Origin of the sequence: Corallococcus sp. CA041A (genome assembly GCF_003612075.1) — a bacterium.
Classification (GTDB): domain Bacteria; phylum Myxococcota; class Myxococcia; order Myxococcales; family Myxococcaceae; genus Corallococcus; species Corallococcus exiguus.
In genome coordinates, this window is the sequence record NZ_RAWF01000010.1 from 1 (window position 1) to 57,671 (window position 57,671).

Consider the following 57,671-nt stretch of genomic DNA (forward strand, 5'->3'; position numbering starts at 1 on the left):
CGCCTATATAGGGGGCCCGCCGTCCCTCATGGCCAGCCCGGGCTGTCACGGGGCGCGCGCCGCACGTCTTACGAGGAGTTTCCGGTCCATGGCGTCCCTTCGCGACATCCGCAAGCGCATCCGCACGGTGAAGAACACGCGGCAGATCACCAAGGCCATGAAGATGGTCTCCGCCGCGAAGCTCCGGAAGGCGCAGGACGCCATCCTCGCCGCCCGCCCGTACGCGCAGACGCTGGAGCAGATCATCTCCGAGCTGGCCGTGCGCTCCGCCGACCAGGAGCTGGCGCACCCGCTGCTCGCCTCCCGCCCCATCCGCCGCGTGGAGCTCCTGCTCCTCACGTCCGACCGCGGCCTCGCCGGCGGCTTCAACTCCAACGTCATCCGCCGCGCCAACCGCTACCTGTACGAGAACAGCGACCTCCAGGTGCGCGTCTCCACGGTGGGCCGCAAGGGCAACGACTTCTTCCGCAACCGCGGCCAGTCCATCCGCAAGGACTTCGCCGGCCTGTACGCGACGCTGAACTACCGCTCCGCCGCCAACGTCGCGGAAGAGCTGGCCGCCGCCTTCCTCAACGACGAGGTCGACGCGGTCTACGTCGTCTACAACGAGTTCGTCTCCGCCATCACCCAGAACGTGGTCGTGTCGCAGCTGCTGCCGCTGCAGCCCGCCACGGCGAAGGCCGCCGCCACGCCCACCCCGGAGAGCGTGACCTCCGCCCCGGCCCTGGTGGACTTCAAGTACGAGCCGTCCCGCCAGGCCGTGCTGGACCGGCTGGTGCCCCAGGCGGTGAACATCAAGCTGTACCGGGCGCTGCTGGAGAGCGTGGCCAGCGAGCAGGGCGCGCGCATGAGCGCCATGGAGAACGCCACCAACAACGCCACGGACATGATCTCCAGCTACACCCTGATCTACAACCGCACCCGCCAGGCGGTCATCACCAAGGAACTCATGGAGATCGTCTCCGGCGCCGAGGCCCTCAAGTAGTCCGCCTCCCGTCCGGCCGCCTCTCCAGAAGGGCCCGTTGCTTCGCGCTTCCACGAGCGCCGGAGGCACGGGCCCTTCGTCGTTCCTGGCCCCCCCACCGGGCAGGCGTCACAGAAGGGCACCTCAAGGGACTGGCGTACGGGACACCGCTCCGCTAAGCGGGACTTACGTGCGCGGACCCGGGAGGCTTGACCCTGCCGGGCACCCCCCGGTAAAGGGGGCCCGCCCACACCCCTCTTCGGGGTTCGATTTCCTGACGGGCGGCGGCGCCCCGGCCGCTCGCCACACGAGACAAGGCAGAGGAGTCCCATGAGCGCTCAAGTCCCGACGACTGGCAAGATCACGCAGGTTCTCGGCCCCGTGGTCGACGTGGAGTTCCCGCCCGGCGGGCTCCCTGAGGTGTACGCCGCCCTCAAGCTGACCAACCCCAACCTGGGCGCGGAGAAGGACAACCTCACCATCGAGGTGGCGCAGCACCTGGGCGAGAACACCGTGCGCTGCATCGCCATGGACTCCACCGAGGGCCTGGGCCGTGGCATGCCGGTGCGCAGCACGGGCGCCCCCATCCAGGTGCCGGTGGGCAAGGCCACCCTGGGCCGCATCATGAACGTCACCGGCGACCCGGTGGACGAAATGGGCCCGGTGAACGCCACCGAGTACTGGCCCATCCACCGCGCGCCCCCTCCGTTCACGGAGCAGGACGTGCGCGTGCAGATGTTCGAGACCGGCATCAAGGTCATCGACCTGCTCGCCCCCTACACCCGTGGCGGCAAGATCGGCCTGTTCGGCGGCGCCGGCGTGGGCAAGACGGTGCTCCTGCAGGAGCTCATCCGCAACGTGGCCGTGGAGCGCGGCGGCTTCTCCGTGTTCGCCGGCGTCGGTGAGCGCACCCGCGAAGGCAACGACCTGTACCACGAGATGCAGGAGACCAAGGTCATCCAGACCGACAACCTGGAGAAGAGCCAGGCGGTCCTCGTGTACGGCCAGATGAACGAGCCGCCCGGCGCCCGCGCCCGCGTGGCCCTCTCCGCGCTGACCATGGCGGAGTACTTCCGCGACGTGGAGGGCCGTGACGTGCTCCTCTTCGTGGACAACATCTTCCGCTTCACCCAGGCCGGCTCGGAAGTGTCCGCCCTCCTGGGCCGCATCCCCAGCGCGGTGGGTTACCAGCCCACGCTCGCCACGGAGATGGGCGGCCTGCAGGAGCGCATCACCTCCACCACCAAGGGCTCCATCACCTCCGTGCAGGCCATCTACGTGCCCGCGGACGACCTGACGGACCCCGCGCCCGCCACCGCGTTCGCCCACCTGGACGCGACCACGGTGCTCAACCGCTCCATCGCGGAGCTCGCCATCTTCCCCGCCGTGGACCCGCTGGACTCCACCAGCCGCATCCTGTCCGCGGACGTGCTGGGCGCCGAGCACTACGCCGTGGCCCGCCGCATCCAGGGCATCCTGCAGCGTTACAAGGAGCTCCAGGACATCATCGCCATCCTCGGCATGGACGAACTCTCCGAAGAGGACAAGCTGTCCGTGGCGCGCGCCCGCAAGATCCAGCGCTTCCTGTCCCAGCCGTTCTTCGTGGCCAAGGTCTTCACGGGCCTGGACGGCCGCTACGTGGCGCTGAAGGACACCATCCGCAGCTTCAAGGAGATCGCGGAAGGCAAGCACGACGAGCTCCCGGAGTCCGCCTTCTACATGGTGGGCGCCATCGAAGAGGCTCAGGAGAAGGCCCGCAAGCTGGCGGCGGCGTAAGACTCCCATGCGCCTGACCGTCGCGCTCGCCCTGCTCGTCTGTGGTGCCGCGCCTTCCGCCCTGGCGGAGGAGCGCGGCAGCCGGGCACGGGTGAGCGCGAATGGCCTCTACAGCGTCCGCTCGGTGGACGTGGGCGTGGGGAAGTGCCGGCTGGAGGTGCTCAAGGAGAGCGGGCCCCACTGGTCGGCGGACGTGTGCGTGGGGACGGTGGATGACCTCTACTTCGCGTCCAACGACGGGGAGAAGGTCTGGGTGGTGTACCCGCTGGTGGAGAAGGGCAAGCCGGTCCCCAGCAAGGGCAAGAAGAAGGCGAAGGGCCAGAGCCTGGCGTGGGCGCGGGTGATGGTGGCCGCCCAGTTCGACCGCACGGGGCAGAAGCTCCAGGAGCGGCGGCTGACGGAGCTGATGACGACGAAGCAGCTGTCGGAAGTGCGGCAGCTGGCCCACCACCTCAAGTGGCTGGAGGGCACGCTGGGCATCCCGGGCAGGGGCCCGCGCCTGACGGACGCCGGGGTGGTGGAGTTCGAGCCGGTGGGCGTGAAGACCCAGCGGCTGACTTTCTGATGCGGTAGTGCGGTAGCACGAGGACCTTCATGGCCAAGCTGACTGTCGAGATCGTCACCCCCGAGAAGCGCATCCTGTCCGTGCAGGCCGACGAGGCCATCGTGCCGGGCGGAGAGGGCCTGTTCGGCGTGCGTCCCGGCCACACGCCGTTCCTGTCGCTGGTGGAGCCGGGCACGCTCACCCTCATCGAGGCGGGGAAGCAGGACCGCTACTTCGTGGCCGGCGGCTTCGTGGAGGTGAGCAACGACAAGGTGCTGGTGCTGGCGGACGCCGCCGAGCACGTCAACGGCATCGACGTCGCGGGTGCCCGCCGCCGCATGGAAGAGGCCCAGGCGCGCCTCAAGGACCTGAACGCCGCGGACGCGCGCTACGCGCTGGAGCAGGCCGCGGTGCGCCGCGAGGCCGCGCGCATCAGCGCCTCCGAGTCCCGCTAGGGATTCACCCGCGCGCCCCTTCCCGGGCGCGCGTGCGGTACCGGAAGGGTGGTGCTCCGAATCCCCGCGGACGTGGGGACCGGCGCTCCACCCTTTTCGCGTTCCGGGGCTTGGACGAAGCATGATGCGGCTCAAGTCATGAGCACGCCCGAGTCGCCCGTCCTGGAACTGTTCCACCGCATCGCGGATCCGCCGTCCGCCACCGCGCGCCGCTTCGTCACGGACCACGCGCTGGAGGACCGCGTGCGCTTCCGCAACCTCACCTACGAAGAGGTGGAGAAGGACTGGCGCGAGCGCGGCGGCCACACGTCCCCCGCGCTGTGGGACGGCTCACGGCTGCACCAGGGCGCGGAGGCCGTGGTGGCGCGGCTGATGGCGGTGGTGAACCTGGGCCGTGACGACGCGTGATCCGCGCGTGCATCGCGTGGACGAAGTGAAGTCGTGCGCGTCAAGGTGAACACCTGAGCCCGTGGGCAGCGCACGCGCACGAGGCCACCCGTGCGTCCCTTTCGGTCCATGCGCAGCATTCGAAGTTGGACATGCACGCGTGCTCGCGCGTTTCAACAGGCCCGCCTGCTTGCTGAAACGCAGCGGGATGCGATAGCTACCGCGCCCCCGGTTGCGCCGTGGTTGCGGCGGAGGAGGCGGACAGTGGCGACGCGCGTGGTGCAATCCAGCGGGACCTTTCTTGTCCAGCGCTCCACCGCAGCCACTCCGTGCACGTCAAGGCCCCATGATCGATCCGCCATCGCGTCGCGCACCATCGCAGCGTTCATCTCGGTGCTCGTCCTTGGCTGAGGCTCGGGTAATCTCTGCTCCTCCGATGCCGCTGACTCCCGCAGACCGCCAGGACCGTTTTCATGCGGCATTCCTGGGGCTCGCCATCGGGGATGCGCTCGGCTTTCCGCTGAGGGGCATCCCCCCGGCGAGCCTGGCGCGGCTGCCCGGCCTGGCGGAGGACTTCGCGCCCCGGCCGCGCGGCAAGTTCGCCAAGGGCCAGTTCAGCGACGACACGCAGCTCTTGCTCGCGGCCGCGGAGAGCGTCATCCGCGAGGGCAAGGTGGACGGCCGCAGCGCGGCGCTGCACCTGGCGTGGCTGTGGCAGGAGGGCATCATCCTCCAGCCGCCGCGCAGCCTGTCGGAATCGCTGCAGCGCCTTGCGAGCGGCACGCCGTGGATGAGCGCGGGCGCGCCCCTGGGCACCCGGTGCCCGTCGGTGCTCAGCCGCGCGCTGGTGGTGGGCCTCTTCGAAAGCGGTCAGCGCGCGCGTCTGCCGCACGACGCGGGCGTGCTCACCGTCATCACGCACAAGGACCCGGTCTGCGCCGCCGCCGCCGCCGCGTTCGCGCAGGCCGTGGCGCTGGGCATGGAGCAGGAGGCCCTCACGCCCGCGGCCTTCTGCGAGGCCCTGGCGCTGTCCGCCGCCGTGCACGACAAGAACCTGGCGGAGGAGATCCGCCACCTGCCGCGCCTGCTCACCTGGGACACCCAGCGCGCGCTCAACCAGCTGCGCAAGGTGGGCGTGCCCCCCAGCGAGCTGAAGGGCGTGGACGGCCTGCCGTGTCACGTGGTGCCGGTGCTGCTCACGTCGCTGTACGCGACGCTGAAGGTGCCGCACGACTTCCGGGAGGCCGTGGTCCTCACGCTGCGCTGTGGCGGCGAAGCGGACGTGGCCGCGGCCCTCACCGGCGCCCTGCTGGGCGCGCACCTGGGCACCCGCGCCATCCCGGCCCGCCTGCGCAAGCAGGTGCTGTACGCGGAGAACCTGCTGGACACCGCGGACCGCCTGTTCCGGGCCCGCCAGGTGCGCGAGACGCTGGCCACGGCCATCGCGCATCAGAAGAGCCGCCGCTAGTCGCCTGGCCCCGGCCGACCCTGTCGGCCCCGCCCGGCCCGCCCGGGAGGGTGGGGGCACCAGGCAGGCAGCCGGACGTGAATGGGGTGTGCGGCGGGACTTCTCCCACACACCCTTCCTGACCACCTTGAGGGACAGACCGGGGCAGCCGGGACGCCAGGCAGGCGTTCGGCGGTGGTGCCCTGGAAGTCATCCTGTCGGAGGCACGGTCGTGGACCTCGAATCAGAACGCCTGGAGCGCAGCCAGCTGGAGACGCTCTCCACCCCCGAACTCATCCGGCACGCGCTGTCGGAGACCCGCCTGTTGGTGAAGGCGGAGGTGATGCACGCCAAGAAGGAGCTGAAGCAGGAGCTGCAGGCGGCCAAGCTGGCGGGCATCTTCCTGGGCGCCGGAGCCGTGCTGGCCCTCACGTCGCTGGCCGTGCTCTTCGTCGCGCTGGGCCTGGCGCTGCCCCTGGGGGCCGCCGTGGGCGTGCTCATCGTGGGCGCGGTGCTGCTGGCCGTGGCCGGCCTCCTCCTGTTCCTGGGCACGAAGCGGATTCCCAAGAAGCCGCTGGTCCACACCCAGGAGCGCTTGAAGACGGACCTTCAAATGACCCGGGAGACGCTGCAATGAGCCAGGCACCCGAGACCGAAGCGCACGTCGACCATGCCATCACCAGGCGCATGGGCGACCGCGAGCAGGTGGAGCAGACCGCGGACCGCATCCGCGACGAGCTGCTGCTCACCCTGGAGGAGCTGGACCGCCGGCGCACCCGCGCCACGGACGTGCGCTACCACGTCAACCAGAACAAGGACCTGCTCATCACCGTGGGCGCGGCCGCCCTGGTGGCGGTGGGCCTGGGCGTGGGCCTCGCCATCTACCGCGCCCGCCACCACGACGAGCGCGTGCGCCGCATGCGCCGCAAGGCCCTGGAGCGCGCCTGGGCCCACCCGGACCGCGTGGCCACCAGCATCGAGGACAAGCCGCTGGGCGCGGAGCTGGGCCGCAAGGTGGTGATGATCTTCGCCACCTCGCTCGCCACCGCCGTGGCCCGCAACTCCATCCAGACCCTGGTGCCCTCGCGGGCCATCGCCAAGGTGCCTGCGGACAAAGATAAGAAATCCTGAATGCGCAAAATGCGCGCATAAAGCAGACTGATGTCCATGACGGACCTGCTCTATGCGCGCGCGCAGATGGGGCTCTCGCTCGCGTTCCACATCGTGTTCGCGGCGGCCGGCGTGGCGTTGCCGGTGTTGATGGTGTTGAGCGACCTGAAGCACCGGCGCACGGGGGACGCGGACTACCGGAAGCTCAGCGAGAAGCTGGCCAAGGGCACCGCCATCCTGTTCGCGGTGGGCGCGGTGAGCGGGACGGTGCTCTCGTTCGAGCTGGGCCTGCTGTGGCCGGAGTTCATGGGCCGCTACGGGGAAGTGATTGGCCTGCCCTTCAGCCTGGAGGGCGTGGCCTTCTTCACCGAGGCCATCTTCCTGGGCATCTACCTGTACGGCCGCGAGCGTGTGTCGCCGGGCCTGCACCTCTTCAGCGGCGTGATGGTGGCGGTGAGCGGCGCGGCGAGCGCGTTCTTCGTCACGCTGGTGAACACGTTCATGAACAACCCGTCCGGCTTCACGCCCACGCCGTCGGGGCCCACGGACGTGCAGCCGCTGGTGGCCATGTTCAGCCCCGGCTGGCAGTACCAGACGGCGCACGTGCTGCTGTCCTGCTATCAGGCCAGCGCGTTCGCGATGGCGGGCATCCACGCCTTCATCCTGCTGAGGCATCCGGGCGCCGCGTTCCACAAGAAGGCGCTGTCCATCGCGCTGCCGCTTGCGTGCATCACCGCGCTCGCGCAGCCGCTGGTGGGGGACCTGTCCGCGAAGCACATGGCGCGCGAGCAGCCCGTGAAGCTGGCCGCGATGGAGGCGCACTTCCACACGGAGTCGGGCGCGCCCCTGAAGGTGGGGGGATGGCCGGACGTGGAGACGGGCACCGTAGCGGGCGCCATCGACCTGCCGAAGGGGCTCTCCATCCTGGCGTTCGCGGATCCCAACGCGGAGGTGAAGGGCCTGAACGAGTTCCCCCGCGACGTCTGGCCGCCGGTGGCCAAGGTGCACATGGCCTTCCAGGTGATGGTGGGTACGGGCAGCCTGATGGCGCTGCTCGCGCTGGCCACGCTGTGGCGCAGGTGGCGGGGCCGCGAGTGGCCGCACGGCAAGGGCATGATGCGCGCCTGGCTCTGGTCGGGGCCGCTGGGGCTGGTGGCGCTGGAGGCGGGGTGGCTCGTCACGGAGTGGGGCCGGCAGCCCTGGATCGTCCGGGACGTGATGCGCACGGGCGAGGCGGTGACGCCGGTGCCGCACCTGGCCGCGCCGTTCTTCACCTTCACGGCGGTGTACCTGTTCCTCGGGGTGACGGTGCTCTTCGTGCTCTGGCGGCAGGTGGCGGGCACGCTGCCGAAGGGACCCGGCGCGGCCGCGGATGGCGAGGTGGCCCATGCCCATTGAGACGACGGTGCTGGGGTTCGCGGTGGCGGGTACGCTCGTGCTGTACGCGCTCCTGGGCGGGGCGGACTTCGGCGGCGGGGTGTGGGACCTGCTGGCCCGAGGGCCTCGCAAGGCGGAGCAGCGCGCGCTCATCGCCCGCGCCATTGGCCCGGTGTGGGAGGTGAACCACGTCTGGCTCATCGTGGGGCTGGTGCTGCTCTTCAGCGGCTTCCCGCGCGCCTTCGCGGCGCTGAGCGTGGCGCTGCACGTGCCCCTGACGCTGCTGGTGCTGGGCATCGTGTTCCGGGGCACGGCGTTCACCTTCCGCGCCTACGACACGCGCGGGGACGCGGTGGAGCGCCGCTGGGGCGTGGTGTTCAGCGTCGCGAGCGTGGTGGCGCCGCTGCTGTTGGGCATGTGCGTGGGCGCGGTGGCCAGCGACGCCATCCGCATGCAGGGGCACGCGGTGGTGAGTGGCTTCTTCGCGTCGTGGCTGTCGCCCTTCGCGCTGTCCGTGGGCGTGCTGACGCTGGGCCTGTTCGCGTTCCTGGCGGCCGTGTACCTCACGCATGAAGCGCGGACGCCGGAGCTGGCGGAGGACTTCCGGCGCCGGGCGCTGGTGACGGGAGGGCTCCTGTTCCCGCTGGCCCTGGCCGCCCTGCTGCTGTCGCGCGAGGGCGCGCCCCGGGTGTGGACGGGCCTGCTACAGACGCCGTTCGCACTGGCACTGCATGTGGGGACCGCGATGGCGGCGGTGACGGCGTTCGCGCTCCTGTGGACGCGGCGCTTCCGGGCCGCGCGGGTGGCGGCGGCCACGCAGGGCGGGCTCATCGTGCTGGGGTGGGCGGTGTCGCAGGCGCCTTACCTCGTCTACCCGAATCTGACGCTCCAGAGCGCCGCGGCGCAGCCGGTGGTGCAGCGGCTGCTCCTGGTGGCGCTCGGAGTGGGCCTGGTGACGGTGGTGCCGTCGCTGGTGCTGCTGTTCCGAGTCTTCGGTCCCCGGGGCCAGGAGCCCCAGGCTCCCCAGGCTCCCCAGGCTCCGGAGGTGCCTACGACTTGAGCACGGGGAACAGCGGCGGGTGCACGACGCGGGGCTTCTCGTCGCCTCGCGCCACCAGCACGCGGGCCCCTTCGAGCAGGTCCTCCGAGTCCAGGGCCTCCACCACGGTGCGCGCGGCGCTGTCGGCGTCCATCACGCGGCAGTGCACGCGCATGACGCCCTCCTCCGTCTCGCCGCCCTCCACCTCGCCGTTGCCCGTCCAGCCGAGCGCGTCCGTGAGCAGCTCCTCCACGGCGCTGCGCTGCTCGAAGTCGTGGCCGGTGCCCTTGCCCTGCACGGCGTACTCGACGAGCAGCACGGCCATGGCGTCCGGTTCGGGCTCGTCGTAGCCGGCGTCCACCAGGGATTCGGCCTCTTGGGCGATGACCATGTCGGGGTCCTCGTCCGGGGGGACGGGAACGGTCTTCTGCTCGCCTCCATCACCGACGGTGCCCCAGTGCACCGTGACGACACCCTCGTGCTCCCAGGCTTCCCAGTAGCGGAGGGTGTCGCCGTCCTTCATGTAGAGCTTCAGCAATGCGTTGGCCTCATTCGCGCGGACTCCATACCGCAACCGGGCTCAGTAGGCACGGCCCTGGCCTCCGTCCACGGGGACGGTGGAGCCCGTCACCCACTTCGCCCGCTCCGAGCAGAGGAAGGCGACCACGTCCGCCACCTCCTCGGGCGTGCCGAAGCGGCCCCAGGGAATCTGCTCGCGCACCATCTTGGCCACCGCCTCCGGGTCGTGCTGATTGCGCCGGTCCCAGCTGCCGCCGGGGAAGAAGATGGAGCCCGGGGCCACGGCGTTGACGCGGACGCGGTGGGACGCCAGGTCCACGGCCATCTCCTTGGTGAGCGCGATGAGGCCCGCCTTGGCAGCGCTGTAGGGCGCGCTGGTGGCGTACTCGCGGCCGAAGATGGAGCTGATGTGCACGATGCTGCCGCCGCCGCACTGTCGCATCAGCGGCACCGCGCGCTGGCTGCACCACACGGCGGACATCAGGTTGCGCTGGATGACGTCGTTCCACTGCTGGGTGCTGGCCGCGTCGAAGGCGCCCGCGCCGCCGCTGCCGCCCACGTTGTTCACCAGGATGTCCATTGAACCGAAGGCGCGCACCGCGGAGTCCACCGCCAGGTACGCGCCCTCCTGCGTGGCCACGTCCGTGACCACCGTCGCCACCTGGGCGCCCTCGGAGCGCAGCTCCTTCGCGAGGACCTCCAGCGGCTCCGGATTGCGCGCGCACACGCACACCCTGGCGCCTTCGCGCGACAGCACCATGGCGATGGCCCGCCCGATGCCCCGGCTGCTACCGGTGACGAGCGCCGTCTTTCCCGTGATTCCCAGTTCCATACCGTCCCTTCTACCGCCGGGCAGGGCCGGGTGGGGGACGGGATTCACCGGGGCGTTCAAAGCCGTTCGAAGATGTCCAGGCGCCAGGTGCCCTCCATCTCGCCGCGCAGATGGCGCAGGCGCCTGGGGGGGAGCCGGCGGAAGGAGTCGTGGACCTCGTGGCCGCTGCAGCGCATGTCGCGCGTCTGGCCGGTCCAGTGCACGAGGACCAGGTGCCCGCCGGGCTCCAGGTGCTCCAGGATGCGCTGCTGCGCGAGGGCCAGCTCCGGGAGGCTCCAGTAGGCGCCGCGCCCGGATACGAGGGTGAGGTCGAAGGTCTGCTCGGGGTAGCGCTCCGGCACGTTCATCCGCTGGAAGCGCACGTGCGACAGGTGGCGGCAGCGGTGGATGGCGCGGGCCTGGGCGGAGTCGGAGGTCTCCAGGGAGAGCAGGGCGTCACAGCGCGCCTGGAGCTTCTCCGTGAGCAGGCCGATGGCGCCGCCAATCTCCAGGGCGGAGCGGTAGTGCGCGCGGGGAAGCGATGCCAGGGTGACGTCATCGCGGCTGCGCACGCAGCCGTGCGCGGCGAAGGGCCACGGGTCTTCGGCTTCTTGTGTCGGGAGGGGAGGGGCGAGCAGGAAGGCGGGTGAAGATTTCATCGAGAGGGGTCCTGGAGGATGTCGAATCCTCACGATGGGACCCACTCAAGCCCTCCACATCCCGTGCGCCCGGGGCCATGAAGGTGTCGACCCTGGGGCAGTCCGAGCGTCGGGAGGTGATCAGCCGCCGTGCCAGTAGTCTGGCTGACAGGACCACGGGAGTTCCTTGCCCCGCCGGTCGCAGTGAAAGCCGTCGGCGCAGGGATTGGGGCCATTCGGGTCACAGGCCTGGAGGCAGTGAAAGCCATCGCAGACCTGGCCTTCGCCGCACGTCGGATTCGTGGCGGAGCAGCGATGGATGCACTCCGCCCAGACCTTGCCCGGGAACTCCGAGCTCGAGAACACTCGGCATTTGCGGCCATCGGGACAGGGGGTGTCCAGGCAGTTCGGACCATGGATGGATGCGCAGATGGAGGTGCCCTCCTCGAACGGGACACAGCGTTCCCCCTGAGGGCAGCCGCGCTTCTCACAGGTGGGGAGACACGAGGGCTTCGGCTTCACGTCCGCGCAGAAGAATCCCTCCGAACACGTCCCGGGTTGGCCGGGGGTGCAGGCACGAGCACAGTAGCCATCCCTCCCCACGCACTCGAACTCCGCCCTGCATGCGGAGGTCGCATCGAAAGCGGTCTCCAAGCAGGGCTCTCCCTCCTGGCGAATGCCCACGAGCGCGCAGAGCCTGACCAGGACTTCGCCCGCACTGGAGACCGGCAGGCTCGTGCATCGTTGCCCTTCGGGGCACTGGCTGTCGGTCGTGCAGGCGCTGTCCGTGCAATAGCGCCGGAAGCGGACGTCGCGGTAACAGACGAGAGGGGCCTCACAGTCGGTCTGCTTCAAGCAGGTGTAGTGGTAGGTCACCCGCCGCATCCGCTCGTCGTAGGTCAGCATGGGGACCAGGCCCTCCGGTTCCTGCATGGGTGTCGCACTCGCTTCCCGCACCTGCTGGAGGACGAAGAGTGCGGGGGCCAGGAGGACGAGGCAGGCCACCAGGCTCATGGACACGTGCCAGGGCCGCGTCATGGTCCACCACACAGCTCGATGCACTCTTCGCTCGGCTCGGTGTCACGGGGACAGAGGCGCTGGTAGTCGCGCGAGGTGCAGCTCGAGTCCGGTATCTGCTCCAACGCGTCCTTGTGCGCCGCCCGGTCCAGCTTGCCGCCCGGGCGGTGCACCTCCGGGCATGCCGCCAGCCCGCCCAGGACGCACAGCCACAGCCCCACCGCGTGTGCTCGGCCCATGACGGTCCAGGCTAGCCGTGGCCTGGAACCGTCAGGCATTGCCCCGCCGGGCAATGATTTGTCATCCAGCCTGGAAGCGTGCCTCCGCCGGACGCGCGCCGCCCGTGCGCTTCACGCCGTGGTCGCCGTTCGCGGACAGGTGCTGCAGCAGCTTGAACACCGTCTCCACCTCATCCGCCGCGCCGATGTCCTGCGCCAGCTGATCCGCGGACCGCGCCTCCGCCTTCGCCGCCTTCAGCTTCGAGAGCAGCTTGCCCTGCAGCTCCAGCACGCGCCCCGCGGCCTTCTTGCCCGCCTCCACGCCCGGCTGGTGATAGGCATTGATGTTCACGAGGCTCGCGTAGAGGCCCACCGCGCGCTCGTACAACGCAATCAGCGCTCCCACGGTGCGCGCGCTCACGTCCGGCACGGTGAGCGTCATCGACTCGCGGCCCTTCTCGAACAGCGCCCGGCGCGTGCCCAGCAGGAACCCCAGCAGGTAGTCGCCGCTGGTGTTCTCACCCTCCACCGCCAGGGACTTGCCGTCCCGGTCCTTCAGCACCTCCACGAAGGTGACGAAGAAGTTGTTCACGCCCTCGCGCAGCTGCTGCACGTAGGCGTGTTGGTCCGTGGAGCCCTTGTTGCCGTAGACGGCGATGCCCTGGTTCACGACCTTGCCGTCCAGCGACAGCTCCTTGCCCAGGGACTCCATCACCAGCTGCTGGAGGTACTTGGACATCAGCATCAGCCGGTCCTTGTACGGCAGGATGACCATGTCCTTCTGGCCCTTGCCGCCACCCGCGTGGAACCACATCAGCGCGAGCAGCGCCGCCGGGTTCGCCGCCGCGTCATGCCCGCGCGTCGCCGCGTCCATGTCCTTCGCGCCCGCGAGGAAGCCGTCCACGTCCAGCCCCTGCAACCAGGCTGGCAGGAGCCCCACCGCCGACATCACCGACGTGCGCCCGCCAACCCAGTCCCACATGGGGAAGGTGCGCAGCCACTTGTGGCCCTTGGCGTAGGTATCCAACTCGCTGCCGTCGCCCGTCACCGCCACCGCGTGCGCGCCGAAGTCCAGGCCGCGCTGCTTGTAGGCGGCCTCTGCCTCCAGCATGCCGTTGCGCGTCTCCTTGGTGCCGCCGGACTTGCTGATGACCACGGTGAGCGTCTCCGCCAGCCGCTCGCCCAGGTTGTTGAGCACCCGGTCCATCCCGTCCGGGTCCGTGTTGTCCAGGAAGTGCACCTGCATGGCGTCCCGGCCGCTGCCCAGCGCGTCCGCCACCAGCTGCGGACCCAGCGCCGAACCGCCGATGCCGACAATCAGCACCTGCGTGAACTTCGCCGCCTTCACGGGCTTCACCTTGCCCGCGTGCACGTCCTTCGCGAACGCGGCCACCTGGGCCTGCATGTCCGTGATGGCCGTCTTCAGCTCCGCCTCCGGCGCCAGCTCCGGGGCGCGCAGCCAGTAGTGGCCCACGCGGCGCTTCTCATCCGGATTGGCGACGGCGCCCTTCTCCAGCGCGTCCATGGCCTGGAACGCCGCGTCCATGCGCGAGCGCATCCCGTCCAGGAAGTCCGCGCCGAAGTTCATGCGGGAGATGTCCAGCGTGAGCCCCACGGAGGGGACGACGCACAGGTGCCGCTGGTACCGCTCCCACAACTCGCGCTCCGTCATGACCCGACTCCCTTGCAAGGGGCGCCGACCTCATGCGCGGCGCCCGCCAGAACCGTCGCGGCGCACCGTAGCAAGGCCCGCACGGCGCGGACGCAACGATGTCGCGGTCCCCGTTGCCTGGACGTCGCCTGGACGTCGCTTCCACCCCCCAAGCTGTCCTCTACCCGGAAGGGCGCGGGCCCTACGGTGCCGAGGGCGCGGCTTCCACGGGCGGGGACTCCGACGGCGGCAGCGCCCCCTTGGGCTTCCAGGCCGGGTTGCGGAAGATGTAGCCCAGCCGCTGGCTCAACGGTCCCGGGCGGGCCGCGTCCCTCGCGATGGCGGCGAACTCGTTGAACGCGATGCGCACCGGGTTGTGCGTGGTGAGGTTCTTCGTCAGCCCGTAGATGGGGCGCTCGGTCTCCGGGACGAACGTGCCGAAGAGGCGGTCCCAGATGATGAGGATGCCCGCGTAGTTCACGTCGATGTAGGCCGCGTTGGAGGCGTGGTGCGCGCGGTGGTGCGACGGCGTGTTGAACAGCCACTCCACGGGGCGCGGCAGCCGGTCGATGGCCTCCGTGTGGATCCAGTACTGGTACAGCAGGCTCACGGCCTGCTGCGTGACGATCATCTCCGGGGAGAAGCCCAGCAGCGCCAGCGGTACCCAGAACACCCAGCCCGTCATCGGCGTCCACGTCTGCCGCAGCGCCGTGGACAGGTTGTAGTGCTGGCTGGAGTGGTGCACCACGTGCGACGCCCAGAAGAGGCGGCTCTCGTGGTGGACGCGGTGGAAGGCGTAGTAGCAGAGGTCTTCCAGGAAGAAGAGCAGCACCCACGCCACCAGCCCGTGGCCCATGCGCAGCGGCGTCAGGTGGTAGAGCGCCGCGTAGCCCGCGAACGCCACGCCCTTCCAGAACACGCTCACCGCCACGTTGCCCAGGCCCATGGAGAGACTGGCGAACGTGTCCTTCCACGTGTGGCCCTTGATGCTCTCGCCGCGCTCCTGCCGCAGCTTGCGCACCCAGAGGGCCTCGGCGATGACGGTGATGACGAACACCGGGATGGCCGGGGTGATGAGGTCGGGGATGTGCGTCATGTCCATGGCTGCTGACCTCCTGCGAATCAATCCTTGGGTGCGAACGCGACGCGCATGAAGCGCGCCAGCGTGTCCAACATGCGGCGGTGCGCTGGATCCGAAGGACGGGCGGCCCCACCCACCGCCGCGCCCTGCACCGCGTCCAGCGCCAGCTCCACCACACCGTCGAAGTCCGGATGCGTGGCGGCCACGTCCGGGAACAGCTCGCGCGCCACGCGGTGCATGTTCTGGCGGTGCGGACCGTCCACCACCGCCAGCGCCTTCTGCAGCTCCGGGCTGGTGCGCGCCGCGACGTACAGCTCGATGGCGGCCTGCAACTCCGGTCGCTGGTAGGCGGTCCACAGCATGTCCACCGCCGCCCCCACCCGGTCCTTTCCGGACGGACGCGCTCCCACGCCCGCGAGGAAGTCCTGGATGAGGCGGGGGAAGAGGTGCTCCACCGCCACCGCGAGCAGCTCCTCCTTCGTTTCGAAGTGCGTGAAGAGCGCCCCCTGCGACACCCCCGCCCGCTTCGCCACCTCCACCGTCGTCAGCCGCGCATAGCCCTGCTCCACCAGCGCCTCGATGGTGGCGTCCAGCAGCTTGCGGCGCGTCGACTCGCGGCGCTCCGCCTGCGTGCGGCGCACCGGCGCCTCGACCTTCCTGGGGGCGGACTTCGGGGGCATACCGGGAGGATAACCGTTCACTTAAAAAGTGACCAGTCACTTTGTTGGGGCTGTCCGCGAGCCGACGGGTGATCGCGGGACAGGGGCCTTCCAAAGCCTGCCCGTGGGGCGTTCGAGCAGGCGAGCGTCTGTCTTTACATCTGGACAGATGTCAGGGATTGGAGCGTCACGGGTTGAGAGGCACAACGCCTGCCAACTGAGCAGGCAGGGAGACAGGCGCTCCTGTGCTTTCGAGACATTTCCCCTCTGGAGTGTGGTCAAGGGTCGCCCCCTTGGGACGGAGCGGGGCGCGGCTCGGCTGCTAGTGATCCGTTCGGGACTGAGCGAAAATCCCGAGGAAATAGCGCAAGCCCTTGTGCCGGTTGTCCGCCCGCCCCGATATGACCATTACCGCTCTTCTCGTCGGCTCCCTCCTCGCTTCGGCTCCTGCCCTCCCTCCCGCCGCCAAGGCGGCCGCGAACATGCCTGAGGTAGGCGTGCCCTTCGCGTGTGGTCGCATCTATACGGTGAGCCAGGGCCATGAGACTGGCAGTCACCAGCACAACGACACGTTCGCGTGGGACTTCCGCATGCCGGAAGGCACTCCCATCGTGGCGTCGCACGACGGCGTCGTGCGCATGGCGCGGGGTGACAGCAAGCAGGGCGGGTGCGGCGAGCAGTTCGCGCCGCTGGCCAACTACGTCGTCATCTCGCACGGCGACGGGCTGGAGACGCAGTACCTGCACTTCAGCGCCGTGGTGGTGAAGGTCGGTGAGCGCGTGAAGGAGGGCCAGCTCATCGGCTTCTCCGGCGCGACGGGCTGGGCGTGCGGCGCGCACCTGCACTTCAAGGTCGCCAAGGAGCAGGGCGCCGGGTGGAACAACCCCTCCGTGCCCGCGCGCATCGCGGGCTTTGGCGATCCGGTGCGTGAGACGCTGGTGTCGGCGCCGCTGTGCAAGGACTCCGCGCAGCCGATGATGGCCTCCAACGGCGGTGTCCACCTGCCCGGCCAGGCCGTCATGTCCATGTCACCCGACAGCGCGAATCCGCTCCAGGATGCGTCGCGCGGCCTGCCGCCCGGTGCCAAGGCCATCATCGACGGCCTCTCCCAGCCTCCTGCCCAGGGCGGCGAGGGCCTCGACAAAACGCCCCCGGCCCGCTCTCCCCGCATGGCGAGCGGCTCCGACGAGACTCGCTGACGCGAGCAGCGCTCCGGCGCCCGCGAGCAACCCGAAGAAGGCCCCCGCGTTGAGGAAGTACTCCAACGGCAACAGGGGGCCTTCGACGTATCCGCGCACCACGCGGTACCCCACGTGCCCCAGCAGCGCCAGCAGGGGCAGGTTGATGAGCGGCAACACCAGCCACCGGGCCGTGCGCCACCAGCGGGCCACGGCCTCCGCGACGGCGGTGGAGGCCGTGTAGCGCCATGCGCCCGCGCGGGCCACGCGCAGCTCCGCCAGCATCACCTCCACGTCCGGCACGCCCAGGCGCTCCGCCTCCAGCCCCTGCGTGCGCGCCACGCTGCGCGCCTCCGCCAGGGCGGTGCGCGCGGCGGACTCCGCGAGGAAGTCGTCCTCGAAGGGCTCCACCACGGCCACCTCCGCGGCGCGGGCGCGGGTGCGGTCCCTCACCGCGTCCACCACCGTGGAGGCCGCCGCCACCGCGAGCCCCGCGGGCAGGCTGCGGCGCGCGACGAGCGCACCCACGCCCATGCCGGACGCCCCCCACAATGACAGCCGCAGCCCCCACGCGGCGGGGCCCCAGAAGCGTCCCGCGGCCTGACGGCGCACCTCCGACGCCAGGTGTCCGTGGGCCAGGGACAGTCGTGCGTCGAAGTCCGTCTGGAGCGACTCCGCCGCGCGCGCGAGCCCCGCGTCCAGCGCGGTGCGTGTCTTCGCGAGCAGTGCGTCCGTGTCGTTGAGCGCCGTCTGGACGGTGGAGGCGAACTCCTCCAGCGCGCCCAGGGCGTTGGTGTGGCGCACGCGCGCGGCGACGGCCTGGGTGGCCAGCCCCCGCAGGTGGAAGAGGAGCGGGCCGAACTCCCCGGAGACGTCCTGACCGTCCTTCGCGGCGCGCGCGCTGATGGCGAAGACGGGGACGTCCTCCGCGGCCAGGCCGTAGTGCTGCGTGGCCACGCGGCGGACCTGGGACTTCAGCGCGTCGCGGGATTCGGCGGAGAGCTCGTCCGCGAAGTTGAGGATGAAGACGAGCGCGCGGCGGCGGGCGAACTCGGTGAGGAACTCCACCTGGGTGGCCTCCGCGACGCTGCCCCGGTGCATGACGACGAGCGCCACGTCCGCCTTGTCCAGCGCGGCGCGCGCGACATCGCGGTGCGCCGTGGCCACGCTGTTGAGGTCCGGCGTGTCGATGAACACCTGCCCGCTCCACAGCCCCTGCGGGCCGGGCGTGTAGCGCACGACGCGCGCGCCGGTGCGGGCCAGCTCGTCCGTGGGCGTGCCCTCCGGCGCGAAGAGGGTGGAGACGGTGCTGGTGGGGCGGTCCACACCTTCACGGGACAGGGACTGGCCGGAGAGGGCGTTGAGCAGGGTGGACTTGCCCGCGCCGGTGGCGCCCACGAGCGCCACGACGAGCGGTGCGTCCTTCCGGGCCACGCCTCGCGCGTAGTCCTCCAGCAGCCGCTCCAGGCGTGGGCCATGTGGCTGGAGCGCGGGAAGCGACAGGGCGTCGGTGAGCAGCGGGCGGAGGGCTTCGGGGTCGGGAAGGCGGGTGTCGTCCACGGAAGGGCCAGCGTGGCGTGGCGCGCGCGTGCTGGCTACCAGGATGAGCGGTGACGGTGCGCCAGCGTGCATTCCCCCGCTGCTCGCGCTCACCGGCCCCTCCCTGGACGGTGGGGGATGACCTGCTGATACGGTCCGGGGCACATGCACTTTCGTACCGTTCGTGGGTGGTGCCTGGGGCTCCTGCTGACCCTGTTCGCGACCCCGGCCTTCGCCGCGGAACCGCCGTCGCAAGGCGTGGTCCTCGCCGCCGAGCCGCTGACCTTCGCGGAGGCGAAGGCGCTTCCTGAAAAGCTCACCGGGTCCGCTGCCTGCGACCTGGGGCCGGGCAAGACCCCCGACATCACCGTCTCCCAGTCCGTGGACGTGACGCAGGCCTCCCCGGACTCGTGTCTGCCCGCGGAGGTGGTCATCACCCAGACGCTGTCCCTGCCAGATGGCTCGCGCGTCGAGCGCCGGTTCAACATCGCGGATGACGCTCCTGACACCCAACTGGCCCTTTATCCTCCGCGCCCGCGCATCCGCGTCCGCTGCCAGGCGAGGCGGCTGGAGCTGTCCGTGGAAGGCGTGCCCGAGGCCCCCCTGCTGGCGCTGGAGCCCATTGGTATCGGCGTCGCCTCCGCCTCCGTGAAGTTTCGGGTGTCCCGGGACAGCGAAGTCCGCATCCTGCCCCTGCTGGCCCGCGACGACGCCGGGGCCCGCCGTGCGTTGGAGGAGCTGGGCCTCCTGATCAAAGACATCCCTTCCCGGCTGTACGGTCGTGACGCGAACCTGGAGGCGGACAGCGTCGCGGGCCTGGCCGCCGCGCTCGAGCGCGCCCGGAAGCGCGTCGCCCTGGCCTCGGGCGATGACCCGGAACGGTCCACCACCCCTCCTCGCGATGTCCTGGCTCCGGACCTGGAGGGAGACCGCCCGCCGTTGAAGACAGGCGATCCCGAAACCATCGGCGAGGTCCAGCCGTCCAAGGGGCAGGTCCAGTCTGGCGCGCCAGTGGACTCGGACCTGTTCTGGCGACAGGGACGGTTGTGCGTGGCGCAGCAGGACACCGGCAAGCGGATGCGCTGTTACGACCCCGTGGCGCGGAGCTGGGGCAAGGCCGTCCCGTTGGACCGGGGTGACCAGTCCGCCTGGAGCTCTTTCCCGGGTTGCTACGGGAGGATTCTCATGGGGACCCGGAACGTCCGGCCTCCTGGGGAGCCGGTCCTGCGCCTGTCTCCCCGGGCCGTCCTGTTCTGGCGCACCTGGGACCACGAGGCCGTCGTCTTGGAGGTCCCTGAGGGGGATGGCCCACCGCGCCTGCGCGCGCCGGAAGCGGAGGAGCTGAAGAAGGCGATGCTCGCGTCCACCGGCTCCCGGCTCTTCGCCGAAGGCCGGTTCATCCTGGACGAGGACAACAAGCAGTTCTGCTCCGTGCGCAGGCCCCTGGGGTGCTGGTCGCTCCAATGGGACAGTCCGTATGAGGATGAGGGCAGCCACAGGCTGTACGAGGCCCGCGTGTCCCCGGATGGCCGGTGGGTCGCCTACATGCGCGGTCCCGGTCCAAGCAAGGCGGACTCGGAAGACGAGACCCGGACGCTGGTCGTGCGCTCCCTGAAGCTCGGTTCGTACGTCGCGCCCCGCGTGCTCGCTTCGACGGCACCGCGCCTCGTGCGGACGGACGTCGTGATGGAGAAGCCGCTCTGGGAAGGGCCCTCGCTGAAGTGGCAAGACGGCGAGCGGCTCACCCGCGCGCGGATCTCCTGCGACCTGGGCCAGGATCCGCGCACCCCCTTCGAACTGGAGACGCAGCGCATCGTCAGGCCGTACTACAGCCCAGTCAATCAGGGCGCCTGCAGCGGCGACGGGGTGAGGATGTATCAAAAGCTGTCCGCGCCCGGAGGTCTGGAGTTCTCACGCAGCGGCGGCGTCGTCGTCGGGGACAGTCAGTCATCCGAAGGCGAGGTGAAGATGCGCTGCCAGAAGGGGCGTCTATCGTTGTGGATGGAGGGCGTGCCCGACGTCCCGGCGTTGACGCTGGCCGCGAACATGGGCGCGTTCGGCGCGGTGCGCTGGGACCTGGCGCCGGAGACCGAAGCCCGCCTCCAGTCGCTGCTCGCCCGCGACGACGCCCCCGCCCGCGAGGCCCTGGCCGCCTTCGCGCGGTTGGTGAAGATGAATGACGACGCGCGCGACGCCTCGTTCGGGATGAACAAGGAGGAGGGGCGCATCTCCCGCATGGGCTGTCTCTCCACGGCGCTGGAGGCCATCTCCGCCCGGCGGGCGCTCGCGGACGGGGTCCACCCGGAGCTGCATGGCTCGCTGAAGACCGACGGCGCCTGCGCCAAACGCTATGGCATGCGCGCCCTCCAGCAGCGGCTCAAGGCCGCCACGCCTCCGCTTCCGCTGAGCGTCGGGGCGGTGAAGGACAAGGCGGAGGTCATCGGCCGGGTGCTGCTCGTTCCCACCACCCCCCCGTGGCCCACGCCCGGGTTGTACTGGAGGGATGGCACCCTGTGCCTGGTCCAGCAGGATGGACGCGGACAGGTGCGCTGCTACGACCCGGCGGCGCGCGAGTGGGGGCCCACGGTCGCGATGTACAGCCGCCCGTTTCCGCGAGAGGACCTGCTCCTGAAGTCGATGTCTCAACCGGGCTCGTGCTACCCGATGGGAGGCCGCGACGTTCCCCTGTCGGAGGACATGCTGGACGTCCTGCCGCTGTCGTCGCGGGCCTCGCTGATCGCGGACCTCTCGCGCGGCGAGCTGGCTCCGGAGTTCAACGTCATCGAAGTCCCCGCGGACGCGAGCCCTGTGCGCACGCGCGCACCCACCGTGGAGGAGCTGGCGCTCGCGGCGCGGAACGGCGGAGGCTCCGCGTCACTGGGGGAGGGCAGGTTCCTGTTGCACGTCCCGAAGGACGAACGCTCGCCGTGGCTGTGCACGGCGGTGCGCCCGTGGATGTGCTGGAAGCTGCCCCTGGAGTCCGAGGACTACGGTGTGCGCGCCCCCATGGCGTCGCCCGATGGCCGCTGGCTGTCCTATGTGCGGATCCCCTGGGGAAAACCCGACGACCCGAAGAAATACCCCAAGGAGCTCGTCCTGGTGCCGCTGACGCCCATCCCTTGAGCAGCTCCAACGGCCCTCAGCTCGCCACGGCCTCGGCCTGTGGGAGCTGGCCCGTGTCCCCCAGGGTCTTCCAGAGCCAGGCGTTCACGTCGAAGCGCGGGTCGCCCAGCTGGCGTCCCAGGTCGATGCCGTCCCAGGCCAGGTGTTGATCATCCGGAGGCCCCATGTCGCTGAGCGTGCCCATCAGCTTGTTCATCTGCTCTTCGGGGAAGCTGTCGTTGGAGGCGCCGAACATCGCGTAGAAGGCCAGGTGGTGGGTCGGGTCCTCCCGCGGGCCGTCGTCATTGATGCGGCTGGTGCGAAAGCCGGTGGGCGGGAGCGGGTGCGGGTGGTTGATGTTCCAGCGCTGGTCCCGCTCTGACGTCAGGCCCTCCAGTCCGGAGTCCGTGCCCGCGAACAGCAGGCCCAGGTCGCGTCCGGCCTCCGCGCCATGAATGCGCGTGGAGGGGCCGTCCCCGGTGGTGAGCAGCCACCGGACGCGCTGGACCGCGCGGGAGAACAGCTCCAGCGCGAGCCGCCCTTCCCGGCGCTCCGCCTCCGCCCGCTCCCGGAGGAAGTCGCGCCGCAGGTGGGCGTGTTGCCGGAAGAACTCGCGCACCGCCGCCACCCGCCGCGCCGCGACGGCGGTCAGCCAGTGTCCCCGTGCATCCATGAAGGCCACGGCCTCCACCTGGAGTTCACTGTCGGAAAGCGGCGGCGGAGGGGCGGGACGATGCTCCATGGGCGTTCTCCGGGAAAAGGGACACCGGAAAGGTCGGAACGCTTCATGAGGCCGGGAGTGGGGACTCCACCGCACATGTCTGCCATTGCGCATCACGGACGCCGACCGTGCTCCCGTGCGCAGTCGTCTGGGACGCCTGGGTGTCAGGCGGCCTCCGATGATGTGGTTCCCATCGGCTCGGACGGAGATCTCAAGCTGGGATGTGGGCACGGCGGGGAGACGCGAATGCCTCCGAGCACCGGCCGGTGAACGGCTCCTCTAGATTTTCAGCAGCCGCTTCACGGCGTCTGCGGTTTCCTCGGGACGCGTGTTGAACCCGATGGCCGCGTTGGGCGCGAAGCGGTGCACCGCATTGACGACGCTCTCGAAGAAAGTGAGGTTCTTGACGGGGATGCGGACGCCCGCCCCGATGACGATGCAGTCGTAAGGGGCGGTGTTCGACAGCCAGTCGCGAATCGCCGTCGCCGCGGACTCGTCGGGCATGATCTGCAAGAGGTCTGCATGCCAACCGCGGTTGCGCATCTGCTCCAGCCCGACAGTCAGGCTCTTGCGGATGGTCTCCGCCGTAAAGCCATAGGGAAGCATCGGATCTGAAAAATCAACGGTCTCGGCTGCTGCCCGATGAGTAGCGTTCTGATCATGCCCGTTCCGTCCTGGTTGGTAGGTGGCCCTCTGGAACCCTCAATAGTGTTGGGAGGGACCCGCTGTCCGGCCAGGCGTGGCTGCCCGTTGGTTTCAGTAGCGCACCATGTCCGTGAGAATAGCGGGCGGGGCCGGCGTATCCCCCCTGCGTGAGCGCGGCCTGCGCCGCTGGCTCCTTCCCGGGTGGCATACATGACGCGATACCTGTCCCGCCTTCCTCACCTCCTCCCCTTCGCGGTGGCCTCCGTGCTGGCGGCCTGCGGCGGAGAGGAGCGCGACCCCGGTGATGGCCCCGGCGACGACCCCTCCACCAGCGGCTGTGTCCGGACCATCTCCACGGCCCTGACCTCCACGACGACCTGGGCGCCGGGGGCGGAGCGGTGCTCCTACGAGGTGCAGGGTGTCGTGGAGGTGCGTGGCGCGCTCACCCTCGCCCCCGGCACGGTGGTCCGCTTCGGTCCCGACGCGGGGCTGCTCGTCACGGCGACGGGCTCCCTCCATGCGGTGGGCACCGAGGCCGCGCTCATCACCTTCACGGGCACGACGCCCACGCCGGGCTTCTGGAGGGGGCTCGCGTTCAAGTCCAACACCCCGGAGAACGCGCTGGAGCACGTGGTCATCTCCTACGCGGGCAGCGAGCAGTCCTTCTGCTGTGACTTCTTCTACGGGCCGGGCGGCAGGCTGGAGGCCCGGGCGTCCGTGCTGGTGGGCTCCAACCAGGGGGCCAGCAGCCAGGTGCGGATCTCACACACGACGGTGGAGAAGAGCGGCACGCAGGGGCTGTTCGTCTTCAACAAGGCGCGGCTGCCCGGCTTCTCGCGGAACCTCTTCCGGGGCAACCTGGGCGCCCCCGTGGTCGTGAGCCTGTCCACCGCGGGCGCGCTGGACGGCGCGAGCATCTACTCCGGGAACAGCCCCACCCAGCCGGCGGCCAACGGCGACAACGTCGTCCACCTGGTGGCGGCGCCGGAGGCGGACACCGCCACGGCGCAGACGCTGCGCAGGCTGGACGTGCCCTATGGTGTCTCCACCGGCCTTCCGGACACGACCGTGGAGTACGCGGGGGCGCTCACCCTGGAGCCGGGGGTGCGCCTCCAGTTCGAGGCGGAGTCCGGGCTCCGCATCAAGGAGACGGGCTCCCTGGTGGCACGGGGGACGGCGGAGGCGCCCATCGTGTTCACGGGCAGGACGGAGACGCCGGGGTTCTGGAAGGGCATCTCCATCCTCTCCCTGAACCCGGACAACGTCCTCGCCCACGCGCGGGTGAGCCACGGCGGCTCGGACCCCTTCTGCTGTGACTACTTCACGCGCACGGGCGACATCCGGGCCAGCATCTCCGTGGGAAGCGGCACGGGGCGGGGACAGCTGCAGCTGACCGACTCGCTCGTGTCGCAGGGCGCCGGCTGGGGCGTCTTCGTCTTCAAGAACGGCACCTTCACCCAGAGCGCCAGCACCTACGACGGCAATGCCGACGGCACCGTGGGCTACGAGGCGCCGCCCCTCGCGCCCTGAAACGGCACGACGCCGGACGCGAGGGGCACGGATGGCCCCTCCCGCCCGGCGTCTGTGTTTGAAACCGGCCTGTTGCCTTACAGCGAGTTGACGAACTTCAGCAGCGCGTTGCGGTCCGCGGCGCTGAGGTTCACGAAGGCCTGCTTGGAAGCCTCGCCCTCGCCGCCGTGCCAGAGGATGGCCTCGGTGACGTTGCGCGCGCGGCCGTCGTGCAGGTACGCCTCACCGCCGGACACGCCCGACGTCAGGCCAATGCCCCAGAGCGGAGCCGTGCGCCACTCGGCGCCGGAGGCCTGGCCTTCCGGCAGGTTGTCCGCCAGGCCCGCGCCCATGTCGTGCAGCAGCAGGTCCGTGTACGGACGGATGGTCTGGCTGCGGAACTCGTTCATCGCGCTGTACTGGCTGGTGGTCAGCGTGGGCGCGTGGCACTTCGCGCAGCCCGCGTTGGTGAACACCGTCTCACCCTGCATCGCCTGCGAGTCCGAGTGGTCGCGGCGGGCGGGGACGCCCAGCAGGGCGATGTAGCGGGTCATCTTGTCCAGCTCGCTGTCGGCCAGCTCCGTGCTCGTGCCCGCGCAGCCCTGCTGCGCCGAGCCGCAGTCCTGCGTCTTGAACACGTTCGTCGTCACGCCCATGTCGCTGTTGAGCGCCTCGGCCACCTGGTGCTTCACGCGCGCCGTGCCGGCCTTCCAGCCGAAGCGGCCCATGCGGGTGACGCCCGTCTCCGGGTCCTTCACCGTCTGCATGCGGCCGGAGATGCCGTCGCCGTTCGCGTCGTTCGGGTCCGCCAGGCCGGCAATCTGCGTCTCCGGCACCGCCTCCAGCAGGCCCAGGCCCACCAGCTGCGGCGTGATGCGCGCGGAGAAGTTCGTCGGCGTCACGTTGAGGAAGCTGTAGTTGGGCTTGCGCAGGCTGTACGCCGTACCGCCGGGCAGCGTGCCGCTCGCCGTCGTCGTCCAGCTGCCGATGCGCACGTCCGCCTCCGGCGTGCCGCTGACCGCGCGCGGCTGCAGGCGGAAGCCCAGCGCCGGGTCCACCGTCACGGTGCTGCCGTTCACCTTGCCCACCTTCACCACGTAGTTGTCCAGCGTGGTGTTCGTGGTGGTGGGCGGCAGGCCGCGGCCGTTCTGCTTGTGGCAGGAGATGCAGGACACGTTGACGTAGTTGTTGCCCAGCTTGTTCGCGTGCGCGCTGAAGATGGGGTTGTCCGGCTCGGAGTGGGTGCCGTCGCGGAAGTTCGTGTGGTGCAGGCGGCGGCCTTCCACGAAGGGCTGCGCGTTCACCGGCGCCATGTTGGTGGCCATCTGCAGGAAGCGGTTGTCCGGCTCGTTGGAGAACGGCGTGTGCAGCGTGGTGCGGCCGCCCGCCCAGGCCTTCTCCGGCAGCGGGAAGGAGTCGCGGATGCCGCCCTGGCCCTCGAAGGGCACGATGCCGCCCTGGCCCACGATGTAGAGCATGCCCGTGGAGTAGTAGTTGAAGCGGCCTTCCACCGGCGCCTGGAGGAACACGCCAATCTCCAGCTCCATCCGGTCACCCACGCGGATGGCGCGGCCTTCCTTGGCGTTGAAGTTCACCGACGACGTGTACTTGTAGTCGTTCACCTTCACGAAGTCCGCGTTGTGGAAGTACTCCGCCACCGTGTTGAGGCCGCGGAAGAACGCGCGGAAGTCCGGCGAGTCATACGGATAAATCGTGTACAGGTTCACCGTGATGACGCTGCCGCCCTTGGCGACCGTGTCCACGATTTCAATCCAGTGGGTGCGCTTCTCGAAGTACAGCTTCAGGTAGTGGTCATAGGCCTGGTACTGGTCCTCGCGCATGTGGCGGTCGCGGACGCGGTCGCCCACGCGGGTGATGAGGGCCGCGGAGGTGTTCTCCACCGTGGCCGGCTCCAGCGCGGTGCTGCTCGTGAACAGCGGCACCACCGGGCCCGCGTCGCCGTTGGGCGGAGGGCCGGAGTCAGGCGTGCCCGTGCCGGAGTCAGGCGTGCCCGTGCCCGCGTCCGTACCGCCGCCCGTGCCGGTATGCGTGTAGCGCGTCCAGGCCGTGTCACGCGCGCAGGCGCAGGACACGTCCCAGTACGTAAAGAAATAGTCGATGGAGTTGCCGTTGCTCAGGCCCGTGACGGTGTACTGGTTGCGGCCTCCCGTCACCGCCATGCGGATGTTCTGCTGCAAGCCGTCGTTGAGCTTGTAGTGGATGTCCGCCCAGTCCGTCGTGTCGACGTAGAAGAGGGCGGATGAGCCCGATGGCGTAACGCCATACGTGGCGGCTTCTGCGGAGGGAACCGCCAGACAACTGACGGCCAGGAATGCGAGCGCGATTCCCGTGAGTCTGCTTCGGCTCATGGTTGCAACTCCATTGTGGGGGTGGATGGGGCGTGGGACGGCGAGCGCTGCGAAGGGGACTTCGTAGCTTGTCCGAAGAAAGTCTGAACGCCTGGGAGCCGCAAGGTGGGATGTCGGAGAATTCGACTTAGGCCTGATAAATGATAAATAAGCGAAATTGATATCATCCCTGACGCGCTGTGTTGGCAGGGATTGACGCGTTGTGTTGCGCATGGGGCGTGGAGGGCTTCCGCCCGAGTGACGGCGAGGGATGGGGCAGCGCGGCGTGGGTGGGTAGACTCCGGGGCCATGCGCTTCCAGCCACCGTGGGGTGGAGCCTTCCGGCTCGACACCTTCTTCCACCGCACTCCGGACGTCCTCCCGGAGGAGACGATGGCCTCCATCCGCTCGGCCATCCTGGGCTCGTCGCTCCTGGGAGAGTCGAACCTGTCGGGCCAGTTCTCCGGCACGTACGGCTTCTCGCTGACGTTCCGCCGGGACGCGCTGCCGGACGTCCACGAGCGCTTCCCGGCGTTCGCGCCGTACCTGGCGAAGACGCTCCTGCCGGAGTGCAACGCGTTCCTGCTCAACCCGCTGCTGGTGGGCAAGGGCCGGAACGTCGCGGCGCACATCGACCGGAGTCTTGAGTTCTACGGTCCGAGTATCGGCTGCCCGGTGGCGGTGAGCGTGCTGTATGTCCAGGTTCCGAAGGAACTCCGGGGCGGGGCGCTGCGGCTGTACCACCGGGGAGGTCGGGTGGCGGAGCTGACGCCGCGGCAGAACGCGCTGGTGATGTTCCGGGGCGACCTGCTGCATGAGGTGGAGGCCATCACCTCCGGCGCGGAGTCGATGCAGGAGTCGCGGATCAGCCTGGTGGTGGAGCAGTACCGTGCGCCCGCGGAGCAGCTGGCGAACGTGCCGCGCTTCGAACTGCGCACGCGCTCGGGGGTGCGGGCGTGAGCGACCTGACGCTGGAGTGGAAGCTGCCCGCGCCGCCGGACGCGGTGTTCCCCGCCTTGTCCGAGCCCGCGCTCATCCGCCGCTGGTTCGGCGCGCCACCGGGCTGCTACCGCACGCACGCGCCGGACCCCGGTGCGTTGGGCCAGCCCTACCGGATAGGCCTGAGGGACTCGGCGGGTCGTGCGTTCTCGCAGGTGGGCTGCATCGTGCAGGTGGAGCCGGGGCGGTTCCTGGCGCTGGAGATGGACTGGGAAGGTGGCGGGCCGGTGCCGCCGGGACGCACCCGGGCGGAGCTGACCTTCCACCTCGCGGAGGACGGCACGCGGCTGGAGCTGCGCCAGGGTCCGTTCGCGGACGACGCGGCCCGGGACGCGCACCGCGCCTACTGGGAGGCGTGCCTGGGGAGGCTGGCGCGCGTGGTGGCGGGGGAAGCAGTGCCGTGCTTCGAGGAGTTCTGGGAGGAGTCGCGCGGCTACGTGGGGCCACTGGCGGTGGCCGCGTACGCGGTGCTGGCGGGGCTGCGCGAGGCGGGCGCGCCGAAGGAGGCGGTGGCCCAGGTGGAGGACGTGCTCTACACGCACCTGTCGCGGCTGCGCGAGGACACCGCGGACGTGCTGGGCGCGGTGCTCCAGTCGCGGGTGGAGGGCGGCGCGAGCTGAGGGGCCGCCCTCCTCCGGCTGCTCAGGAGGCCAGGGCCTGCGGCGGGGACGCGGGGGTGTCCTCCTCCGGGACGTGGGCCTCATCGTCCTTGGCCTTGGCGATGCGCTCGTCCAGCTCCGCGGTGAGGTGCTCGAAGACCTCCTTGTTGAGCGTGCCCTGCTGATAGGCGCTGAAGAGGGCGTCCTTCTCCACGATGAGGACGCGGCGGATGGCCTCCTGCTTTTCCTCGTCGTGGAAGCGGTTGGACTGCTGCTTGAGCGTGATGAGCTCCTGCTCCACGGCCTGCGCCTTCTGCTGGTAGTCGCGCTCCAGGGGCTCCAGCGCGTCCACCGGAATCTCGCGGCCGCGGCGCATGGTCTCCAGCGACGCGAGCGCCGCGTGGATGGCGCCCAGCTTGCCGCGGGCCAGCTCGTACTGCTCCTGGTAGACGTCCTTGATGCCGGTGATGCCCAGCGCCTTGAGCACCGGCGCCATGGTGAGCCCCTGGACGATGATGGACAGCACCACCACGCCGAACGTCATGTTCACCAGGAGCTCGCGGTGGGCGAAGTCGTTCGGAAGGCCGAGCACCAGCACCATGGACACCGCGCCGCGCAGGCCGCTCCAGGTGAGCACCGCGCTCCACTTCCACGGCAGCTTCTCCGACGTGAACCGCAACAGGCCGGACACGCCATAGACGACCACCGCGCGGCCCAGCATCACCGCCCCGTACGCCAGCAGGATGGGCAGCCACGAGTCGAGCAGCGACGACAGCTTCACCTCCAGGCCGATGAGCAGGAACACCACCGAGTTGAGCGCGAACGCCAGGTACTCCCAGAAGCTCTCCACCGCGATGCGCACCGTGGGGCCCATGCCCTCCTGGGCCGCCCAGTTGCCGCACACCATGCCCGCCACCACCACCGCGATGACGCCCGAGTAGTGGAAGTGCTCCGCCACCACGAAGGACCCGTACGCGGCGATGACCGTGCAGGTGATCTCCACCATGGCGTCCTCGACGCGCAGGATGACCTTGCCCACCACGAAGCCCACCGCCGCGCCGATGACGGCGCCCATGCCCGCCACCTTGATGAAGTCCATCACCGCGCCGCCCACGGTGAACTCCTGGCCCGCCGCCACGCTCACCACCAGCGTGAAGAGCACCACGGAGGTGCCGTCGTTGAGCAGGCTCTCACCCTCCACCAGGATGGCCAGCCGCTTGGGCGCGCCCAGCGCCTTGAACAGGCCCACCACCGCGATGGGGTCCGTGGACACGATGAGCGACGCGAACACCATCGCGTGGATGAGGCCGAAGCCCTCCAGCGCGTTCAGCCCACTCATCGCCGGGGACAGCAGCAGCGCCGTGAGCGCCATGGACGCCACCACGCCCGGAATCGCCATGGAGGTGATGGCCAGCTTGTTCTTCATGAACTTGCGGAAGTCCACGTGGAACGCGGCCTCGAACAGCAGACCCGGCAGGATGACCGCGAACAGCAGCTCCTTCGTCAGGTGCGGCGGTTCAAAGGCCTGCACGATGCCCAGGCCCAGGCCCGCCAGCACCAACGCCACCGTGTACGGAAACTTGAAGTAGCGCGCCGCGATCGCCACCGCTGTCGCGATGGAGAAGAGCAGCACGAAGGCCAACTCGAAGTGCATGAATCCCCAGCCCCGTTTGTGCTCAAAAAGCGCGAGGATGCCATGCACGCGGGGCGGTGGGGCAACCCCCTTTCGGAGGGAAATGAGAGGGGACGGGCGGGCGTTGCATTTTGCCAGACTGTTTTCTCAAGCCTGGAGACGGATGCGTTGTGAGGCTCCGGGGCGGTGGCTAGAAGCGAGGGATGATGGACCTCTTCCTGATGTCACCCCCGGGCCGGGGCTGGGCGCTGCGAGGCCGTTCGAACTTCCGCAGCCGTGAGGCCGCTCCGGCGGATGCGCGTGGCGCCCGGCGGGAGTGGCTGACGCTCGCCCGGCACATCGAGTCCCGAGGCGGCACGGTGGTGGCGCTGCCCTCGCCGTCGGACGCGCTGACGGGCATGCCCTACGCGGCCGAGTGCGGCCAGGTGGTGGCGCGCGAGGGCCAGGCCCCGCTGTTCCTCCTGCCCAAGATGATGAGCGCGCATCGTTTCGCGGAGCGTGACCATTGGGCGCCGCTGGCCCGGCGCCTGGGCCTGGAGGTCGTGGATCCGGGCGTGGGCATCTGGGAGGCGCACGGCGACGTGGCGACGTTCGACGGCGTGACGCTGCTGTTCTGGGGCGGGCGCACGACGCTCGACGGGCTGGAGGCGGCCCAGAAGTCCTTCCCCGGCGAGGTGCTGCGCGTGCAGGTGCGCGAGCCCGCGTTCCACGGGAACATGGCGGTGCTGCCCCTGCCGGCGGTGGACCGGTTGGTGGTGTGCCCGGACGTGATGGCGCCGGAGTCGGTGGCGCTCCTGGAGCAGCGCTTTGGGGCGAACCGGCTGGTGCGGGTGACGGAGGCGGACATCCGCCGCTACGCGACGAATGGGTTGCCGCTGGGCAGGGACCTGCTCGCGCCCACGGTGATGCCCGCGCACATCGTGGAGACCTTCGAGCGCCTGGGCATGCGCGTGGTGTCCATGCCGATGCCGGAGCTGACGGAGAAGGGCGGTGGTTCGTCGCGCTGCCTCGTGTCGCGCGCGTCGGTGGATGCCTCGCGCATCTCGCTTCCGCCCGAGTACCGGTTGGACGTCGTGGCGAAGGACATCGAAGCCGATGGCGGGTGAGCTCGCGTCGCTGGCCCAGGCGTTCTTCGCCTCGACCCCGGATCTGTCGTTGCAGGCGCTGGGCTCCGGCGTGCACGTCCCGTCACTGGACCTGGCGCCGTACGGCATCCCGGTGACGCACCTGCTGGCGGAGCACAACGCGGAGCTCGCGCGGCAATACCTCACGCTCAACCAGCTGGCGTTCGGCGGCATCGGCGTGCCGCGTTGGGTGCTGTCCGACTTGTACCTGCTGCCCGGCGCCATCGGGCTCTTGCGCTGTCCCGCGCGGCTGCTCAAGGCGCCCGCGCGCGAGCGGCTGCTGCTGGCGGACGAGGAGTCGGCCATTGGCGCGGCGTGCTACGTGGCGCCGTCGCTGACGCCGGGGCTGTTCGTGGGCGTGTCGCTGTTCAGCTTCCTGCCGGGGCGGGGCGCGTCCGCGTGGGTGAAGCTGCTCACGCTGGGCATGGTGCGCGCGAAGCGGCTGCGCGGCGTCACGCAGTGGGACAACCCCGCCGTGCGAGTGCACTCGCGGCTGGGGCCCATGCGGCTGGTGGGGCACGTTCCCGGTGGGCACGACTACGACGAGCGCACCTTCGTCTACGAGACGGACCTCTCCGACGAGGCCCGTGTGGCCCGGGCGATGCTCCGGGGCGATGCACCCGCGCCCGCGACGCGCATCCCCGTCACCGACCTGTTGTCGTTGGGCACGCTGCTGGACCGGGCGGAGGCCGGGGCACGGCTGGAGTTGGTGCCTCCGGGCCAGGACGCGGGCCACGTGCTGGTGCGCGAAGTGCCTCCGGGCTGAGGCTTCAGGGCGCGGGGGCGTGCGGGAACTCGTCGTCCTCTTCCAGGGCCTTGCGCAGGGCGCTGGCGCCGTCCTTGAGGATGGGCGCGCCGTGCGCGAAGCAGACGGTCTGGATGGGCAGGTGGTCCAGGATGCGCTGGATGCTGCTGCGCGTGCGCAGCGGTTCGTCCTGGTACTCGCCGGGGACGAAGGTGGGCGTGCGCCGGACTTCGTGTGACAGCAGGTCGGAGATGAACACCACGGCGTGTGGGCTCTTCTGGAGCCACAGCGTGTACATGGCCTCCGTGGGCCCTGGTGTCTGGAAAGTATTGAGGCCGCCCGGCAGCGTGGTGCCGTTCACGTATTCGAAGTCCGGCTTCTCCTCCAGGCCCTGCGCGCCCTCGGGAGCCCAGACGGGCACGCCGAACACCTTGCGCAGGCGCCACGCGGAGCGCTGGTGGTTGCCCGCGGTGAGCACGATGGCGTCGATATCGCCCAGCTTGCGCAGGAGCTTCTCGTCGATGGGCAGCGGGTCGATGAGGGTGACGGTGCCGTCGTCGTCCACCACCGCGTAGGCGTCGCTGCGGATGCCGCCGAGCCGGTCGTCGGAGACGGTCCAGTGGTGCACGCCGGGGACGATTTCATCCGTCTTCTTCGCCTGGGCCTTGGGCTCGCTCATGCGGACAAAGCTAGGCACCTGTCCCCGGATGACAGGGATGCGCGCTCCGCTGCCCGCCTGCTCCTCCAGCGAGCCCTCTTGTCCCCTTCGCATCCCGCTCTCCGCACGCACCTTTGTCGTCGGACGAAGGAGCGACCCGATGCGCGAGATGCAACCGCTGGTGCTGTTCGATGGGGACTGCGGCTTCTGCAAGCGCTGGGTGGCTCGCTGGAGCCAGGACACCGGTGGCCGGGTGCGCTTCGCGCGCGGGAGCAGGTGGCTGCTCAAGCTCCTGGGCATCTCCCAGAAAGACATGCTGCGGGCGATGCAGCTGGTGGAGCCGTCGGGGCGCCGCTCGTCCGGCGCGGAGGCCGTCTTCCGCATGCTCGCCTGGTCGCCCCGCTGGAGCACGCGTCTGGCCGCGCGGCTGGGATTGGTGCCCGGCGTCCGGCACGTGGCGGGCGCGGTGTATTCGGTCATCGCGCATCACCGCCGGCGCGCGTCGCGGTGGGACACCTGGTTGTTCAGCCGCGTGACGGAGCCCGCGGAGCACCGGCTGGTGCGCTGGGCCTTCATGAGACTGCTGGGCGGCACGTTCCTCATCGCCTTCACGTCGCTGGGGAAGCAGGTGCTGGGGCTCTACGGGGAGAAGGGCATCCGTCCCATCCGCGACGTCGCCCAGTCCGAGCGCTGGGCCGCGCAGGGCCGCTGGCGCCGTCCCTCCGTGTTCTGGAAGGACGCGTCGGACGCGACGCTGGTGCGCGGCTGTCGCGTGGGACAGGCCCTGTCGCTGGCGCTGCTCCTCAACGTGGCCCCGCTCCCGAGCGCCGCCGCGCTGTGGGCGCTGTATCTGTCCTATGTGTCACTGGGACGTGAGTTCCTGTCGTTCCAGTGGGACGTGCTGCTGCTGGAGATGGGGCTGGTGGGCGCGCTCACCGCACCGGTCGGAGTGAGGCCCGGGCTGGGGAAGCGGGACGTGTCCGCGCTGGAGGTGTTCCTCTTCCGCATGCTCGTGTTCCGGCTCTACTTCGGGTCGGGCATCAGCAAGGTCCACTCGGGTGACCGGACGTGGCGCGAGTTGAGCGCGTGCGACGTGTACTTCGAGACCGCGCCCCTGCCCACGCGCGGCGGTTGGGCCGCGCACCAGCTTCCGCGCCAGGTGCGCCACGCGGGCACGGCGGCGGTGCTGGCGGCGGAGACGGCGGTGCCGTTCCTCGCCTTCGGTCCCCGGCGCGTGCGGCAGGCCGCGTTCGGCATCCTCTCCGCGTTGCAGGTGGCCATCATGACCACGGGCAACTACGGCTTCTTCAACGTCCAGTCGCTGGCCCTGGGGCTGTGGCTGCTGGACGACGCGGCCCTGCGGCGCGTGTTGCCGGAAGCGCTGTGGCGCGATGCCGGGCCCGCGCGGCGGCCGTCGGTGCCGGGCATGGCGCTGTCCGTGGCCGCGGCGGTGCCATTGCTCACGCTGGGCACCGTGGAGCAGCTGCGCCGGATGGGGTGGTGGCCTCGCGGCCCGGAGCGCCTGGTGCGGGCGGTGGACTGGCTGGAGGACCGGGTGGTGCCGCTGCACTCGGTGAACTCCTACGGCCTGTTCGCGGTGATGACGGTGGACCGGCCGGAAATCACGGTGGAGGGCTCTGACGACGGCGTGCACTGGCGGGAGTACCCGTTCCGATACAAGACGTCGGGTGTGGACCGGCCACCGCGACAGGTCGCCCCGCATCAACCCCGGCTGGACTGGCAGATGTGGTTCGCCGCGCTGGGGTCGCCGCCCTCGTGGTTCCTGGCCCTGATGGAGCGGCTGCTGGAGGGCTCGCCGGAGGTGCTGGGGCTGTTCGCGTCCAACCCCTTCCCGGACCGTCCGCCCCGGCTCGTGCGGGCGGTGCTCCACGACTACCGGATGACGTCCCGGACGGAGCGCCAGCGCACCGGGGCCTGGTGGAAGCGGGAGCGGCGCGGGCTGTATGTGTCGCCGTTGACCCTCGCGCCCGGTGCGTCCGAGCAGGCGGGGCGTCTGACCTGGCACGTCTGAAACATGCCTGGGTCCATGTAGCTCATGCCCGGTACGCCAGGACCCCACACGGGGGCGGAACGGCTAATGGCTCCCCGTGCGAAAGCGAAGGGCCGGGGACTGGCGGGGGATGGGGATCGCTGGGTACGGTTCAAGGGCGATGGTGTCCGGTGCTTCCCCGTCTTCCCTCATCTTCGGCAGGTATGCGGTGCTGCGCCGCGTGGCCGTGGGGGGCATGGGGGAAATCTTCCTGGCACGTCAGGTGGGCGTGAGCGGCTTCGAGCGCCCCGTCATCCTCAAGAGCCTGCTGCCGGATCTGCTGGAGCACGATGGCTCGGTGGAGATGTTCCTCGACGAGGCCCGCGTCGCGGCGCACCTGAACCATCCGAACGTCGTCTCGCTGTACGAGGTCGGCGCGTGGCAGGGCACGTTCTACATCGCCATGGAGTACATCGAGGGCGAGAACCTGGGCCGCCTGGCGAAGGCGTCGCAGCGGGCCGGCACGCCGCTGCCCCACCGCGTCTGCGCGCAGATGATCCGCGACGCGGCGCTGGGGCTGGACCACGCGCACCACGCGCGAGACAGCCAGGGCGCGTCGCTGGAGTTGGTGCACCGGGACATCAGCCCGCAGAACATCATGGTGCGCCTGGACGGCCTGACGAAGGTGGTGGACTTCGGCGTGGCCAAGGCGACCATCCGCGCCAGCCGCACGCGCACGGGAGTGCTCAAGGGCAAGCTGCGATACATGTCGCCGGAGCAGGTGCGCAACGAGCCCGTCTCCGGCACCAGCGACCAGTTCGCGCTGGGCGTGGTGCTGTGGGAGCTGTGCACGCGCCGGCCGTTCATCGACACGGACAACCCCGCGGAGGCCATGCGGCGCATCGCGCTGGCAGCGGTGCCCCGGCCCTCGCAGTTCGTGGAGGGGCTGTCGCCGCTGCTGGAGCAGATCATCCTGCGCATGCTCCACCGCGCCCCCGGCCAGCGCTTCGCCCGCTGCGCGGACGTGGCCCGCGCGCTCCAGTCCTATCTGGATGAAACGCCGGAGCCGCCGGAGGAGAGCGTCCCCGCGGTGGTGACGCGGCTGGTGGGCGACACGGTGCTGGCGCGGCTGCGCGACGCGGGCAGCGGCGAGCCCGGGCTGCCCCAGGTCCGCGAGCCCTCCAACGTGTCGTGCCCGCGCTGTGGCCAGTCCACCAGCGCGACCAGTCGCTTCTGTCCCGCGTGCGGCAACTCGCTCACGCCCATGGGCGTGGACGCCGCGCAGAAGTCGCTCACGCCCTCGTCCGGAGGCGCCGCGCCCAAGCTCCCGCTGATGCCCGCGCTGCGCGAGCCGCCCATGCACCTGGGCGACGAGGATCTCCCCGACGCGCCGACGGCCAAGGCGCCCGCGCGTCGCGGCGACGGCGCCGTGCACGAGCCGCCCACCGACCCGACGATGGAGGTGCCCGCGCCCCTGGCCTCCGCCCTGGCCGCGCCGCCGTCCGCCACCGGGGACGACGACGGACCTCCGGCCCTGGGAGACGAGGCTCCGGGCCCCACGGTGAAGATCCGCGCGATGGACGCGCAGGCGCAGATGCGCCGGCTCACGCTGCTGGTGGTCGCGGGCGAGCCGGCCCACGCGGCCCGGTTGCGCGAGGTGGTGGCGCAGGTCTCCGCGCGCCACCACGTGGAGGCGATGGCGCTGTCGGACACGCACTGGTGTCTGCCCTTCGGCCTGCCGCAGGTTCGCGCGGACGACGCGACGCGGGCGCTGAAGTGCGCGGAGGAATTGGGCGGCGCGGGCCTGAGCGTGAGGCGGGGCCTGGAGTCCGGCGTGGTGCGCTCGAGCGCGGAGGCCGGGGCGCCCCGGCTGTCCGGCCTGGGGCTGGAGCGGGCGCAGGCGCTGGCGGACGCGGCGGTGTCTGGCGAACTGCTGGTGGGCGCCTCGGTGAAGGCGCTGCTGGTGGAGGCGGGCGGGGTGCGCATCGGCATGGCGCGCGAGCTGCCCGGCGGCACGGCGTGGCGGGTGGAGTCCGGCGCGCCCGCGACCCGCGTGGACGCGCTGGTGGGGCGCGACGAGGCGCTGACCCAGGCGGCGATGGTGGTGGAGTCGGCGTGCAAGGGCGAAGGCGGCGCACGGCTCTTCGTGGGGCCCTCGGGCGTGGGACGCAGCCGCTTCCTGGAGGCGGTGGCGGAGCTGGCCGCGGGCGCCTCGCCGCGCGTGGTGTACGCGTGGGGTGGAGACCCTCGTTCCGCGGGAGCGCTGGGACTGTGGCGCACGGTGCTCGCCGCGCTGTCGCGGACCGCCACGGGCGGAGACGCGTCGCTGCCGCCGCTGTCGGGGCTGGGCTTCTCCGAACCGGAGGCCGCGGCGCTCTGGCGGAGGCTCGCGCGGGGCGCGCCCGTGGGCGGCGGACTCCTGCCGGCGGGAGACGGAGCGGTGGTGGACGCCATCCAGCGCGTGGCGAAGCCGTCCGGCCTGTTGCTGCTGGTGGACGACGTGCACCGCGTGGACGGCCCGTCGCTGGAGATGCTCGCGGGGCTGCTCACGGCGAAGGAGCTGGGAGTCTCGCTGGTGGCCACGGGTGACGTGGACGCGGTGCCCACGTCCCTGGCGTCCCTGCCCGTGACGGTGCTGGAGGGGCTGTCGCCGTCGGAGCTGAACGCGCTGCTCACCGCGAGCCTGGGCCTGGCCCTGTCGCCGTCGTTGGAGCGGGCGGTGGCGGACCGGGTGCGCGGCAATCCCGCGCATGCGCTGGCGCTGGTGCGGCTGCTGGTGTCGGTGGGGGTGTTGCAGCGCACGGAGGGCGGCTTCCAGTCCAATGGCCCGCTGTCCCCCGCGGCGCTGCCGCAAGGACTGGGGCAGGCCCTGGGCGCGCGGCTGGAGCTGCTGCCCGCCGCGTCGCTGCGCTTCCTCCAGCGGGCCGCGGTGGAGGGCTCGCTCTTCTCCGCGGAGCTGGTGCGCGCGTCGCTGACGGCCACGGACGGCGCCGGGGTGCTGGAGGACGCGGAGTGGGTGGTGCCCGTGCCCGGGCAGCCCGGCATCTTCCGCTTCACGAGCGAGGAGGCGCGGCAGGTGCTGCGCGAGCGCCTGTCGCCCCCGCAGCTGCGGAGCGCGCACCAGGAGCTGGCGGAGACGCTGGAGGACGAGGCGTTCGTGCAGGAGCCGGCCCGCGAGGTGCGCGTGGCGGACCACCTGCTGGGCGCGGATGCCTCCGGCGCGCCGGTCGCGTGCGAGCGGGCGGGCGACTGGTTCGCGGCGCGAGGCGAGTGGCGCTCGGCGGTGGAGTTCTTCCGCTGGGCCCTGGGCCGGGCGCCCGGCGCGACGGCGGCGGTGGTGCGCTGGCAGCTGGACGTGCTCGCGCGCGCGGCGGGATGTCTCACGCAGACGGACCCCGCCGCCGTGGACGGGCTGGTGACGCCGTGGCTGGACCGCGTGCCGGTGATGCAGACGCCCGGCCGGTGGGCGGAGGCCGCGCGGCGCCTGGCCGTCGCGGAGCTGAAGCTGGGGCGCGTGGACGACGCGGAGGTGCGTCTCAGCATGGCGCAGGGGCCGGCGGGCTCGGATCCGGAGGCCGAGGCCCTGGTGCTGGGCGAGCTCGCGCGCGTGCGCGAGGCCAAGGGCGAGACGACGGCCGCGGTGGAGCTGCTGGCGCGCGCCTTCCAGCGCATGGGGAACCGGACCCCGCACGTGGCGGACTTCTTCTGGGAGCACTACCTGCTCCTGGGCCGGCTGCAGCAGCGGCTGGGGCAGCTGGACCGGGCGCGGGTGGCCTTCACGCGCGCGGCGGAGCAGGCGCGGTCGGTGGGCAGCGCGGTGGGCCAGGCGCGGGCGTTGTCGCAGCTCGCGGGCCTGCGGGTCCTCGCGGGCGAGCCGGCCCAGGCGCTGTCGGACCTGGAGCGCGCGCTCGCCCTGGCCGAGCAGGGTGGGGACGCCCAGGAGGTGGCGCGCATCCACTACAACGCCGGGCGCCTGCTGGTGGCGGGAGGCCGGGGGCCGGAGGCGCGCGAGCGGCTGGAGCAGGCGAGGGAGCGCGCCCGGGTGGCGGGCTGGCGGGAGGGGGAGGCCCTGGCCGCGCAGGTGTTGGGGTCGATGGAGGCCCGGACCCCGCGACGTGGAAGTGGGCAGTAGTCGTCAGCAGGCGTGCAGGCGCGCGGACTTCGACGCGGGCGCTCGCGGTTTTCACGCCCTTTGAGTGCTCCACCGGTAGACTCGGCCCTTCCCCACCTGCCCCCGTGCCTGCCTTCGTGAAGACCTCACGCCCCATCTCCTTTTCCCTGTTGGGTTTCCTCGCGCTGGGTGTCCTCGGTGCGTGCGGACCGTCGCCCACGACCATCACCCTGGAGCAGCCCGAGCTGCGCTACCTGCGCACGCAGGGGCAGAACCTGCCGCTCAGCTACACGGTGTTGGACGCGGATGGGCGCAAGATGATGGACACGCGCCTGCGCTGGACCAGCTCCGCGCCGGAGGTGGCCTCCGTGCTGGAGGACGGCACGGTGGTGGCGCGCAAGTCCGGAAAGACCATCATCGGCGTGCAGGGCGGACGGGCGAAGGCGGCGCTGCCGCTGGACCTCACCATCCTCGCGTCGCTGGACGTGCGCGCGCCGGGCGCGGACTTCGTGGAGGTGGGGCGCACCCTCAAGGTGCGCGTGGTGGCGCGCAATGAAGCGGGCCACGTCATCCCCGACGCGGCGCCCGACTTCCGCTCCAGCAACGAGGCCGTGGCGCGCGTGGAGAGCGGCGAGCTCATCGCCGCGTCGGCCGGCGTGGCCACCGTCACCGCGACGCTGGGGCACCTGCACCGCGCCATCGCCGTGCAGGTGGTGCCGCCGGACTTCGCGCGCCTGGGGCTGAACCTCACCTCGTACACCTTCAAGAAGAAGGGCCAGTCGGTGATGGTCCAGGCGCGCGCGTACAACCGCAACGGCGTGGCGCTGGAGAAGGTGCCGCTGGAGTGGTTCAGCTCGAACGCCGCCGTGGTGACGGTGTCGCCCGAGGGCCGCGTGACGGCCGTGGGCAAGGGCCGCGCGGTGGTGTCGGTGGTGGCCGGCCGCCGCCGCACGGCCGCGGACTTCATCGTCGAGTAGCTCCGCCGTGTCGACGCCGGGCCCGCCGCACGGGAGCGGCGGACCCCGAGGCGACGGCCGCTACGGCTGCTTCTTGGGAGGCGCCGGGGACTTCGGCGCGGGGCGCTTGCCGCCCTTCTTCTTGGACGCGGCCTCCGCGTCATCCGGGCAGGGCGGGCGGGGACCGTCGGCAGGCGGCTGGATGGTGAACTCCACGCGGCGGTTGAGGGCCATGCCCTCCTCCGTGGCGTTGTCGGCCAGGGGCATGCTGCGCCCGTAGCCCTGCGAGCACACGCGCTCCGCGGCGACGCCGGTCTCGATGAGGAAGCGCTTCACGCTGGCGGCACGGCGCTTGGACAGCTCCAGGTTGTACTGGTCGCTGGCGCGCGAGTCGGTGTGACCCTCGATGAGGATGCGGTCCATCTTCGGGTTCTCCTCCATCACCCGCGCGACCTCCTCCAGCACCGGATAGGACTCGGAGAGGATGACGTCCTGGTCGGTGGCGAAGTTCACCTGCTCCAGGATGACGATCTTGTTCCCCGACGTGCGCGCGAGCGGACAGCCGTCACGGCCGCGCTTGCCCTGCGGGACGTCCGGGCACTTGTCGATGCGGTCCACCACGCCGTCGGAGTCCGCGTCGGTGTCCGGGCAGCCGCTGTTCTCCACCGGGCCCGCGAGGTTGGGGCAGCGGTCGCGCTCACCGATGACGCCATCGTTGTCGGGGTCCACGGGCGGCGGGGGCGGCTCGGGCGGCTCCTTGAAGCGCTCGATGGCCTCCCACTCGCGCGTCTTTGCGGGCACCCAGATGATGGACGTGAAGAAGCTCAGGTTCGGCGACGCCAGCGAGCAGCCGCAGCCCAGGCCACCGCCGAAGGTGAAGGTGACGCCCAGCGAGCTGTACCAACGCAGGCCGATGAGCAGCTCCGCGGGAATCTGCCGCTCCTGGCCCGGAGCCTTCTTGAGGCCGAACGCGCCGTTCACCATGCCGAGCGCGGTGATGCCGCTGCCGCGCAAGAGGGGCACCTCCGTGCCCAGGCCGAACGGCGCCATGTCGCCCAGCTGCGTGCCGCTGAAGATGACGTCCGGCCGCTTCCAGAAGCCGCCGTTGAAGGCGAGGAGGATGCCGGACTCGAAGCGGTAGTCGAGCACCAGGCCCGGCGCCCAGGTGAGCTCGCCGTCGCCCGCGAAGGCCTCCTGCACGCCGGTGGGGAAGCTGACGTTGAGCGTGAGTGACGCGCCCCAGCCGTGGCCCTCCGCGGAGCGGCGGAAGCCGGGGATGGCCACCTTGCCCATGAGGCGGAGGTCGCCCAGGGCGAAGCTCTCCACGGGCCCTTCGGTGCCGATGACCTCCAGGTTCTGGCCGCCCTGCAGGAGCACGAGCGGCATGTCCACGCCGACCTCGAACCAGTCGAAGAGGCCCACCGTGGCCATGACATCCAGCTGGAGCCGGTTGCCCACGAGGCTGATGGAGCCCAGGTCACCGTCCTTGGGGACGAGGGAGAGCGGGTTGAGGGAGTAGCTGAAGTAGGGCCCGGCGGCGACGGACAGGTGGGACAGGGGGCGGGACTGGGTGACCATCACCAGGTCCTGCGGCGCGCCGGACGGGCGGAAGACCTGGATGTTGAAGCGCGGATCCGGCGCGGCGTGGGCGGCGGTGGACAGCGCGAGGGCCAGCAGCAGCGGGAGGAGCGGCGTGCGGGAGGGCTTCATCGGACGCGGCGAGTGGAGCGCAGGAAGAGGAAGCCCAGGGCGAGGGTGACCAGCATGGCGGTGCTGCCGGTGGGGGTGTCCTCGGCGGTGGTGCCGCAGCAGAAGGCGCCGCCCTGGGGTTCAGTGCCGGGTTTGCGGCGGCCGCGTTCGCACTGCTGGGTTTCGGCGGAGCAGAACTCGACGCCCAGGCAGTCGCCGCTGTCGGCGCAGGTTTCGAGGCAGGTGTTGGAGGTGAGGTCGCAGGTGCCGCCGCAGGGGCAGTGGGCATCGGCGAAGCACTCGACGCACGTGGAGCCGTCGCACACGCGCCCCTGCTCGCACGTCACGGCGCAGGCGCCGGTGTTGGTGCAGGTGCGGGTGGTGGGGTCGCACTTGCCGCTGCCGCAGTCGGTGTCGTTGACGCAGCCCACGCACACGCTGTTCTGCGCGGTGCCGTCGGAGAGGCAGAACGGAGCGCCCTCGCCGCACGAGTCGCAGCGCGGGCCGCAGCGCTTGTCGGTGGTGCAGGAGCTGCATTCACCGCTGACGCAGGTCTGGCCGTCGCCGCATTCCAGGTCGTTGCGGCACTGGACGCAGACCTCGCCGTCGAGACAGTAGGGGCGCTCACCGGGGCACTTGGAGCAGCCGGGGCCGCAGCGGTCGGAGGTGTTGCACTCGGCGACGCTGTCGACGCAGGCGCCGTTCAGGGTGTCGCAGCGCTGGCCGTTGGAGCACTGGCTGTCGGTGGTGCACTCGACGCAGGAGGGTGGGGCGCCGGGAGTGGGCGCGGCGCACTGGGTGCCATTGGGGCAGCAGTTGCAGGAGTTGCCGGCGCAGGCGTCGTTGGTGTTGCAAGGCGTGCAGACGTTGTTGGAGCAGCTCTCACCGCGGTCGCATTGGGTGTCTTTGTTGCACTCGACGCAGGTGCTCGCGGTGAGGTTGCAGACCTGGCTGCCGGGGCACTCCGCGTCGGAGGTGCACTGGACGCAGGTGAAGTTCGGCTCGTCGCAGACCTGGCCAGAGCCGCAGTCGGAGTCGCGGACGCAGCCGGTGCACACGTTGGTGGTGGTGTCGCAGCGGCCCGTGGCGCAGTCACTGTTCTGGGTGCAAGCGACGCAGGTGAACTGGCCGTTGACCTCGGCGCAGATGGGCGCGGTCGGTCCGCACGGCGCGCACGTGTCTCCGCAAAGGAGGTTCGTGTCACAGGGCGCGCAGAGCGCAGCGGAGTTGCAGTAGTAGGACGAACCGCAACTGCCATTGCCGGGCTGATTCGCGAACTGGCGGTTGCACTGGACGCACTGGTCCAGGTTGTCCGGGAACGACGGCCGGCCGGTTTCGGTCTGGAACAGCTGTGTGGACTCGACCAGGTTGAACCCATTGGTGTTGAGCGGGACGACCGGAACTTGATTCGCCGGGCGGTCGTAGTCCGTGAACGGGCCGTCTAGAACCGAGAACTCCAGCGCCGCGTGCTCCACGATCTGCACGTAGAGCAACTCAATGGGGTACAGGCCGGACTGCGTGAAGGTGACGGAGTTGGTGGTGCGTCGCGTGGCCGCACCGAGCTCCGGTGGCCGGATGACGATGTCGTACCGCGCGCTGGCCTTGTCGAACAGCACGAGGCTGATGGCGTCGTCGGCATAGAAGCCGAAGTGCAGGACCCGCCCGACCATGCTCGGAGTGACGTTCAAGTAGCCGCGGAAGCGGGAGACGAACCGGGTGGTCGAATCGTTGTAGTGGAAGGGGCAACCGCCCTGCGCGCAGCCCGAGACCACATTGATGAAGTCGCCGTAGCTCAGGATGCGACCGTCGTTCAGGTTGTTCGACAGGTCGAACGCGGAGCGCAGCACGGAGGTCATGCGCGTACCGCGGTTCTCCTCCATGTATGCATTCAGGACGTCCGTATAGAGCGACTGACTTTGCGGATACTCCGCCGCGGTGCGCGTCCACACGTTGGACGCCATGCAGAGCCCTGTGCCGACATCGTTGACCGGAGAGGGCGCCGCGGGTGCCCCCGTCACTACGACGGCCGGCAGCTTCTGTGCCACGGCAGGCGCGCTCGCGAGGCACACGGCGAGCAGGGACAGCGCGGCGTACGCGCGGAGCGGGAGGGGAGCTGTGCGCAAAGCGCGCGCAGCCTTACAGATTAAGTTGACGTTCTCAACCTTCCGCCCACGTCCCGAGTCCCAGTGCCTGAATGCGACCTGCAGGGTCCTCTGTCCCTCAGGGCCGCCATCAATCCGGACAGCGCGCAAAACAGGAAACCGTCACGCGCGACGGCACGCGACGTCCCCGTCCTGCGAGCGGATGAACGCCGCGGCGAGTTCGTTCCCCAGGGCCGCGCACAGCACCTCGAACGTCCGCCGCCGGGCTCCACCGAAGAAGCCCGGCTGCCGCGCCAGGGTCTCCGGGTGACGCACGAAGACGTTGTACCCGAGGATGCACCCGTCCGCGCGCAGCACGGTGATGCCGTCGGTGGCCATCATGCCGCGCAAGAGCTGCGCGGCCGCCCGCACCGCTGACGCCGCGCTGCCGTCCTGGGTCGCGTGGTGCCGGTCCAGCAACGCCACCACGTCCATGGGCCGGGGCAACAGGATGCCGTCCACGAACAGCGCTGAACCCGCGCGCTCGCGGGGCAGCACCGCCACCAGCGTGCCGTGCGAGGACTGCATCACCTCGAACAGCACCCGCCGGAAGAAGCCCCGCGCGTACTCGCGGCTGGAGGGCAGGACCTGCTCGGTCACCGCGCTCGCCAGCGCGTCCAGCACCGCGGAGGGCGGCTCCAGGTCGACGCGCGCGCCGGACAGGTACACGTGCCGGCACAGCCCGCCGCCTCCGCGCAGCTCGATGATGTTGTCCGCGAGCTGCAACACGCCCACCACCCGTGCGCCCCGGTCCGGCGCGTGCCGCAGGCGCTCCAGCGGAGTCTCCGCCAGGGGGAACGGATCCGTCCGGAAGATGCCGTAGGTGAGGCCCGAGGGCTCACGCAGCAGGTACAGCGCCCACCAGCGCCCCTGTCCCAGCGGCGCGCACTGCTTGAGCGCACGCTGGATGGTGTCGCGGTTGCGCGGCCCCGAGCCCAGGGGAATCGGGTCGTGCCCGCCCAGCATCTCCAGCATCGCGCCCAGGTCGTCACCCAGGAACGCGGTGGGGAACAGCAGCGCGCCCTCTTCGCGGTAGCGCGACAGCGTCACCAGCAGTTCGCTGAGCGCGTCCGCCGTCTGCGGACACGTCATGTCCGCCTCGTCGAGGAACGCACTGACGGACTCGGTCAGCAGGTGACGGAACGACAGGATGAGAGGAGAACCCGCCTCCGGGCCCGGACCGGTCATGGCGGACCCAGCATGACGCATCGGTGGCGACGAGGCACGAAGTCTCGCCGCCATCGCGGAGGCGGGACCCTGTCAGGAACCGGCCGCCTACTCCGCCGCCCGCCGTGCCGTCTCCAGGGTGGAGGCGGTGCGCAGCCAGCCTTCCGCCTGGGCGTCCAGGTGGGACAACAGCTCCGCGAAGAAGCGCTTCTCCATGGCCTGCGCCAGCGTGGCCCCGTGCGCGTCCGCCCACTTGCGCGTCACCGTCGCGCGCACCTGGGCGCCCAGCAGATCCACGAAGCGCTCCAGCAGCGGAGTGGACAGGAGCGTCCCCGCCCACACCACCGCGTCATGGCCCAGGCCGCCGGTGGCCACCGTCACCACCGCCGCCGCCCCGGACGGCACCGAGTACACCAGCGTGGTGAGCGCCTGGAGCAGCTCCTCGCGCATGCCGCCCTGCAGCTCGCTGCCCACCAGCTGGCGGCAGAAGTCATACAGCGTGGCCCGGTCCGCCGCGTGCGCGTGCAGCGCGCCCAGGTCCAGCGGTGCATCCAGCCGTCCGAGCATCGCGGGCCCGAAGGACTGCTCCAGCTTCTCCCGCGTCTCCGCGTCCCCTCGCCACGCGGCCACTTCCGGCGCGAAGGCGTCCACCAGCCTGCGCAGCCCGTCCTTCAGCGAGTCATCCACCGCCTGCGTGGGCAGCGCCTCATTCGGCCGGGGGCCGGTGAAGGAGTCACGCACCTTGCGGCTCACGAACGAGAGCGCCGTGGCCAGCCCGCGGAACGGCAGGCGCACAAAGCGGTGGAAGGTGCTGCGCGCATCCAACTCGTCGCGGAACGCATCCACGAGCACGTCCGCGGGCACGGCCTTCAGCGCCGCCTGCGCGCCAATGCCTTGCAGGTCGTGCCGCAGCCGCTGCCGCAGCCGCTCCGGCTCACGGGCCGCGCGGGTCGCCGCTCGCGCCACCGCGTCCAGCTCCGAGCGCGCATCCGACAGCGAAGCCTCCAGCGCCCGTGCCTTCAACTCGCGCGCATGTTCCGCCTGTCCCAGCAGCGCGGCGAGCGGCGGCCGTCCATCCAGCGCCTCCGTGGCCAGCGGCTTCAGCCCCGCCTCCACCTCCGGCTGGTGCGGCGCCAGGTATCGCGCGATGGGCGGATGGCCCACGTCCTGGGCCAGCTTGTCCAGGTGGCCGCGCGCCACCTCCTCGCGCGTGGCCTCGTTGTAGACGAGCAGGTACGGCTTGCCGTGGCCCACCGCGGCGCGCAGGAAGTCCACCAGCGCCGCGTTCTGGTACGTCTGCCGGCTCACCACGAACACCAGCACGTCCACCGTGACGAGCAGGGCCTCCGCCCGCTCGCGGTTGTCGCGGTACACGCTGTCGAAGTCCGGCGTGTCCATCACCAGCAGTCCGCGCGGTACGGCATCCGACAGCACCAGGTACAGCCGGCCGGCAGGCCCGGGCTCGTCCACGGGCGCCACGGTGCCGTCGGCCACCGGGATGATGTCGTAGCGCTGGGTGAGCACGTCCTTCAGCGCGCCCGTCCACGTCTCTTGATTCGCAGCGGCCAGGCACTGCTTGGTGAGTCCGCCCTCGGGACGCGCGGGGGACAGGGACGCCTTCGCCAGCGCGTTGAAGAGGGTGGACTTCCCGACGTTGTTGGGGCCGGCGATGGCCACGAGGAGCAGCGGCGCATCCTCGGCGCCGGAGCCCAGGCGGGGCAGCAGGTCGCGGCGCAGGCGTTCAGCCAGGCGGCGGGCCACGTCGGCGTCACCGCTGTCGGGGAAGCGCTCGGAGGCGGGCAGGGCGTCCAGGGCGGACGCGAGGGCGGTGCGCAGGGCGCGAGGGTCCTTCATGGGCATAAGGGGCCATGTGCAAGACAGCACGCACGCGGCGTGGTGCCCAGCGCAGTGTGCGTACACTGTCCACCGGGGACACCCCTGGAGAGGCGCGATAGGGTGCGCCGCATGCGCTCCCTCCTCGCCTGCCTGCTCCTGTCGGGGTCCATCGCCTGCACGGCCACGAACGCCAATGCGCCCGCGTCCGCCGAGGCCCATGCCGAAGGCCCGCTGCCCTTCATCCCGGATGACTACGCCCGCGCGCTCGCGGACGCGAAGGCGAAGGGCGTGCCCCTGTTCGTCGACACCTGGGCGCCGTGGTGCCACACGTGCCGCTCCATGCGCGCGTATGTCTTCACGGACAAGGCGCTGGCGAAGCACGCGGACCGCTTCGTGTGGCTGGAGCTCAACACCGACCTGACCCAGAACGCGACGTTCCAAGAGAAGTACCCGGTCGAGTTCTGGCCCACCTTCTTCATCATCGACCCGCGCGAGGAGAAGGCCCTGCTGCGCTTTGCCGGCAGCGCGACGGTGCCGCAGCTGGAGCGCCTCTTCGAGGACGGCGAGCGCGCCTACCAGGGCGGTGCCACCGGCGCGGAAGCGCTGCTCGCCCGCGGTGATGCCCTCTACGGAGAGCGCAAGCCCGCGGAGGCCGCCGAGGCCCTGTCGCTCGCGCTCGCGGAGGCTCCCGCGGACTGGTCCCGCCGGGGTCGCGCGCTGGAGTCGCTGCTGATGGCGCAGTACGGAGCGAAGCAGTACGAGGACTGCGCGCGGAAGGCGGTCGTGGAGCTGCCGAGGGTGCCGCGCTCGCTCAGCCTGGCCAACGGCGTCCTCAATGGCCTCGGCTGCGCGCTGGCCATCCCGGAAGGCACGCCCGAGGCGGCGGACCTGCGGCACGCGCTGGAGGCGAAGGCGCGTGAGGTGCTCGCGCCGCCGGCCATCGACATGGAGGCGGATGACCGCTCCGGCCTGTACGAAGTGCTGGTGGAGGCGCGCAAGCAGGACAAGGACACCGCGGGCGCGAAGCAGGTGGCCCAGGAGTGGCTGACGTTCCTGGAGGGCGAAGCCGCGAAGGCGCCAAACCCCGAGGCGCGCAGCGTGTTCGACTCGCACCGCATGCTCGCCGCGATGACGCTGGAGCAGCCGCAGCGAGCCATCCCCGCGCTGGAGCAGAGCGAGAAGGACCTGCCCCAGGACTACAACCCGCCCGCGCGGCTCGCGACGCTGTACCGCCTGTCGGGCCGGCTGGACGACGCGCTCGCCGCGAACGACCGGGCACTGGCGCGAGTGCAGGGAGCGCGGCGGCTGTCCGTGCTCTCCGGCCGCGCGGACATCCAGGTCGCGCGCAAGGACACCGCGGGCGCGGTGAAGACGCTGGAGGAGGCGCTGACCTTCGCGAAGACGCTGCCCGCCGCGCAGGTGTCCCCGCGTCAGGTGGAGTCGCTGGAGAAGAAGCTCGCCGGGCTCAAGACGCCGGCCGCCGTCCCTGGCGCGGCGCCGTAACAGAAGCACGAGCCTTCGCGCGTGCCACGCATGCGGCACGCGCGAACACTCACGGAGCCAGCGGCACCGCGCGACGCGCGTCCAGGTCGAGCAGCTCGAAGTCCTCCGCGCGGCCCTCGCGCATGGCGCCGTCGGTGAACACCATCACCGCCTCACCCGCGCCCGTCACTGGCGGCGGGCCGTGCGCATAGTCCACCCGCGCCCCGTCCGTCACCAGGTGGCGCAGCACTCCATCTCGCACGGGACCGGGTGACACCAGCTCCCGCACCCGCTTGTCGCGCGTGTGGCCCACGACCTGAGTCAGCCCGAGCGGCAGCCGCCGGGGATCGAACCTGCGCCGCGGCGTTCCCCGCACGCGCTCCTCGTCCTCCGCGGCAAGGCTGGGCCGCTGGTAGAAGATGCCCACGCCCTCGCCATCCTTCGCGTTGCCCGGATGGTGCAGCCCCGGCAACACGAGCGGCCCGCCCTTCCACCCGGCCACCGCCCGGTCCATCACGCCGTTGAGCGCCTCCGCCACCGCGCGCGCATCCCCCCATCGCTCGGGCTCGAGCCCTACGACTCCCAGGTCCTCGCGAGTGACACCCGCGTGCAGCACCAGCAGCGAATCCCCGGCCGCATGCGCCACGCGGAAGCGCCGTGCGCGCAGCAGATACTCCACCCACGCGCGCTGTTCCTCGGTCCAGGTGCTGAAGTCCCGCGCCGCCAGCTCCGCCGTGGGCAATCCAGGCCAGCGCTGGAGGAAGTCGCGCTCCGCCGCCGCGTCGGTGTCGTCCCCCGCATAGACGCGGTCCGCCTCCACCTGCGCGGCGCGGAACGACGCATCGGTGAAGTCCGCCAGCTCTCCCACGCGTCCCAGGTCGTGGTTGCCCAGGAGCATCACCGCCTGGTCCGCCGGATGGGACGCGAGCCACGCCACCAGCCGGAGCGCGCTTCGGGCCACGCGCTCCCGGTCCGTCGCGGGACCCCAGTCGAAGTGGTCGCCTACGGAGACCAGGCACACGTCTGGCCGCAGCCCTCCCTCTTCGTCCAGCAGCCCGTGCAGCGACAGGATGGACAGCACCCGGTCGAAGTCCGCCTGCGGGTCTCCCATCGCCACGTGCAGCGTGCGGCGCTGGCCATCCGCCGCCAGCGCGTGTGGCCCCTTCGCCACCGCCGCGTCGGCGCGGGCCAGCGCCTTCCTCAAGAGCACGTCGTCCATCCCTCCATCCTAGTCATGCGCCGGGCAGTGCCCACCGGCCCATCAGGACTGGAAGAAGCGCGAGATGAGCGCGGAGCGGCTCTCCACCTGTGCCTTGTTCAGGAGGTGCGTGACGTGCACCTCCACCGTGCGCTCGGCGCAGCCCAGGTGCAGGGCGATGGCCTTGTTCGTCTCCCCTTGCACCACGTGCTCCAGCACCTGCGCCTCGCGCGCGGTGAGCCCCCAGCGCTGGGTCAGCACCGGCAGGCGCGAGGTCGGATCCATCGGCGGTCCGGGGTCCAGCACCAGGTAGTGGTCAGGCAGCCCCTGCGTGCGCAGTGGCCCGGAGGAGAACAGCGGCCCCGCGCCCGGGGGGCTTCGCAGACACTCGCGCACCTGCGTCGCCAGCGCCTGGGAGTCCTGCTCCCACCGCGCCTGACCCGCCTTGTTCGCGTGCATCACCCGGCCGCTGAACGTGACGACCCATGCGGGCCGCCCCAGCACCTCCAGCGCCGCGCCCAGGGCCGGCCCCAAGAGGCCCGCCTCGCGCAGCCGCCGGTCCATGGCCATCCGCCGCTGGATGGCGGGCGTCAGCGCCTGCAACAGCCGCTGCTCCCGCTCCGTGAAGGGCTCGGCCCGGAAGGCGCCCACCCAACCCAGCATCATGTCGCCTTCACACACCAGCACCCGCAGCTGCGCGAACTGCTCCAATCCCAATTGCCGGTAGAGATTGAAGGCATACCCGGCCAGCTGCGTCCGCGCGTGCTCCCACTCCGCCTCGCTCAATCCCAGCCGCTCCCACAGAGGGCCTTCTCCCTCGCCGGTGATGGGCAGGGCCCGCAGCGTCTCCGAGATTCCCAGGGGTGAGAAGCGCATCGCCCGGTTGCGCTGGGCCAGCGGCGGACGCGCGGGATCGAAGTAACCGAAGCGGCTCCCCGCCGGCGGCAGCGACGCGTCGAAGGCCTCGGAGAGGATGGAGGGCGGCTGCGGGAAGCCGACGCCGTGAACGAATGCCGTGTGATAGCGGTCTGGGCCCACGTCCACGCCGTAGGCCGCCGTCCGCTCCGCGCGCAGGGCGCTTCGGAGCGCGGCGAGGACCGTCGGCAGGGCCTCGGAGCCGGGCTCCAATCCCTCCAGCAGGCCCTCCAACTCCTGCAAGAGACGTTGGTCCTCGGAAATCAAATCAATCACGATTTTCTTACTATAGCCGTTGGGGACAATTGGAAGACTTGTGAGGTCGGGAGTGGAATCAGTGCTTCTTCCGCCTGTCCAGGTCGGAAGTGATTTCCTGCCCCCCGAGTCGTTTGGGACTCGCGTGATTTCCTCAATAGAAATGACTTTCGGCTGACGGCACCATGGCGTCACGTGCCCTTCCGGGGGGGTGGGCCGACCTAGGAGTCGAAGTATCCGCGTGTGCGCGCGCCGGGCGTTCCCCCAGGGATGTCCGGCGCGCTGCCCCTTTTGCGGCTCCTCTCCCTGCCTGTCCACCACCCCACGCGCCCGGTGCCATCATGCTCCGGACCCGAGGGGGCGCGGCGATGATGTCCGCGCCCGGAGGCACTGACATGCCGCGTGATTACGCCTACTACGCCCAGGCGCTGGAGGGACGGAGGCTGCCCCTGGCCTTCGCGGACCTGGACCTGCTGAACGAAAACGCGGCGGCGTTGGTGCGGCGCGCGGGAGGGTTGCCGGTGCGGGTGGCCACGAAGTCGGTGCGGTGCGTCGCGCTGCTGCGGCGCGTGCTCGACGGGCATCCCGGCTTCCAGGGCCTCATGTGCTTCAGCGCCGACGAGGCCGTGCACCTGCGTGAGCGCGGCTTTACCGACCTGCTCATGGGCTACCCCGTCGTGGATGCCGAGGCCCTGGCGGAGCTGTGCCGGCCGCCAGCGCCCGTGACGCTGATGGTGGACTCGGTGGAACACGTGGCGCTCGCCGCCCGCGCGGCCCGCCGGCATGGGACGCGAGCGCCGCTGTGCCTGGACGTGGACCTGTCCGTCGACCTGCCGGGCCTGCGCTTCGGGGTGCACCGCTCGCCGGTGCGCTCGCCGGAGGACGCGCTGGTGGTGGCCCGGAGCATCGCGGCGGAAGGGGACGCCGTGTTCCTCGCGGGCGTCATGGGCTACGAGGCGCAGCTCGCGGGTGTGCCGGACGCCGCGCCGCACGCGGGGCCGAAGAACGTGGTCATCCGCGCGCTCAAGCGGGGCTCGGTGGGCCGCGTGCACTCGCGCAGGCAGGCGGTGGTGGCCGCGCTGAAGGAAGCGGGGTTCGCGCCGCGCTTCGTGAACGGCGGTGGCACCGGCAGCCTGGAGTCCACGCGCGAGGACGCGAGCGTCACGGAGCTCACCGCGGGCAGCGGCCTGTACTCGCCCGCGCTCTTCGACGGCTATCGCGGCTTCCACCATCAGCCCGCGGTGGCGTTCGCCATCCCCGTCACGCGACGTCCCGGCCCGGGCCTCTTCACGCTGCAGGGGGGAGGCTTCGTGGCCTCCGGCTCGGCGGGCGTGGACAAGCTGCCCGTGCCCTACCTTCCCGAGGGCGCGAAGCTCCTCCCGCTGGAGGGTGCGGGCGAGGTACAGACGCCCATCGCGTACGCGGGGCCGGTGCCGCTGCCCCTGGGCGCGCCGGTGTTCTTCCGGCACGCGAAGGCGGGCGAGGTGTGTGAGCACTTCCGCACGCTGCTGCTCATCTCCGGCGGCCGCGTCGTGGAAGAGGTCCCGACCTACCGGGGCGAATGGGGGTGACGGCATGACGACCGAGGCGGCGAAGACGAAGACGTGGCGCAACTGGTCCGGCGGGGTGGTGGCCCATCCCTCCGGCTTCCTCCAGCCGGACTCCGTGGACGCCCTGAAGGCCGCGCTCCGCGACGCCAGCGCTCAATCGCGCACCGTGCGCGTGGTGGGCAGCGGCCACTCGTTCCCGCCGCTGTGCGCGACGGACGAGACGATGGTGTCGCTCGAAGCGCTGCGGGGCCTGGTGTCCGTGGACGACCGCACGCGCGAGGCCGTGGTGTGGGCGGGCACGAGCCTGCGCGAACTGGGGACGCTGCTCGCGTCGCACCGGCTCGCGATGGAGAACCTGGGCGACATCAACAAGCAGTCGCTGGGCGGCGCGCTGGGCACGGGCACGCACGGCACGGGCGTGGGACTGGGCATCCTCTCCACGCAGGCGGCGGAGATGACGCTCGTCACGGCGAGCGGGGACGAGGTGACGTGCTCGGAGGACACGTCGCCGGAGTTGCTCCAGGCCGCGCGGGTGTCCCTGGGCGCGCTGGGCGTGGTGACGCGGGTGCGGCTGCGCTTGCTGCCGGAGTACCGGCTGCGGCTGACGCGGCGGAACCTGGGGCTGGAGGAGTGCCTGGCGGGATTGGATGAGGCGCGGGCGCGCCACCGGCACTACGAGTTCTTCTGGTTCCCGCACTCCGACCGCGTGATGACGAAGGCGATGGACCTCACGGACGAGACCCCGCACGGGGTGGGCATGGGGCGCTGGTTCAGTGAGATGGTGATGGAGAACGCGGTCTTCGGCGCGGTGAGCCGTGCGTGCCGGATGCGGCCTGCGTGGTGCGCGCCGGTGAGCCGGCTGTCGGCGAAGCTGGCGTCGGAAGGCGTGCTGGCGGGGCAGAGCCACACGCTGTTCGCCACGCCGCGGCTCGTGCGCTTCCAGGAGATGGAATACGCCGTGCCGGTGGCGCGAGGGCCTGACTGCCTGCGCGAGCTGTCCGAATACATCACGCGCGAGCAACTGCCCGTGCACTTCCCGGTGGAGTACCGCTTCGTGCGCGGTGACGACGTGTTCCTCAGCCCGGCGCACGGCGGGGACCGCGCGTTCATCGCGGTGCATCAATACCGGGGCATGCCGCTGGAGCCCTACTTCTCCGGCGCGGAGGCCATCTTCCGCAACCACGGCGGCCGGCCGCACTGGGGCAAGCTGCACACCCAGACGGCGGAGACACTGAAACACCTGTATCCCCGCTGGGATGACTTCCAGCGCGTGCGAGAGCAACTGGACCCGGAGGGACGCTTCCTCAATCCCTATCTGAAACGTCTCTTCCTGGAGGAGGGTTCCCACCGGACCCGGGGTGAAATCGGAAGCGCGAGGCTCGCGTAAGGCGCGAAGCGCGTGACGCACCTTGGAGGCGGATTTTCGCGTCGTATCGCGTCAGACGATCCAGCAACCTCTCGATAATGCACAATCCAGCGCCCGGCATGCGGTTGGCTAGGGCACTGGCTGGCGCCAGGCCCGGTGGCGCCTTTTCGAGGGGGATGGATGCGGACGAAGTCTTCATGGAAGCGCGCGGTGACGGCGTCGATGCTGATGCTCGCCGTGGGGTGTCGCACGCCCGCCGTGGGCTTGAGGGCCGCGGGGGCGTCGGACTCGGGCAACTCGTCGGACTCGGGCGCTTCCAGCCAGGGTGACTCCAGCCAGTCGGACTCGGGCAACTCCAGCCAGGGTGACTCCAGCCAGGGCGAGTCCAGCAAGTCCGACTCGGGCAACTCCAGCGGTGGGGATTCGAGCAAGTCGGGTTCCAATGGCTCCAGCGACGAGGGCTCCAGCGAGTCGGGCTCGGGCGAGTCCAGCGACTCCGACTCGGGCAACTCCAGCCAGGGGGATTCGAGCAAGTCGGACTCGGGCGACTCCTCGGGTTCCAGCGACCACAGCTCCAGAGAAGGGGGCTCCAGCCACTCCGGTTCCAGCGAGAACAGCAACGCGGGCACCAGCGAGTCGAACCAGGTGGACCAGGGCGACGACTCGCGCACGCGCAGCGAGAGCAGCAACGGCCGCGAGAACCAGCTCCTGTCGACGGCCACGGTGGCGCTGACGGTGATGGGCCTGGGCATCATCATCTGGCAGTCGTACGCGCGCGCGGAGCGGCGCAAGGGCAAGCGCCCCTCACCGAAGGAGGTGGGGCACGCGGCCCAGGTGTACCTGCGGGCTCGCACGCACCAGCTGCGAGAGGACCTGGCGTTGGGCGCGGGCCCGACGGTGGAGGACCTGGCGCAGGCGGCGCGCATCCGCCGTGAGAACCTGGATGTCTTCGGCAAGCTGCTGCGCACGCACCGCAAGGAGCTGCTGATGACGGCGGACGCGAAGACGCTGACGCCCGAGCGCGCCCGCGCCTGGCTGGAACGCGTGGGCCAGCTGGCGCGCACCGAACCCCGGCTCGAAGAGGACCGTCAGGCCTTCCTCCAGGAACAGGAGGGTGCGACCCAAGCGGCCGAGGCCCTCCAGTGAGGCCTCGCACAGCCTGGATGGGGTTGCTCACGGTGCTGCTGTTGACCGTGAGCGCGCAGGCTCATGAGCAGTTACAGGACACACCGGCCGAGGAACCCCTGGGCCACCTCGCGGTGCCGGCGTTCTTGAAGGGGCTGTCTCCGGAAGTCGTCCTGGCCGAACGGGTCGCGGCACTGGAGGCCACGTCGGGCATCCTCCTGCGCGGTGCGGCGGCTCGGGATGCCTCGCTGGTCTCGGACGTGGAGGCGGGGCTCGCCGCCCTCCCTCCCGCGATGCGCCGTCCCCCCGGAGGCAAGTTGGAGTTCGTGCTGCATCCGGAGCCCGCGCCGCTGGGCCTGGGTGACGGCACGAAGGCCCGTCCGGACTGGTCGGAGCAGCGCGAGCAGTTCCACCTCTACCGCTACGACCCTTCCGAGGAGCGCCGAGCCACGCTGCGCCTGTCACGTCTCACCGACACGGAGGCCGAACACGTGTGGCGCCGCCGTGCCGTGGTGCACGCCGTGATGCAGCGCTGGGACGACGCGCGCGGTTGGAGCCGGCGTCCCCAGTGGCGCAGGCTGGACGGATGGCTGCTCCCCTTCGAGCGCCCGCTCACATGGAAGGAGTCCGCGAGCATCACCTACGCGGGAGCCTTCAGCCGCGCCCGGGGCCAGGTCAGCGCCTCGTTGGACCTCGTCACGTTCGCGGAGGAGCTGTTCGTCCCCGTGGAGTCCCTGCGTCCGGACGCATTGCCCGAGGATGATCAGGTGCGCTGTCAGGAGCTGTCCAAGACGCGCGCCCTGTCGGAGTTCATCTCGGAGGCGCGCCTGGGCACGCTGTCCTCGCGAGGAGACTGCCCGGCCTTCGACACGTGGGCGGAAGCGGATGCGCTCTCCCATCTGGAGGTCCTGCTCGTCGCGGCCACGGGCCGTCAGCCCCAGTCCCTCTTCGGCCACCTGCTCCTGCGCCCGGTCTGGCGCGAAGGCGCCACGGTGCAGGGCCCTGGCTTCGAGCGCGTCGTGCAGCTCGTGGCCCTCACCGGAATGGAAGAGAAGGGCCTGGGCTACCTGATGAAGGGCATGACGGGCGGCTACAGCACCGTCTTCCTCACGGGCACCCTGGGCGACGTCACCCACGAGTCGCTGGAGCTGGAGCAGCGCACCATCCGCCGCTTCCGGCTGAACCTCACGCCCGGCGAGTCCCAGCGCATGCTGGAGCGCATCTGGGAACTCGAGCGTCGCGGCTACCTGGGCTACTACTTCTTCACCGACAACTGCGCCGCCGCGCTGCTCTTCCTCCTCAATGGCTCGCTGGAGAACGGCCGTCACGTGAGCGCCCCCGGCACGCTGTGGGTCCTGCCCACGGCCACGCTGGACACGCTGGCGAAGACGAACGTCGTGGACGCGAAGGGGCACACGGTGCCGCTCCTGGAGCACGTCCCGGACGCCCTCGAATCCACGGGAGACCGCGCCCGGCGCGCGCTCGTGGAGGAGGAGCGGCTGCTCACGAAGCTGGCCTCCCTGCTTCCGTCCCCCGCGCTCGCGCCGCTGCACCACGTGCACCGCCGCCTCCAGTCCCCTGAACCCGACGTGCGCAGGCAGGCCTACGAGCTGCTGCCTCACGCCGTGACGACAGCGCTCGACGCCGCTCCTCCATCCGCGCGCGCCGAAGCCCGCGATGCCCTGCACGCCTACGTGGCGCACGTGGTGCGGGTGGAGCGCGCGGCGGTGGACCAGGCCGAAGGGGAGAAGCTCGCCATCGAACGTGAGCGCTTCGTATCCCTCGAGCTGAAGGGGCAGGGCGGCGCCGCCCAGGGCGTCAAGGACCGGCAACTCCTCTTCGAGCGCGAGGACGAAATGCAGCGCAAGCTCGCGGTGCTCGACCGCACGGCCCTGCTCCAGCAGGCCCTGGACACGGCCATCAAGCGGCCGCCCACGCCGGACGAGCTCAAGGCCCTGGTCCGCGCGGAGCACACCGAAGCCGCCTTCGCCGCGGCCACCGAGGCGCAGGGCGAGCTCAACGACGGACCGCTCGCGGATGTGGATCCGCGGGCCTTCCTCGCGAAGGACCATGAACAGAAGGTGGAGCTCGAGACCACCTGGGCCCGGGGCGCGCTGCGCGAATCCGGCGCGGCCCGCACGGTGGTCAGCGGCGGCGTGGACTTCCCGGAGGTGGGCGCCGCGCGGCCGGTGGTGAGCCTGCGCACCTCCGCGATGAACGAGGCCCTGGGCGACGCGCGCCTGCACGGCTTCCAGTCCAGCAGCGAGCTGCGCGTGCTGGACGGCGAGCTGTCGGTGGAGCCGCGCTGGGGCGTACCGCGCATCCTCGGCTCGCGGCTGACGCTGGTGGGCTACCGCACGCTGCTGCCCGAACTGCCCCAGCAACAACGGTCGTTCTCCGACTCATTGGGCTGGGGCGCGGAAGCGAAGATGTCCACGGACATCGACCGTCCGCTGCCCTACCGCGCGACGGTGGAGGCGGAGGCGCTGGGCGTGGTGGCGGCCTCGGAGCGCTTCGACACCTTCCTCGCGTTGGGTTTGGGCGCCCAGGCCACGATGGCCTGGAGCCCCCGGGAGACGGTCCCCACAGTGGGGCCCCGTCTGTCATTGTCCCATCGCATGGGCCTGCCCGGCCCGGGCAACAGCGCCCTGCGCCTGGAGGCCACGTACGTGCCGTCGTGGCGCACGGGCATCACGCCGGGCTTCACGCACGAGGCGGACGCGACGCTCCAGGTGGAGTGGTACCTGGGGCGCATCTCCCGGTGGAGCGTGCTGCTCACTCCCCGCGCACAGGTCCACTGGGAGGGGACACTCGCGTCGTGGGCAGGTCCCGGGAGAAGTCTCGCGAGCCTTCCGGAAGGGCTGGCGCGACATCGCCTTGCGCTAGGAGTGGAGGTCCGCTGACGTACTGCGAGCGGAAGATGGGGACCTCACCGGTCCACACCGGACGGCTGGAGGCGCCGCAGAGGGCCCCGATGAACAGGCCGATGACGTGCAGCATCGTCCAGTTCCACCAGCCCAGGCCGTAGAAGACGCGCACGGAGCCCACGCTGAAGACGTTGAAGGCCACGAAGAACGCGGCGGGCACCACCACCGAAGCGACGAGCGCGGCGGCCAGCGCTCGGCGGGGGCGTCCCGCGTGGAAGCCGCCGAACGTGCCGGCCAGCAGGCCGTTGAACAACGGAATGAAGAACGTGACGGCGCTGATGAGCACCATCGTCAGCACGCTCACGTCGAACCGGTTGTGCTTCCAGACGACGCGGCTCTCCTCCACGCGCGTGTCGGGCGGGAGGGTCGCGTACTCGGACCGCCCGTTCTCCATCTCGAAGCGGCGCTCCGGAAGCGCGACGCGTCCGGATTCCTCCGTATAGGTCTCATCCATGGAGCTTGTCCTCCGT

43 protein-coding genes and 1 pseudogene are annotated in these 57,671 nt (G+C 70.8%); 25 read left to right on the plus strand and 19 right to left on the minus strand.

Annotation, left to right across the window (positions count from 1 at the left end):
* The first annotated feature begins 88 nt into the window (after positions 1 to 88).
* From atpG to D7V77_RS03275, 10 genes are all read left to right on the plus strand, one after another.
* Positions 89 to 985, plus strand: a complete 897-nt coding sequence (gene atpG, locus D7V77_RS03230) for an ATP synthase F1 subunit gamma (protein ID WP_120574795.1) — start codon at positions 89 to 91, stop codon at positions 983 to 985.
* Positions 986 to 1,294: 309 nt separating this feature from the next.
* On the plus strand, positions 1,295 to 2,740 hold the full coding sequence (atpD, locus tag D7V77_RS03235) for a F0F1 ATP synthase subunit beta (RefSeq protein ID WP_120574796.1): 1,446 nt from the start codon (positions 1,295 to 1,297) through the stop codon (positions 2,738 to 2,740).
* 7 nt (positions 2,741 to 2,747) lie between these two features.
* A complete protein-coding gene (locus D7V77_RS03240) occupies positions 2,748 to 3,305 on the plus strand; it encodes a hypothetical protein (RefSeq protein ID WP_120574797.1) in 558 nt (185 codons plus the stop codon).
* Positions 3,306 to 3,334: 29 nt separating this feature from the next.
* Positions 3,335 to 3,739 carry a F0F1 ATP synthase subunit epsilon gene (locus D7V77_RS03245; RefSeq protein WP_120560927.1) on the plus strand — a complete coding sequence of 135 codons (405 nt, stop codon included), beginning with the start codon at positions 3,335 to 3,337 and terminating at the stop codon, positions 3,737 to 3,739.
* 138 nt (positions 3,740 to 3,877) lie between these two features.
* Positions 3,878 to 4,147 (plus strand): hypothetical protein, encoded by a 270-nt coding sequence (locus tag D7V77_RS03250; RefSeq protein ID WP_120574798.1) that lies wholly within the window; start codon positions 3,878 to 3,880, stop codon positions 4,145 to 4,147.
* A gap of 415 nt (positions 4,148 to 4,562) precedes the next feature.
* A complete protein-coding gene (locus D7V77_RS03255) occupies positions 4,563 to 5,594 on the plus strand; it encodes an ADP-ribosylglycohydrolase family protein (RefSeq protein ID WP_120574799.1) in 1,032 nt (343 codons plus the stop codon).
* A 211-nt stretch (positions 5,595 to 5,805) separates the two neighbouring features.
* Complete coding sequence (locus D7V77_RS03260; protein WP_120574800.1) at positions 5,806 to 6,210, plus strand: phage holin family protein; 405 nt, start codon at positions 5,806 to 5,808, stop codon at positions 6,208 to 6,210.
* Entirely contained in the window at positions 6,207 to 6,704 is a 498-nt protein-coding gene (locus D7V77_RS03265) for a hypothetical protein (protein WP_120574801.1), read from the plus strand. The genes D7V77_RS03260 and D7V77_RS03265 overlap by 4 nt, the downstream gene beginning before the upstream one ends.
* 36 nt (positions 6,705 to 6,740) lie before the next feature.
* Complete coding sequence (locus D7V77_RS03270) at positions 6,741 to 8,081, plus strand: cytochrome ubiquinol oxidase subunit I (RefSeq protein ID WP_233596662.1); 1,341 nt, start codon at positions 6,741 to 6,743, stop codon at positions 8,079 to 8,081.
* Complete coding sequence (locus D7V77_RS03275) at positions 8,071 to 9,120, plus strand: cytochrome d ubiquinol oxidase subunit II (protein WP_120574803.1); 1,050 nt, start codon at positions 8,071 to 8,073, stop codon at positions 9,118 to 9,120. The genes D7V77_RS03270 and D7V77_RS03275 overlap by 11 nt, the downstream gene beginning before the upstream one ends.
* On the opposite strand, the gene D7V77_RS03280 is transcribed toward D7V77_RS03275, so the two are convergent.
* From D7V77_RS03280 to D7V77_RS03315, 7 genes are all read right to left on the minus strand, one after another.
* On the minus strand, positions 9,110 to 9,637 hold the full coding sequence (locus D7V77_RS03280) for a hypothetical protein (protein WP_169820748.1): 528 nt from the start codon (positions 9,635 to 9,637) through the stop codon (positions 9,110 to 9,112). The two genes, D7V77_RS03275 and D7V77_RS03280, sit on opposite strands and share 11 nt — an antisense overlap.
* A 42-nt stretch (positions 9,638 to 9,679) precedes the next feature.
* Positions 9,680 to 10,450 (minus strand): SDR family NAD(P)-dependent oxidoreductase, encoded by a 771-nt coding sequence (locus tag D7V77_RS03285; RefSeq protein WP_120574804.1) that lies wholly within the window; start codon positions 10,448 to 10,450, stop codon positions 9,680 to 9,682.
* A gap of 56 nt (positions 10,451 to 10,506) precedes the next feature.
* Complete coding sequence (locus tag D7V77_RS03290; RefSeq protein ID WP_120574805.1) at positions 10,507 to 11,088, minus strand: SAM-dependent methyltransferase; 582 nt, start codon at positions 11,086 to 11,088, stop codon at positions 10,507 to 10,509.
* Between the two features lie 1,013 nt (positions 11,089 to 12,101).
* The gene (locus tag D7V77_RS03300) at positions 12,102 to 12,323 is read right to left on the minus strand and encodes a hypothetical protein (RefSeq protein ID WP_120574806.1); all 222 of its coding nucleotides are present in this window, start codon (positions 12,321 to 12,323) and stop codon (positions 12,102 to 12,104) included.
* 61 nt (positions 12,324 to 12,384) lie between these two features.
* Positions 12,385 to 13,974: a glucose-6-phosphate isomerase gene (locus tag D7V77_RS03305; RefSeq protein WP_120574807.1), complete on the minus strand. Its 1,590-nt coding sequence runs from the start codon at positions 13,972 to 13,974 to the stop codon at positions 12,385 to 12,387.
* 181 nt (positions 13,975 to 14,155) lie between these two features.
* Positions 14,156 to 15,055 carry a sterol desaturase family protein gene (locus tag D7V77_RS03310; protein ID WP_120574808.1) on the minus strand — a complete coding sequence of 300 codons (900 nt, stop codon included), beginning with the start codon at positions 15,053 to 15,055 and terminating at the stop codon, positions 14,156 to 14,158.
* Positions 15,056 to 15,075: 20 nt separating this feature from the next.
* Positions 15,076 to 15,714: a TetR/AcrR family transcriptional regulator gene (locus D7V77_RS03315; RefSeq protein ID WP_120574809.1), complete on the minus strand. Its 639-nt coding sequence runs from the start codon at positions 15,712 to 15,714 to the stop codon at positions 15,076 to 15,078.
* Between the two features lie 569 nt (positions 15,715 to 16,283).
* Between D7V77_RS03315 and D7V77_RS45490 the strand changes: the two are divergent.
* Positions 16,284 to 16,547 (plus strand): annotated as a pseudogene (locus tag D7V77_RS45490) (M23 family metallopeptidase); the annotation flags it as partial.
* Between the two features lie 174 nt (positions 16,548 to 16,721).
* On the opposite strand, the gene D7V77_RS03325 reads toward D7V77_RS45490, so the two are convergent.
* Positions 16,722 to 18,431 (minus strand): GTPase, encoded by a 1,710-nt coding sequence (locus D7V77_RS03325; protein ID WP_120574848.1) that lies wholly within the window; start codon positions 18,429 to 18,431, stop codon positions 16,722 to 16,724.
* Positions 18,432 to 18,575: 144 nt separating this feature from the next.
* On the opposite strand from D7V77_RS03325, the gene D7V77_RS03330 reads away from it, so the two are divergent.
* Positions 18,576 to 21,533 (plus strand): hypothetical protein, encoded by a 2,958-nt coding sequence (locus tag D7V77_RS03330; protein WP_120574810.1) that lies wholly within the window; start codon positions 18,576 to 18,578, stop codon positions 21,531 to 21,533.
* Positions 21,534 to 21,549: 16 nt separating this feature from the next.
* Here D7V77_RS03330 and D7V77_RS03335 read toward each other — a convergent pair whose 3' ends face one another.
* Together D7V77_RS03335 and D7V77_RS03340 are read right to left on the minus strand one after the other, a co-directional pair.
* On the minus strand, positions 21,550 to 22,254 hold the full coding sequence (locus tag D7V77_RS03335) for a hypothetical protein (RefSeq protein ID WP_120574811.1): 705 nt from the start codon (positions 22,252 to 22,254) through the stop codon (positions 21,550 to 21,552).
* Between the two features lie 258 nt (positions 22,255 to 22,512).
* On the minus strand, positions 22,513 to 22,839 hold the full coding sequence (locus D7V77_RS03340; RefSeq protein ID WP_199733726.1) for a hypothetical protein: 327 nt from the start codon (positions 22,837 to 22,839) through the stop codon (positions 22,513 to 22,515).
* Between the two features lie 249 nt (positions 22,840 to 23,088).
* Between D7V77_RS03340 and D7V77_RS03345 the strand changes: the two genes are divergently transcribed.
* The gene (locus tag D7V77_RS03345; RefSeq protein ID WP_120574812.1) at positions 23,089 to 24,408 is read left to right on the plus strand and encodes a hypothetical protein; all 1,320 of its coding nucleotides are present in this window, start codon (positions 23,089 to 23,091) and stop codon (positions 24,406 to 24,408) included.
* A 77-nt stretch (positions 24,409 to 24,485) separates the two neighbouring features.
* Here the strand turns inward: D7V77_RS03345 and D7V77_RS03350 are convergent, their stop codons facing one another.
* A complete protein-coding gene (locus tag D7V77_RS03350; protein WP_120574813.1) occupies positions 24,486 to 26,756 on the minus strand; it encodes a di-heme oxidoredictase family protein in 2,271 nt (756 codons plus the stop codon).
* Between the two features lie 288 nt (positions 26,757 to 27,044).
* Here D7V77_RS03350 and D7V77_RS03355 point away from each other — a divergent pair, with 288 nt between their 5' ends.
* Positions 27,045 to 27,695, plus strand: coding sequence for a 2OG-Fe(II) oxygenase (locus D7V77_RS03355; RefSeq protein ID WP_120574814.1), 651 nt, complete (start codon positions 27,045 to 27,047; stop codon positions 27,693 to 27,695).
* Positions 27,692 to 28,354, plus strand: coding sequence for an SRPBCC domain-containing protein (locus D7V77_RS03360; RefSeq protein WP_120574815.1), 663 nt, complete (start codon positions 27,692 to 27,694; stop codon positions 28,352 to 28,354). Before D7V77_RS03355 ends, D7V77_RS03360 begins: the two co-directional genes overlap by 4 nt.
* 22 nt (positions 28,355 to 28,376) lie before the next feature.
* Here D7V77_RS03360 and D7V77_RS03365 read toward each other — a convergent pair whose 3' ends face one another.
* Positions 28,377 to 29,987 carry a Na+/H+ antiporter gene (locus D7V77_RS03365; protein ID WP_120574816.1) on the minus strand — a complete coding sequence of 537 codons (1,611 nt, stop codon included), beginning with the start codon at positions 29,985 to 29,987 and terminating at the stop codon, positions 28,377 to 28,379.
* Positions 29,988 to 30,169: 182 nt separating this feature from the next.
* Between D7V77_RS03365 and D7V77_RS03370 the strand changes: the two genes are divergently transcribed.
* On the plus strand, positions 30,170 to 31,072 hold the full coding sequence (locus tag D7V77_RS03370; RefSeq protein WP_233596657.1) for a dimethylarginine dimethylaminohydrolase family protein: 903 nt from the start codon (positions 30,170 to 30,172) through the stop codon (positions 31,070 to 31,072).
* Positions 31,062 to 31,856, plus strand: a complete 795-nt coding sequence (locus D7V77_RS03375; RefSeq protein ID WP_120574817.1) for a hypothetical protein — start codon at positions 31,062 to 31,064, stop codon at positions 31,854 to 31,856. Before D7V77_RS03370 ends, D7V77_RS03375 begins: the two co-directional genes overlap by 11 nt.
* A 4-nt stretch (positions 31,857 to 31,860) precedes the next feature.
* Here the strand turns inward: D7V77_RS03375 and D7V77_RS03380 are convergent, their stop codons facing one another.
* Positions 31,861 to 32,532 (minus strand): MBL fold metallo-hydrolase, encoded by a 672-nt coding sequence (locus D7V77_RS03380; protein ID WP_120574850.1) that lies wholly within the window; start codon positions 32,530 to 32,532, stop codon positions 31,861 to 31,863.
* Positions 32,533 to 32,653: 121 nt separating this feature from the next.
* Here D7V77_RS03380 and D7V77_RS03385 point away from each other — a divergent pair, with 121 nt between their 5' ends.
* From D7V77_RS03385 to D7V77_RS03395, 3 genes are all read left to right on the plus strand, one after another.
* Positions 32,654 to 34,525 carry a lipase maturation factor family protein gene (locus D7V77_RS03385; protein ID WP_120574818.1) on the plus strand — a complete coding sequence of 624 codons (1,872 nt, stop codon included), beginning with the start codon at positions 32,654 to 32,656 and terminating at the stop codon, positions 34,523 to 34,525.
* Between the two features lie 109 nt (positions 34,526 to 34,634).
* Positions 34,635 to 38,615 (plus strand): protein kinase, encoded by a 3,981-nt coding sequence (locus tag D7V77_RS03390; protein WP_233596658.1) that lies wholly within the window; start codon positions 34,635 to 34,637, stop codon positions 38,613 to 38,615.
* A 116-nt stretch (positions 38,616 to 38,731) separates the two neighbouring features.
* Entirely contained in the window at positions 38,732 to 39,571 is an 840-nt protein-coding gene (locus D7V77_RS03395) for an Ig-like domain-containing protein (RefSeq protein ID WP_120574851.1), read from the plus strand.
* 60 nt (positions 39,572 to 39,631) lie between these two features.
* Here the strand turns inward: D7V77_RS03395 and traB are convergent, their stop codons facing one another.
* The 4 genes from traB to D7V77_RS03415 all read right to left on the minus strand — a co-directional run bounded on the left by traB (position 39,632) and on the right by D7V77_RS03415 (position 46,401).
* Entirely contained in the window at positions 39,632 to 41,260 is a 1,629-nt protein-coding gene (gene traB / locus D7V77_RS03400) for an outer membrane exchange protein TraB (protein ID WP_120574820.1), read from the minus strand.
* Positions 41,257 to 43,308 carry an outer membrane exchange protein TraA gene (traA, locus tag D7V77_RS03405; RefSeq protein ID WP_368666168.1) on the minus strand — a complete coding sequence of 684 codons (2,052 nt, stop codon included), beginning with the start codon at positions 43,306 to 43,308 and terminating at the stop codon, positions 41,257 to 41,259. Before traA ends, traB begins: the two co-directional genes overlap by 4 nt.
* Positions 43,309 to 43,503: 195 nt before the next feature.
* Positions 43,504 to 44,568 carry a hypothetical protein gene (locus D7V77_RS03410; protein WP_120574821.1) on the minus strand — a complete coding sequence of 355 codons (1,065 nt, stop codon included), beginning with the start codon at positions 44,566 to 44,568 and terminating at the stop codon, positions 43,504 to 43,506.
* An 87-nt stretch (positions 44,569 to 44,655) separates the two neighbouring features.
* Entirely contained in the window at positions 44,656 to 46,401 is a 1,746-nt protein-coding gene (locus D7V77_RS03415; protein WP_120574853.1) for a GTPase, read from the minus strand.
* 111 nt (positions 46,402 to 46,512) lie between these two features.
* On the opposite strand from D7V77_RS03415, the gene D7V77_RS03420 reads away from it, so the two are divergent.
* Entirely contained in the window at positions 46,513 to 47,886 is a 1,374-nt protein-coding gene (locus D7V77_RS03420) for a thioredoxin family protein (RefSeq protein ID WP_120574822.1), read from the plus strand.
* A 49-nt stretch (positions 47,887 to 47,935) separates the two neighbouring features.
* Here the strand turns inward: D7V77_RS03420 and D7V77_RS03425 are convergent, their stop codons facing one another.
* Both D7V77_RS03425 and D7V77_RS03430 read right to left on the minus strand, forming a co-directional pair.
* Positions 47,936 to 49,084, minus strand: coding sequence for a metallophosphoesterase (locus D7V77_RS03425; protein WP_120574823.1), 1,149 nt, complete (start codon positions 49,082 to 49,084; stop codon positions 47,936 to 47,938).
* A gap of 42 nt (positions 49,085 to 49,126) precedes the next feature.
* The gene (locus D7V77_RS03430; protein ID WP_120574824.1) at positions 49,127 to 50,254 is read right to left on the minus strand and encodes a LuxR family transcriptional regulator; all 1,128 of its coding nucleotides are present in this window, start codon (positions 50,252 to 50,254) and stop codon (positions 49,127 to 49,129) included.
* A gap of 374 nt (positions 50,255 to 50,628) precedes the next feature.
* Between D7V77_RS03430 and D7V77_RS03435 the strand changes: the two genes are divergently transcribed.
* The 4 genes from D7V77_RS03435 (at position 50,629) to D7V77_RS03450 (ending at position 57,177) form a co-directional block, all read left to right on the plus strand.
* The gene (locus D7V77_RS03435; protein WP_120574825.1) at positions 50,629 to 51,804 is read left to right on the plus strand and encodes an amino acid deaminase/aldolase; all 1,176 of its coding nucleotides are present in this window, start codon (positions 50,629 to 50,631) and stop codon (positions 51,802 to 51,804) included.
* Between the two features lie 4 nt (positions 51,805 to 51,808).
* On the plus strand, positions 51,809 to 53,170 hold the full coding sequence (locus tag D7V77_RS03440) for a D-arabinono-1,4-lactone oxidase (RefSeq protein ID WP_120574826.1): 1,362 nt from the start codon (positions 51,809 to 51,811) through the stop codon (positions 53,168 to 53,170).
* A gap of 159 nt (positions 53,171 to 53,329) precedes the next feature.
* Complete coding sequence (locus D7V77_RS44550; protein ID WP_233596659.1) at positions 53,330 to 54,295, plus strand: hypothetical protein; 966 nt, start codon at positions 53,330 to 53,332, stop codon at positions 54,293 to 54,295.
* On the plus strand, positions 54,292 to 57,177 hold the full coding sequence (locus D7V77_RS03450) for a DUF4105 domain-containing protein (protein ID WP_120574827.1): 2,886 nt from the start codon (positions 54,292 to 54,294) through the stop codon (positions 57,175 to 57,177). The genes D7V77_RS44550 and D7V77_RS03450 overlap by 4 nt, the downstream gene beginning before the upstream one ends.
* Positions 57,178 to 57,671: the final 494 nt, after the last annotated feature.

Bases quoted from the DNA above. Each gene is read 5' to 3' on its own strand.
- D7V77_RS03250 (WP_120574798.1), top strand. From the start codon at position 3,878: ATGAGCACGCCCGAGTCGCCCGTCCTGGAACTGTTCCACCGCATCGCG.
- D7V77_RS03440 (WP_120574826.1), top strand. From the start codon at position 51,809: ATGACGACCGAGGCGGCGAAGACGAAGACGTGGCGCAACTGGTCCGGC.
- D7V77_RS03390 (WP_233596658.1), top strand. From the start codon at position 34,635: ATGGGGATCGCTGGGTACGGTTCAAGGGCGATGGTGTCCGGTGCTTCC.
- D7V77_RS03420 (WP_120574822.1), top strand. From the start codon at position 46,513: ATGCGCTCCCTCCTCGCCTGCCTGCTCCTGTCGGGGTCCATCGCCTGC.
- D7V77_RS03355 (WP_120574814.1), top strand. From the start codon at position 27,045: ATGCGCTTCCAGCCACCGTGGGGTGGAGCCTTCCGGCTCGACACCTTC.
- D7V77_RS03365 (WP_120574816.1), bottom strand. From the start codon at position 29,987: ATGCACTTCGAGTTGGCCTTCGTGCTGCTCTTCTCCATCGCGACAGCG.
- D7V77_RS03300 (WP_120574806.1), bottom strand. From the start codon at position 12,323: ATGGGCCGAGCACACGCGGTGGGGCTGTGGCTGTGCGTCCTGGGCGGG.
- traB (WP_120574820.1), bottom strand. From the start codon at position 41,260: ATGAAGCCCTCCCGCACGCCGCTCCTCCCGCTGCTGCTGGCCCTCGCG.
- D7V77_RS03425 (WP_120574823.1), bottom strand. From the start codon at position 49,084: ATGGACGACGTGCTCTTGAGGAAGGCGCTGGCCCGCGCCGACGCGGCG.
- atpG (WP_120574795.1), top strand. From the start codon at position 89: ATGGCGTCCCTTCGCGACATCCGCAAGCGCATCCGCACGGTGAAGAAC.
- D7V77_RS03305 (WP_120574807.1), bottom strand. From the start codon at position 13,974: ATGACGGAGCGCGAGTTGTGGGAGCGGTACCAGCGGCACCTGTGCGTC.
- D7V77_RS03345 (WP_120574812.1), top strand. From the start codon at position 23,089: ATGACGCGATACCTGTCCCGCCTTCCTCACCTCCTCCCCTTCGCGGTG.
- D7V77_RS03310 (WP_120574808.1), bottom strand. From the start codon at position 15,055: ATGGACATGACGCACATCCCCGACCTCATCACCCCGGCCATCCCGGTG.
- D7V77_RS03265 (WP_120574801.1), top strand. From the start codon at position 6,207: ATGAGCCAGGCACCCGAGACCGAAGCGCACGTCGACCATGCCATCACC.
- D7V77_RS44550 (WP_233596659.1), top strand. From the start codon at position 53,330: ATGCGGACGAAGTCTTCATGGAAGCGCGCGGTGACGGCGTCGATGCTG.
- D7V77_RS03335 (WP_120574811.1), bottom strand. From the start codon at position 22,254: ATGGAGCATCGTCCCGCCCCTCCGCCGCCGCTTTCCGACAGTGAACTC.
- D7V77_RS03340 (WP_199733726.1), bottom strand. From the start codon at position 22,839: ATGCTTCCCTATGGCTTTACGGCGGAGACCATCCGCAAGAGCCTGACT.
- D7V77_RS03270 (WP_233596662.1), top strand. From the start codon at position 6,741: ATGACGGACCTGCTCTATGCGCGCGCGCAGATGGGGCTCTCGCTCGCG.
- D7V77_RS03315 (WP_120574809.1), bottom strand. From the start codon at position 15,714: ATGCCCCCGAAGTCCGCCCCCAGGAAGGTCGAGGCGCCGGTGCGCCGC.
- D7V77_RS03245 (WP_120560927.1), top strand. From the start codon at position 3,335: ATGGCCAAGCTGACTGTCGAGATCGTCACCCCCGAGAAGCGCATCCTG.
- D7V77_RS03285 (WP_120574804.1), bottom strand. From the start codon at position 10,450: ATGGAACTGGGAATCACGGGAAAGACGGCGCTCGTCACCGGTAGCAGC.
- atpD (WP_120574796.1), top strand. From the start codon at position 1,295: ATGAGCGCTCAAGTCCCGACGACTGGCAAGATCACGCAGGTTCTCGGC.
- D7V77_RS03255 (WP_120574799.1), top strand. From the start codon at position 4,563: ATGCCGCTGACTCCCGCAGACCGCCAGGACCGTTTTCATGCGGCATTC.
- D7V77_RS03330 (WP_120574810.1), top strand. From the start codon at position 18,576: ATGCACTTTCGTACCGTTCGTGGGTGGTGCCTGGGGCTCCTGCTGACC.
- D7V77_RS03385 (WP_120574818.1), top strand. From the start codon at position 32,654: ATGCGCGAGATGCAACCGCTGGTGCTGTTCGATGGGGACTGCGGCTTC.
- D7V77_RS03370 (WP_233596657.1), top strand. From the start codon at position 30,170: ATGATGGACCTCTTCCTGATGTCACCCCCGGGCCGGGGCTGGGCGCTG.
- D7V77_RS03415 (WP_120574853.1), bottom strand. From the start codon at position 46,401: ATGAAGGACCCTCGCGCCCTGCGCACCGCCCTCGCGTCCGCCCTGGAC.
- D7V77_RS03290 (WP_120574805.1), bottom strand. From the start codon at position 11,088: ATGAAATCTTCACCCGCCTTCCTGCTCGCCCCTCCCCTCCCGACACAA.
- D7V77_RS03275 (WP_120574803.1), top strand. From the start codon at position 8,071: ATGCCCATTGAGACGACGGTGCTGGGGTTCGCGGTGGCGGGTACGCTC.
- D7V77_RS03240 (WP_120574797.1), top strand. From the start codon at position 2,748: ATGCGCCTGACCGTCGCGCTCGCCCTGCTCGTCTGTGGTGCCGCGCCT.
- D7V77_RS03435 (WP_120574825.1), top strand. From the start codon at position 50,629: ATGCCGCGTGATTACGCCTACTACGCCCAGGCGCTGGAGGGACGGAGG.
- D7V77_RS03350 (WP_120574813.1), bottom strand. From the start codon at position 26,756: ATGAGCCGAAGCAGACTCACGGGAATCGCGCTCGCATTCCTGGCCGTC.
- D7V77_RS03375 (WP_120574817.1), top strand. From the start codon at position 31,062: ATGGCGGGTGAGCTCGCGTCGCTGGCCCAGGCGTTCTTCGCCTCGACC.
- D7V77_RS03410 (WP_120574821.1), bottom strand. From the start codon at position 44,568: ATGACCGGTCCGGGCCCGGAGGCGGGTTCTCCTCTCATCCTGTCGTTC.